General features: G+C 40.6%; 51 protein-coding genes and 1 tRNA gene (2 of these 52 cut by a window edge). 42 read left to right on the top strand and 10 right to left on the bottom strand.

Annotation, left to right across the window (positions count from 1 at the left end):
• From sov to tsaB, 18 genes are all read left to right on the top strand, one after another.
• Positions 1-5,375, top strand: partial view of a T9SS outer membrane translocon Sov/SprA gene (gene sov, locus F3059_RS10000; protein WP_151168797.1) — the 3' portion only. It extends 1,975 nt beyond the left edge of the window; only the last 5,375 of its 7,350 coding nucleotides appear in the window; its start codon lies beyond the left edge, outside the window; the stop codon is at positions 5,373-5,375.
• 54 nt (positions 5,376-5,429) lie between these two features.
• A complete protein-coding gene (gene gcvH, locus F3059_RS10005) occupies positions 5,430-5,810 on the top strand; it encodes a glycine cleavage system protein GcvH (protein WP_151168799.1) in 381 nt (126 codons plus the stop codon).
• A gap of 5 nt (positions 5,811-5,815) precedes the next feature.
• Positions 5,816-6,232 carry a VanZ family protein gene (locus F3059_RS10010; RefSeq protein WP_151168801.1) on the top strand — a complete coding sequence of 139 codons (417 nt, stop codon included), beginning with the start codon at positions 5,816-5,818 and terminating at the stop codon, positions 6,230-6,232.
• Positions 6,233-6,344: 112 nt separating this feature from the next.
• Positions 6,345-7,013, top strand: a complete 669-nt coding sequence (locus F3059_RS10015) for an energy transducer TonB (protein WP_151168803.1) — start codon at positions 6,345-6,347, stop codon at positions 7,011-7,013.
• A 99-nt stretch (positions 7,014-7,112) separates the two neighbouring features.
• Positions 7,113-7,826, top strand: a complete 714-nt coding sequence (locus tag F3059_RS10020) for an energy transducer TonB (protein ID WP_151168805.1) — start codon at positions 7,113-7,115, stop codon at positions 7,824-7,826.
• A gap of 26 nt (positions 7,827-7,852) precedes the next feature.
• Positions 7,853-8,695 carry a deoxyribose-phosphate aldolase gene (deoC, locus tag F3059_RS10025; RefSeq protein WP_151168807.1) on the top strand — a complete coding sequence of 281 codons (843 nt, stop codon included), beginning with the start codon at positions 7,853-7,855 and terminating at the stop codon, positions 8,693-8,695.
• Complete coding sequence (locus F3059_RS10030; RefSeq protein WP_151168809.1) at positions 8,695-10,179, top strand: hypothetical protein; 1,485 nt, start codon at positions 8,695-8,697, stop codon at positions 10,177-10,179. The genes deoC and F3059_RS10030 overlap by 1 nt, the downstream gene beginning before the upstream one ends.
• The gene (locus tag F3059_RS10035; RefSeq protein WP_151168810.1) at positions 10,179-11,660 is read left to right on the top strand and encodes a hypothetical protein; all 1,482 of its coding nucleotides are present in this window, start codon (positions 10,179-10,181) and stop codon (positions 11,658-11,660) included. The genes F3059_RS10030 and F3059_RS10035 overlap by 1 nt, the downstream gene beginning before the upstream one ends.
• 49 nt (positions 11,661-11,709) lie before the next feature.
• Positions 11,710-12,606, top strand: coding sequence for a heme o synthase (gene cyoE / locus F3059_RS10040; protein ID WP_151168812.1), 897 nt, complete (start codon positions 11,710-11,712; stop codon positions 12,604-12,606).
• Positions 12,607-12,610: 4 nt separating this feature from the next.
• Complete coding sequence (locus tag F3059_RS10045; protein WP_151168814.1) at positions 12,611-13,204, top strand: cytochrome c oxidase subunit 3; 594 nt, start codon at positions 12,611-12,613, stop codon at positions 13,202-13,204.
• A 33-nt stretch (positions 13,205-13,237) separates the two neighbouring features.
• Positions 13,238-14,116, top strand: coding sequence for a cytochrome c oxidase subunit 3 (locus F3059_RS10050; RefSeq protein WP_151168816.1), 879 nt, complete (start codon positions 13,238-13,240; stop codon positions 14,114-14,116).
• A gap of 20 nt (positions 14,117-14,136) precedes the next feature.
• Positions 14,137-14,490, top strand: coding sequence for a cytochrome C oxidase subunit IV family protein (locus tag F3059_RS10055; protein ID WP_151168818.1), 354 nt, complete (start codon positions 14,137-14,139; stop codon positions 14,488-14,490).
• A gap of 33 nt (positions 14,491-14,523) precedes the next feature.
• Positions 14,524-15,201: a hypothetical protein gene (locus F3059_RS10060; protein ID WP_151168820.1), complete on the top strand. Its 678-nt coding sequence runs from the start codon at positions 14,524-14,526 to the stop codon at positions 15,199-15,201.
• Positions 15,188-15,703, top strand: coding sequence for a DUF420 domain-containing protein (locus tag F3059_RS10065; protein WP_151168822.1), 516 nt, complete (start codon positions 15,188-15,190; stop codon positions 15,701-15,703). Before F3059_RS10060 ends, F3059_RS10065 begins: the two co-directional genes overlap by 14 nt.
• Before the next feature lies 1 nt (position 15,704).
• Positions 15,705-15,941 carry a hypothetical protein gene (locus F3059_RS10070; protein ID WP_151168825.1) on the top strand — a complete coding sequence of 79 codons (237 nt, stop codon included), beginning with the start codon at positions 15,705-15,707 and terminating at the stop codon, positions 15,939-15,941.
• Positions 15,942-16,054: 113 nt separating this feature from the next.
• The gene (locus F3059_RS10075) at positions 16,055-17,482 is read left to right on the top strand and encodes a TolC family protein (protein ID WP_151168826.1); all 1,428 of its coding nucleotides are present in this window, start codon (positions 16,055-16,057) and stop codon (positions 17,480-17,482) included.
• On the top strand, positions 17,482-18,807 hold the full coding sequence (locus F3059_RS10080; protein WP_151168828.1) for an efflux RND transporter periplasmic adaptor subunit: 1,326 nt from the start codon (positions 17,482-17,484) through the stop codon (positions 18,805-18,807). Before F3059_RS10075 ends, F3059_RS10080 begins: the two co-directional genes overlap by 1 nt.
• On the top strand, positions 18,804-19,484 hold the full coding sequence (gene tsaB / locus F3059_RS10085) for a tRNA (adenosine(37)-N6)-threonylcarbamoyltransferase complex dimerization subunit type 1 TsaB (protein WP_151168830.1): 681 nt from the start codon (positions 18,804-18,806) through the stop codon (positions 19,482-19,484). The genes F3059_RS10080 and tsaB overlap by 4 nt, the downstream gene beginning before the upstream one ends.
• Here the strand turns inward: tsaB and F3059_RS10090 are convergent.
• Both F3059_RS10090 and F3059_RS10095 read right to left on the bottom strand, forming a co-directional pair.
• Complete coding sequence (locus F3059_RS10090) at positions 19,481-20,329, bottom strand: hypothetical protein (protein WP_170265149.1); 849 nt, start codon at positions 20,327-20,329, stop codon at positions 19,481-19,483. The two genes, tsaB and F3059_RS10090, sit on opposite strands and share 4 nt — an antisense overlap.
• Complete coding sequence (locus tag F3059_RS10095; protein ID WP_151168834.1) at positions 20,326-22,344, bottom strand: thioredoxin domain-containing protein; 2,019 nt, start codon at positions 22,342-22,344, stop codon at positions 20,326-20,328. Before F3059_RS10095 ends, F3059_RS10090 begins: the two co-directional genes overlap by 4 nt.
• Positions 22,345-22,430: 86 nt before the next feature.
• Between F3059_RS10095 and F3059_RS10100 the strand changes: the two genes are divergently transcribed.
• Positions 22,431-23,849 carry a zinc-dependent peptidase gene (locus F3059_RS10100; RefSeq protein ID WP_151168836.1) on the top strand — a complete coding sequence of 473 codons (1,419 nt, stop codon included), beginning with the start codon at positions 22,431-22,433 and terminating at the stop codon, positions 23,847-23,849.
• Between the two features lie 20 nt (positions 23,850-23,869).
• A complete protein-coding gene (locus tag F3059_RS10105; protein WP_151168839.1) occupies positions 23,870-24,445 on the top strand; it encodes a hypothetical protein in 576 nt (191 codons plus the stop codon).
• Here the strand turns inward: F3059_RS10105 and F3059_RS10110 are convergent.
• Together F3059_RS10110 and F3059_RS10115 are read right to left on the bottom strand one after the other, a co-directional pair.
• The gene (locus F3059_RS10110) at positions 24,433-24,924 is read right to left on the bottom strand and encodes an NDR1/HIN1-like protein (protein WP_151168841.1); all 492 of its coding nucleotides are present in this window, start codon (positions 24,922-24,924) and stop codon (positions 24,433-24,435) included. The genes F3059_RS10105 and F3059_RS10110 overlap by 13 nt on opposite strands.
• Positions 24,925-26,313, bottom strand: coding sequence for a dipeptidase (locus F3059_RS10115; protein WP_151168843.1), 1,389 nt, complete (start codon positions 26,311-26,313; stop codon positions 24,925-24,927). It abuts the gene before it with no gap.
• A gap of 57 nt (positions 26,314-26,370) precedes the next feature.
• On the opposite strand from F3059_RS10115, the gene F3059_RS10120 reads away from it, so the two are divergent.
• On the top strand, positions 26,371-29,553 hold the full coding sequence (locus tag F3059_RS10120; RefSeq protein WP_151168845.1) for a choice-of-anchor L domain-containing protein: 3,183 nt from the start codon (positions 26,371-26,373) through the stop codon (positions 29,551-29,553).
• Position 29,554: 1 nt separating this feature from the next.
• On the opposite strand, the gene F3059_RS10125 is transcribed toward F3059_RS10120, so the two are convergent.
• Positions 29,555-30,523, bottom strand: a complete 969-nt coding sequence (locus F3059_RS10125; RefSeq protein WP_151168847.1) for a sensor histidine kinase — start codon at positions 30,521-30,523, stop codon at positions 29,555-29,557.
• A 118-nt stretch (positions 30,524-30,641) separates the two neighbouring features.
• Positions 30,642-30,714, bottom strand: a tRNA-Phe gene (locus tag F3059_RS10130).
• An 85-nt stretch (positions 30,715-30,799) separates the two neighbouring features.
• Between F3059_RS10130 and F3059_RS10135 the strand changes: the two genes are divergently transcribed.
• From F3059_RS10135 to pyrH, 12 genes are all read left to right on the top strand, one after another.
• Positions 30,800-31,522: a type III pantothenate kinase gene (locus tag F3059_RS10135; RefSeq protein WP_151168849.1), complete on the top strand. Its 723-nt coding sequence runs from the start codon at positions 30,800-30,802 to the stop codon at positions 31,520-31,522.
• A 112-nt stretch (positions 31,523-31,634) separates the two neighbouring features.
• Positions 31,635-32,831, top strand: a complete 1,197-nt coding sequence (locus tag F3059_RS10140; RefSeq protein WP_151168851.1) for a porin family protein — start codon at positions 31,635-31,637, stop codon at positions 32,829-32,831.
• 17 nt (positions 32,832-32,848) lie between these two features.
• Positions 32,849-34,165 carry a tetratricopeptide repeat protein gene (locus F3059_RS10145; protein WP_151168853.1) on the top strand — a complete coding sequence of 439 codons (1,317 nt, stop codon included), beginning with the start codon at positions 32,849-32,851 and terminating at the stop codon, positions 34,163-34,165.
• Positions 34,165-34,749 (top strand): LPS export ABC transporter periplasmic protein LptC, encoded by a 585-nt coding sequence (gene lptC, locus F3059_RS10150; protein ID WP_151168855.1) that lies wholly within the window; start codon positions 34,165-34,167, stop codon positions 34,747-34,749. Before F3059_RS10145 ends, lptC begins: the two co-directional genes overlap by 1 nt.
• Positions 34,733-34,945, top strand: a complete 213-nt coding sequence (locus tag F3059_RS10155; protein WP_151168857.1) for a hypothetical protein — start codon at positions 34,733-34,735, stop codon at positions 34,943-34,945. Before lptC ends, F3059_RS10155 begins: the two co-directional genes overlap by 17 nt.
• Positions 34,946-34,977: 32 nt before the next feature.
• Positions 34,978-36,246 (top strand): hemolysin family protein, encoded by a 1,269-nt coding sequence (locus tag F3059_RS10160; protein ID WP_151168859.1) that lies wholly within the window; start codon positions 34,978-34,980, stop codon positions 36,244-36,246.
• 58 nt (positions 36,247-36,304) lie between these two features.
• The gene (locus F3059_RS10165; protein WP_151168861.1) at positions 36,305-38,419 is read left to right on the top strand and encodes a peptidylprolyl isomerase; all 2,115 of its coding nucleotides are present in this window, start codon (positions 36,305-36,307) and stop codon (positions 38,417-38,419) included.
• Positions 38,420-38,531: 112 nt separating this feature from the next.
• Positions 38,532-38,987: a 50S ribosomal protein L13 gene (gene rplM, locus F3059_RS10170; RefSeq protein WP_151168863.1), complete on the top strand. Its 456-nt coding sequence runs from the start codon at positions 38,532-38,534 to the stop codon at positions 38,985-38,987.
• Between the two features lie 2 nt (positions 38,988-38,989).
• Positions 38,990-39,376 carry a 30S ribosomal protein S9 gene (rpsI, locus tag F3059_RS10175; protein WP_151168865.1) on the top strand — a complete coding sequence of 129 codons (387 nt, stop codon included), beginning with the start codon at positions 38,990-38,992 and terminating at the stop codon, positions 39,374-39,376.
• A 96-nt stretch (positions 39,377-39,472) separates the two neighbouring features.
• Positions 39,473-40,267, top strand: a complete 795-nt coding sequence (rpsB, locus tag F3059_RS10180) for a 30S ribosomal protein S2 (RefSeq protein ID WP_151168867.1) — start codon at positions 39,473-39,475, stop codon at positions 40,265-40,267.
• Between the two features lie 32 nt (positions 40,268-40,299).
• Positions 40,300-41,124, top strand: a complete 825-nt coding sequence (gene tsf / locus F3059_RS10185) for a translation elongation factor Ts (protein ID WP_151168869.1) — start codon at positions 40,300-40,302, stop codon at positions 41,122-41,124.
• Between the two features lie 62 nt (positions 41,125-41,186).
• Positions 41,187-41,897, top strand: coding sequence for a UMP kinase (gene pyrH / locus F3059_RS10190; protein ID WP_151168871.1), 711 nt, complete (start codon positions 41,187-41,189; stop codon positions 41,895-41,897).
• Here pyrH and F3059_RS10195 read toward each other — a convergent pair.
• Positions 41,894-42,571, bottom strand: coding sequence for a DUF2461 domain-containing protein (locus F3059_RS10195; RefSeq protein ID WP_151168873.1), 678 nt, complete (start codon positions 42,569-42,571; stop codon positions 41,894-41,896). The genes pyrH and F3059_RS10195 overlap by 4 nt on opposite strands.
• 85 nt (positions 42,572-42,656) lie before the next feature.
• Between F3059_RS10195 and frr the strand changes: the two genes are divergently transcribed.
• Positions 42,657-43,220 carry a ribosome recycling factor gene (gene frr, locus F3059_RS10200; RefSeq protein ID WP_151168875.1) on the top strand — a complete coding sequence of 188 codons (564 nt, stop codon included), beginning with the start codon at positions 42,657-42,659 and terminating at the stop codon, positions 43,218-43,220.
• A 50-nt stretch (positions 43,221-43,270) separates the two neighbouring features.
• Here the strand turns inward: frr and F3059_RS10205 are convergent, their stop codons facing one another.
• On the bottom strand, positions 43,271-44,263 hold the full coding sequence (locus F3059_RS10205; protein ID WP_151168878.1) for an SPASM domain-containing protein: 993 nt from the start codon (positions 44,261-44,263) through the stop codon (positions 43,271-43,273).
• A 173-nt stretch (positions 44,264-44,436) separates the two neighbouring features.
• On the opposite strand from F3059_RS10205, the gene F3059_RS10210 reads away from it, so the two are divergent.
• From F3059_RS10210 to F3059_RS10225, 4 genes are all read left to right on the top strand, one after another.
• A complete protein-coding gene (locus F3059_RS10210) occupies positions 44,437-46,854 on the top strand; it encodes a DUF5686 and carboxypeptidase-like regulatory domain-containing protein (RefSeq protein WP_151168880.1) in 2,418 nt (805 codons plus the stop codon).
• 196 nt (positions 46,855-47,050) lie between these two features.
• On the top strand, positions 47,051-49,396 hold the full coding sequence (locus F3059_RS10215; RefSeq protein ID WP_170265150.1) for an efflux RND transporter permease subunit: 2,346 nt from the start codon (positions 47,051-47,053) through the stop codon (positions 49,394-49,396).
• Positions 49,397-49,402: 6 nt separating this feature from the next.
• Positions 49,403-50,263 carry a glucose-1-phosphate thymidylyltransferase RfbA gene (rfbA, locus tag F3059_RS10220; RefSeq protein WP_151168884.1) on the top strand — a complete coding sequence of 287 codons (861 nt, stop codon included), beginning with the start codon at positions 49,403-49,405 and terminating at the stop codon, positions 50,261-50,263.
• Positions 50,260-51,243, top strand: a complete 984-nt coding sequence (locus F3059_RS10225; RefSeq protein WP_151168886.1) for a polyprenyl synthetase family protein — start codon at positions 50,260-50,262, stop codon at positions 51,241-51,243. Before rfbA ends, F3059_RS10225 begins: the two co-directional genes overlap by 4 nt.
• Here F3059_RS10225 and F3059_RS10230 read toward each other — a convergent pair.
• A complete protein-coding gene (locus tag F3059_RS10230) occupies positions 51,240-52,133 on the bottom strand; it encodes a TIGR01777 family oxidoreductase (RefSeq protein WP_151168888.1) in 894 nt (297 codons plus the stop codon). The genes F3059_RS10225 and F3059_RS10230 overlap by 4 nt on opposite strands.
• Positions 52,134-52,188: 55 nt before the next feature.
• Here F3059_RS10230 and F3059_RS10235 point away from each other — a divergent pair, with 55 nt between their 5' ends.
• From F3059_RS10235 to F3059_RS10250, 4 genes are all read left to right on the top strand, one after another.
• The gene (locus F3059_RS10235; RefSeq protein WP_151168890.1) at positions 52,189-52,554 is read left to right on the top strand and encodes a hypothetical protein; all 366 of its coding nucleotides are present in this window, start codon (positions 52,189-52,191) and stop codon (positions 52,552-52,554) included.
• A 93-nt stretch (positions 52,555-52,647) separates the two neighbouring features.
• Entirely contained in the window at positions 52,648-55,371 is a 2,724-nt protein-coding gene (locus F3059_RS10240) for a 2-oxoglutarate dehydrogenase E1 component (protein ID WP_151168892.1), read from the top strand.
• Between the two features lie 12 nt (positions 55,372-55,383).
• Entirely contained in the window at positions 55,384-56,685 is a 1,302-nt protein-coding gene (gene odhB, locus F3059_RS10245; RefSeq protein ID WP_151168894.1) for a 2-oxoglutarate dehydrogenase complex dihydrolipoyllysine-residue succinyltransferase, read from the top strand.
• 181 nt (positions 56,686-56,866) lie between these two features.
• The gene (locus F3059_RS10250) at positions 56,867-57,514 is read left to right on the top strand and encodes a hypothetical protein (protein WP_151168896.1); all 648 of its coding nucleotides are present in this window, start codon (positions 56,867-56,869) and stop codon (positions 57,512-57,514) included.
• A gap of 2 nt (positions 57,515-57,516) precedes the next feature.
• On the opposite strand, the gene F3059_RS10255 is transcribed toward F3059_RS10250, so the two are convergent.
• Positions 57,517-57,671 carry the final stretch of a deoxynucleoside kinase gene (locus F3059_RS10255; RefSeq protein ID WP_151168898.1) on the bottom strand. 475 nt of this gene lie beyond the right edge of the window, so the window shows 155 of its 630 coding nt (coding positions 476-630); the start codon falls outside the window, past its right edge; the stop codon is at positions 57,517-57,519.

The following is a 57,671-nucleotide window of genomic DNA, read 5'->3' on the forward strand; positions in this document are numbered from 1 at the left end:
GTGAGTTCCAGAGTTCATCGAGTAATGAAATTGCGCTCAATGCTCTCAACGTGCCTGAGGGATCTGTAAAAGTGACTGCCGGAGGACGCGAGCTGGTGGAAAATCAGGATTACACCGTTGATTATACACTCGGTAGAGTGAAAATCTTAAACGAAGGACTTCTTGAAAGTGGAACACCTATCAATATATCGCTTGAGAGTAATGCCTCTTTTAACGTGCAGCAGCAAACATTAATCGGTTCACGATTTGATTACAAGGTGAGTGAAGACCTCATGTTTGGCGGTACAATCATGAATCTGTCAGAACGTCCTGTAACTAGAAAAACAAACGTGTATGAAGAGCCAATGTCAAACACGGTTTACGGTCTTGACGGAACGTACAGGACTGATGCTCCTTTTCTAACGAAGTTTGTTGACAACATCCCATTTCTCGATACAAAAGAAAAATCCACCATACAGGTAAGTGGTGAATTTGCTCAATTACTTCCCGGCCATAACAAGGCAATTGGGGATGAAGGAACATCATACATCGATGATTTTGAAGGGAGTCAAACTACAATAGATTTGCGTTCACGTACGATGTGGTCACTTGCCAGTGTCCCGCAAGGTCAGCCAGATCTTTTTCCAGAAGCTGAATTGACGAATAACCTCGCGACAAACTTCAACCGCGCATTGCTCGCATGGTATACAATTGACCCGTTATTCTGGCGAAACGATGCCCGTACTCCTGATCATATTGCCGATGATGAGGATATGCAATCGAACCACTTTATGAGGCAGGTTCCGCTCGATGAGGTTTTCCCTAACAGGCAGGCAGCAAACGCTCAGTTCAACAATATTCCAACTTTCGATCTCGCTTTTTACCCAAGAGAAAAAGGTCCGTACAATTACGATGTTGATGGAACAGATAGAAACGGCAATCAATACGGTTACGGAGTTGAGCAGGGAGCTAATGGAGGTGTTAGATTGAGAAGACCTGAGCGTAGATGGGCCGGGATTCAACGCCCAATTATTCAGCAAGACTTTAACAGTGCCAATGTCGAGTATATCCAGTTTTGGGTGATGGACCCGTTCAACGAGGATTACGAATACGGATCTGACAATGGTAAACTTTATATCAACCTTGGAACTATTTCTGAAGATATTCAAAAAGACGGTCAAATCATCTACGAAAACCTTATCGACACGGAAGACAGGCCGGCTAATCGGGTTCTGACCGAGCAGTACACATCAGCTTATGGTCGATTTACTCCTGGACAGCGTTATGTTAACGGATTTGATAATAACCCAGATGCCCGCAGTAACCAGGATATTGGGCTCGATGGTTTGCGCAACGATGAAGAGCGGGTTTTCTTTGAAAGTTATATCAATGAACTCACCACTCTCATTCCGGGTGCTAATGTGAGTGACCCGTCAAGTGATGATTTCCTTTATTATCAGGGAGATGGGCTGGATAATCAACAAGCTAATATCCTCGAGCGTTACAAGTATTTCAATAATCACGATGGAAACTCACCAATTGCAGGTCAGTCAGGAGATGCAGCAATTGGCTCAACTCGTCCTGATGCTGAGGATATCAATGATGACAACAACCTCGATGATATTGAAAACTACTGGCAGTATTCAGTTGATATTTCTCAGCAGGAAATAAATCCAAACAATATAGGAGACAATTACATTACAGATATGCTGGAAACAACGGTTACAACCACTAATGGTCAGAGCCGTAATATCCGCTGGTACCAGTTCCGTATCCCGCTCGATGAGGGAACGCCAATCGGCAACATTCGTGATTTCCGTTCAATTCGGTTCATGAGGATGTTCATGAGAGGATTCAGCAATCCGGTTGTAATGCGTTTTGCCAGACTAGAGCTCGTTCGGGGAGAATGGAGACGTTTTGACGGAAGTTTACAGGAGCCCGGTGATTACCTGGTAGAAGATGAAAATACTGAGTTTGTTGTTCAGGCAGTGAACTTTGAGGAAAACAGTGAGAGAACACCTGTAAATTATGTGATACCGCCAGATATTCAAAGGGAAATTAATATTGGAACAACGAATCAACAGCAGTTAAACGAGCAGTCATTAGAAGTAGCTGTTTGCGACTTGAAAGACGGAGAAGCGAGAGCAGCTTATCGTCAAATGGATCTCGACCTTTTGTCTTATGGGAAGATAAAAATGTTTGTTCACGGTGAATCGCGCGATCAGGCTAATCCAATAGAAAATGATGAAGTGACGGTCTTCATGCGTTTAGGAACCGATTTTGAAAATAACTACTACGAATATGAAATTCCGCTGAAGATTACACCTCCCGGAGTTTACAATTCTGACGATGATGCTGCAAAAAGAAGAGTTTGGCCTGAAGCAAACAACTTTGAAGTAGATTTTGACGCATTGAAGCAAGCAAAAACTAATAGGAACAGATCCTCCAATAACAATCCTAACACTGTCAACAACCAATCACGATTTGAGTACAATGATGGGAAAGCAACGATTTACGTCAAGGGTAACCCCAACCTTGCTACTGTTAAAACCATCATGATCGGTATTCGTAACCCCAAAGCTCAGCCTGGATCTGAAGATGACGGAATGCCAAAATGTGCTACGGTTTGGTTCAATGAGTTGAGGTTGAGTGAGTTTAACGATCAGGCCGGGTGGGCTGCAATTGGTAGGATGAATGCTCAACTTGCCGATTTTGCAACAGTTGCTGTTTCAGGGCAAATGAGTACCCCGGGTTGGGGAACTATTGAGCAAAAAGTAAGTGAGAGACAACGAGAGACGATTCAGCAGTTTGATGTTTCATCAAATATGTCGCTCGGTAAATTCTTTGGAAAGAAATCGGGAATAAAAATTCCGGCTTATGTCGGTTATCAGGAATATGTGAGCCGACCACAATTTGCTCCCCTCGCTCCAGATATCGAATTTGATGATTACGTGAATGAATCCTATCCTGATGGAGGTAAACAGGATTCGGTAAGGCGTGTACAGGAAACAAGGCGTATAAGACGAAGTATTAACCTCACGAATGTGAGGAAAGAAAAGACTAATCCTCAAAAGAAATCGAGGTTTTACGACATCTCTAATTTCTCGGCAACGCTGTCTTATTCTGAGGATTTTGAACGAGATTTCAATACTGAATACGACAGAACGAAGCGATACAGGGGAGGTATAACCTATAATCATTCCTTTGATCCTGAAAACATTAAGCCGTTTAATAAGATCAATTTCTTGCGGAAAAGTAAATACCTGCGGCTCATCAGGGATTTCAATTTCTATTTACTCCCCAAACAGATATCATTCTCAACAAATGTTGACAGGAGGTATAACGAGCGCAAGGTTCGTAATAACCAACCTGATATCACGGCAGATATGCCTCCATTCTACAACAAATCGTTCAATTGGAATCGCAATTATTCAATGCGCTGGGATCTGACCAGATCCTTAAAACTCGATTTCCAGGCAAATAATCAGGCTTTGATTGAAGAGCCAAGAGGTGCTGTGAATAAAGATGTTTACGAAGATCAGTACGATCAGTGGAAAGATTCTGTTTGGACGGCAATTAAAGACTTTGGAACGAATACGCGATACAACCATCAAATTGGGCTGAACTACAGTTTGCCTTTGAATAAAATTCCAGCACTCGACTGGATTAACAGTAGCGCTCGATACAACGCAACGTACAACTGGGACAGGGCTCCTTTTGCTGCTGACTCATTAGGTAATACTATTCAGAACACACGTCAGGTTTCAATCAATGCCTCGTTCAACTTCCTCTCGCTATACAACAAGGTAAAATTCTTGCGGGAAATCAATAGGAAGGCACAGCTTGCCCAACGTGAAAAGCAACGTGATCAACGAGGTGGTGGAAGAAGGCAAACACGAAACGATACAACGGAGAAAAAAGATGACAATAAGCTCTCAATATTAGAGCATACCGTAAAGTCGTTGATGATGTTCAAAAATGCATCAGCATCTTACTCGCGTAACCAGGGCGTGATGTTACCGGGATACTCTCCAGAACATCGAATGTTGGGAATGAATCCAGATTTTTCAGCGCCAGGTGCAGGGTTTATCGTAGGGCAGCAAGACAACTTTAGTGACGATGGGCTTAATTTCCTCGATCACGCTCAGCAGAAAGGATGGCTCGTCCAGGAGGAAGCCTTTAACCAGATGTACAGCGAAACCTATTCTGAACGATTCAACTACCGACTGACGATGGAGCCGGTCAAGGATCTGAGAGTAGAGCTTACAGGAAATTACGATGAATCGAGGAACTTCTCTACCTACAACCGCTGGTACGACACATTGATTTATGAAGATGGAACCGAAGCTTACGATTTGTTTAACCGTGAATCACCCATTACTACAGGAAACTTTAGCCGATCGTTCTTCTCATTCCCAACGTCTTTTATTCAGGATAATGATCAATATGTGAATGAAGCTTTTCAAAACTTCTCTGATTTCAGAACCGATGTATCAAGGCGTTTATCTGCTGAGAACCCTTATACAAGTCCTGACACGGAATTTGAAGGTGACAGCATTCAAACAGATCAGGAGTTCTACCAGGGTTATGGCCCCACACACCCTGAGGTTTTAATTCCTGCTTTCATGGCCGCTTATTCAGGAAAAGAGGCAAAAGATGTTAACCTCAATCCATTTAGCAAAGCACCAATGCCAAACTGGCGATTGACATACACAGGGTTGAGTAAATTAAAAGCACTCAAAAAGTGGTTTAAATCGGTGACTTTAAGTCATGCTTACCAATCAACCTTTAGCATAGCCAGTTACCAAACAAACGTGCTTTATGAAGATCCAGAGGATGTTGGGTACACATCTGTGAGAGACCCGGTAAATGGAGTCAATATTGTACCGCAAAACGAATACAGAACAGTAACGATTCAGGAATCTTTTAGTCCGCTCATCAATATTGACATGAGCTGGAAAAACAGCTTGATAACAAGGTTTGAGGTACGCTACGATAGAAGTTTATCGTTGAGTATTGCCAATGCACAAATTACAGAAACTCGCGGACAGGAGTACACAGTTGGTTTGGGGTATACTTTTGATCAGATTAAAATTCCATTTACACTACCATCGAAACAGGATAAAATCAAAAGTGACCTGAGAACACGAGCCGATTTCTCAATTCGAAATAATTATACAATCCTCCGTAAACTCGATACTGATATTCGACCAAATGAGCCAACAGGAGGTCAAAGAATCATGTCGATCAAGCTCACAGCAGATTACTCGCTGAGTAAAAACCTCAATATCCGCCTCTTCTTTGATCGAGTTGTCAATACACCGGTTATTTCACTTGCATATCCAACAGCCAATACCAACGCGGGATTGAGCATTCGTTTCACCATTACAGGCTAATAAAGTTTGAGAAAAGCAGGAAATGAATTTATTTTGGCGCAAAATCAAGTTTATATGAATTTCCCTGAAGAATTAAAGTACACAAAAGATCACGAGTGGATCAAAATTGACGGAGATGTAGCAATTGTAGGTATTACTGATTACGCACAAAGCGAATTAGGTGATATTGTTTACGTTGAAGTAGAAACTGAAGGCGAAGAGCTCGACAGAGAAGAAGTCTTTGGAACAATTGAAGCTGTTAAAACTGTTTCTGATCTTTTCATGCCTGTATCAGGCGAAGTGATCGAGTTTAACGAATCTCTTGAAGATGATCCCGAGACTGTAAATAACGATCCTTACAACGATGGCTGGATCATCAAAATCAAAATGTCTGATACCAGTGAACTTGACGATCTACTCTCAGCGAGTGATTACAAAGAAGAAGTTAACGCGTAACCGTAATGTTGCACAAGCTTGAGGTGTACAGGTACGCCTTTATTACTGCTGTTTTAATTGCTGCATTGAGTTTGTTCCCCGGTGGACAAACACCTAAAGTAGGTATTGAAGGACTCGATAAAGTCATTCACTTTATCATGTACTTCACCCTTACGTGGTTTTTAATACAGGCTAACATCAAGCAGGTTATAATTCTTAAACTGAAAGATAGCACTCTTTTGGTTAGTTTTATAGTAGCAGTAGCTTACGGGTTGTTGATGGAAATTATTCAGGGAGCCGCTCTAGATGGAAGAAGCTTTGAATGGTTTGACATCCTCGCTAATTTGACAGGAACAATTGCAGGAATTGGACTTTTTTTAGCGGTTTTTGGTAATCCCAGATGCTACATAATTAGGCGTTGTAAAAGCAACGTTGAGCAATAAACGAAAATAGTTTTTCGTTTCAGATAACAGGGAATTGATAAACATGAGCGGAAACTTCACGTTTGTTTAAAACAGAAATATTAATTTAGCCGCTCAAGAATAAAGGACTACTATGGAATTAAAGAAAAATCCGGAAGTCGATATCAATAAAAAGCGAAACCTGTTCTTTTTTGTGGGTTTTGTTTTTGCACTTGGTATGGTACTCGTTGCCTTTGAGTGGAAGATATTCGAGGAAACCAAAACGCAATTAGGTCAGCTCGATATTCAAATGGAGGAAGAGGAAATGATTCCTATTACTCAGCGTAAACCGCCACCACCTCCGCCACCACCAAAACAACAAATTCTCGAAATCGTGGAAGATGATGAAGAGATCGAAGAAGAGTTGGAAATCGAATCAACTGAGATCGATGAAAACACTGAGATCGAATTCGTTGAAACTCCGGAAGAAGAAGTTGTTGAAGAACCTGAGATTTTCCAGGTAGTTGAAGATCCACCACAATTTCCCGGTGGAGAAGAAGAACTCTTTAAATACCTCGGTAAATCGATTCAATATCCACCAATGGCAAAAGATGCCGGTGTATCAGGTGTTGTTTACGTGACATTCGTTGTTAACGAAGATGGATCGATCAGTGATGTTGAAGTACTTCGCGGAATTGGTGCAGGTTGCGATAAAGAAGCGATTAGAGTTGTTGAAAATATGCCCAAATGGAAACCGGGTAAACAACGTGGAAAATCAGTTAAAGTGCAATTTAACCTGCCAATTCGATTTACACTTAGATAATAATAGACTTAGTTCAAATATTCGAGGCTACTCAACGTTGAGTAGCCTTTTTTATTGCCGTAATATTCCTAAAAAGCAGGCGTTTATAAAGAAAACGCTATGCTAAAATCAAGTAATTCATTCAGGAAACTAAACAACAAAAGACCTTTCTTTTTTCTAATTGGTCTTATCGTTGCAACCTCTGCTTCACTCGTGGCTTTTGAGTACAGAGTAGAGGAGTTCACACCCATTGATCTTGGAGGTGTTGAAGAAACCGATATTGAAGATGTGATGATACCAATCACATACAAAACCGAAGAAGTACCGGAAATCAAAAAACCAAACAACACAAAGCCAGAACCAAAACCAGTTAAAAAGAGTCCACGGTCAGAGCCGGATCCGACCAGAGAGGTCCCCTATATTGACTTACCTGATCCCGGTACCTTTGAGTTGCCCGAAAAAACGGTGAAGGAAGGGCCCTTTGTACAGGTTGAACAAATGCCTGTATTTGGTGACTGTAATGCCAGACTCAGTGAAGATTCAAAAAGAGCCTGCACGGATAAAAATATCTTCAAATTTTTGAGTAAACACATAACTGTGCCCGAGGTAATTAAAGATATTGGTGCCAGCAGTACCGTTTACGTGAGTTTCGTGGTCAATGAAAATGGAAGTGTGAGTAATGTTGAGGTTCTCAACAAAGAGCAGGTTCATAGTTCATTAGTCAAAGAGGCTGTTAGCACAATTGAGTCAATGGAAGGCTGGAAAGCTGGTTTTCAAGGTGGAAAAGCAGTGAAGGTTCTCTACAGGATTCCAATTAAATTTACTGTGCGCTAAATAAGAATCATTCTTACATTTGACGCATGGAACTCGACAGTGTAAGAAAAGCAACTGAAATAGCTGAAGACATAAAAGAATCGCCAGTGTCGCTCAAAACAGAGCAGCTGGCTTTCTTATTTTCATCCATTGACCTCACAACGCTTAATAATCTTGATAATCGCGAATCCGTAAAGGCTTTTTGTGAAAAAATCAACGACTTTGATGCACCAAAATACAACCTGCCGGATTTAGCTGCTGTTTGTGTCTTCCCTAACTTTATTGAGACTGCTAGAAAAACACTTGTCAATCCGGCTATTCAACTTGCTTGTGTAACGGGGAACTTTCCAACTGGTCAAACTTTTCCCGTTATGAAAGTCATAGAAACTGAGAAAGCTGTTGAAGATGGCGCTTCTGAAATTGATATGGTGATCAATCGTGGTTACACAATTAATGACGAGTTTGATCTAATAGAAAAAGAAGTCAGCGAAGTGAAATCAGCTTGTGATGGAGCTCGGCTAAAAGTAATTCTGGAAACGAGCGACTTCTCTGACGATATGAAACTTTACAATGCTTCAATGGCAGCTCTTAGAGGTGGGGCAGATTTTCTCAAAACATCTACAGGGAAAACTAATGAAGGAGCAACTCTTTACAAAGGGGCTATCTTGTGTGCAGCAATTAAAGATCACGCGACAAAGTGGGGTATGCAAATGGGAGTGAAGTTTTCAGGCGGAATTCGCACTTCTGAAGATGCTCAGCGATACGTGAAGCTTGTTCACGAAATACTTGGTAAAGACTGGCTAACTCCCTCGTTTTTTCGAATTGGAGCCAGCAGCTTAGCGGGTAAGGTTCTGACCGATATGGATAAAAATATTTCGCATTCATTTTAATGAGCTTAAAACACTGGATCATATCGTCTCTCATTCTCCTGGGATCTTTGAGTATTAAAGCTCAGTCTTATATTCTCAATCAAAACCACACCTTTAATAAGCAGTGGCAGAGTGTGCTTTATTTTGAGCCAAATAACACACATTTTGGCAGCTCTCTTCCCTCGATGGATTTTGCCTCCAAAAAACGTGTCGACAGCATCAAGCTTGCGAGAGTTGGTGTAAAAGAACGCAAAACCTGGTTTGGCCGAAAGTTACTCGTTGAACCATTTGTTAGAGTGGATACGGGAGAATTTTATATGGAAATCAATCCGGCTGTAAACGGGAAGTTTGGAAAGGACTTAAATGATGAAACGGACGAAACACTTTACACCAATACGCGCGGTGTTTTTCTTCAGGGACATTTGACTGATAAAATCAGCTTTTATTCATCGTTTTACGAGAATCAGTCTTTTTTTCCACAGTACATGGATAGTGTGATTAGAAGTTACGCTGTAGTTCCGGGGGAAGGCCGTTACAAGAGTTTTAAAAATGGCGGTTTTGATTATGCAATGGCGAGCGGAGTTGTTCAAATACAGCCTACTAAATGGCTGGGAGCCGCGATTGGACACGACAGATTAAATTACAGGCACGGATATCGTTCACTGTTCCTCTCTGATCATTTGATGAACTACCCTTTTATGAAGCTCAAAACCTCACTTTTAGAAGGTATTGTCAGTTATGAGACTGTAGTGACCTGGTTTCAGGAATCGAGGAGGACACCGGATGTTGGTCCGGCTGAGGATGTGTTGATACGCAAAAACGGTAATTTTCACTATTTGAGTTTTAAACCATCTCAGCATTTTGAGTTAGGGGTTTTTGAAGGGAGCATTTTTAAAACCTGGGACGATTCAACAGGGAAAGAAGTATTTAATTACGGCATTGTAAATCCGTTGCCGTTTTACAATTACACGATGGCTGAGGATTCACCGGGAATTTATGGAATAATAGGAGCTCAATTTTCTACTTATTTTCTCCAAAGCACTCAGGTTTATGGTCAGATCGCGACTGATGAGAACGGAGGGTCAGGTTTTCAGTTAGGAGTCAGCTACAATGATGAAGGGTTATTTACTCTTGGAGTAGAGTACAACAAGACAAATGAGTTGTACAGAGCATCTAATGGCAATGATGGTTTGCCTGAAGAGTACCGCTATGCCGATTATCAACATTTTAATCAGCCGCTAGGTAATGCCTGGGGAGGTGATACTGAAGAACTCATCGCTAGATTGCAGTTTCAGTACAAGAGATTTTTGATCCGCACTCAAATAAATTACTCAACGGATAATGATAATGAGAAAAGAATTTTGAGAGGCGATATCGGCTACATCCTGAACCCGAGCTATAACGCTCATTTTTATATTGGCGGATTGTTACACTCACAGTACAATACTCAGTGGCTGAGCTTTGGTTTTAAAACTGCATTGCGCAGCAATTATTTAGATTTTTGATGAAAAGGATTTTATTGATCATATCGCTTTTGGTTTCCATCGGGCTCAACGCACAAAACGAGCGAGCATTTGAGTACAAGTGGAAAATTATGCAGGAGACTGACTCGATGGGATCTGACCGTCACACGTTTGCAAATCATTACTCCTTTACTCGCGGTTTGTCGGGCTCTGACCGTGAAGAAAACAGTATTTCTATTCTCCCTGTATTAGAACTCGGTGCCGATACCAATACTGCTTTTTTAGGTGCTGGTGTACAGTTCTTTGGTAGGGTCAAAGACAAATTTGGGTATTCAGTTACAGGGCTTTTCAATTATTACAAAACCTGGGAAGATCACGGGTTTAAAGCTTTCAGGAACTTAGGTGTTGTGCCGGGAGCGGGTAGGTTGTACAAAAATACTGATGATGAATACTGGTCATTTTTTGGTCGTGGGAAACTCACCTACAGGCCGGTGAAATACGTTGATTTAGAGCTGGGTAGAGGTAAGCAGCACTTTGGGGAAGGTTATCGCTCAATGTTTCAAAGTGATTTTGCTTCACCAACAGAGTACTTTAAAATCACATCTACATTTTGGCGAATTCAGTACACCAATCTGTGGCAGCGCCTTCAACACGTGAATTTTGCCAATGTTGAAGAAGGTGAGTGGCGAGCCGAAGATAAATGGACAACTACACACATTTTTGATTTCAAAGCGAGTAAGAGAATTTCATTTCAGCTTTTTGAGACTGTAATTTGGCAAAACGGTGAAGGGGAAGTGCATCGCGGGTTTGATCCAAACTACCTCAACCCTATGATTTTTTATCGTCCGGTTGAGTTTTCTATTGGCTCTCCTGATAATGTGATGATAGGAGCAGGGATGAGTTATTTTGCTGCTAAAGAGGTGAAACTTTACGGTCAGCTTTTGCTCGATGAGTTTTTGCTCAAAGAAATTAGAGCCAGAGAAGGCTGGTGGGGAAATAAATACGCTGGTCAAATTGGAATTAAAAGCTATAACTCACTCGGTATTGACGGGCTACTTTTACTCGGAGAGTTCAATGCAGTTAGGCCTTTTACTTATGCACACGGAGCAGCAGTTCAAGGATACGGCCATTTGAATCAACCTTTGGCACATCCGTTTGGAGCAAATTTTTATGAGGTTTTAGCTCTTGCCGCTTACAGGGAAGACAGGTTCTTTTTTCAGAGTAAATTCAGCTGGAAAAAACAGGGATTTAGTACAAGTGAAAATGTAGGAGAGGATATTTTCACGAGCTATTTCATCAATCGGCAGCGAGATAGAGGGTTTGAAATAAGTGAAGGAGAGTCCATGTCTTATGCTATAGCCGAACTTAGAACTCAGTACCTACTTTCGCCAGACATGAACCTATGGCTCCAGGCTCTCGTAAATGTCAAAATAGCGTTGAGTAACCACTCAGATGATGCCATGTTTAAACTAGGATTGAAGTCTGCGATATTTAATCGTTATTACGATAGTCATCTAAGATAAATTTTGCCCGCTTAAATGCGCGGCTTATTTTTGCACCACAATTTTAGTAGTGAGTCAAACAAATTCAAATACACTTTCGGTCAGAGCCGCAATCAGCGAAAAAGCGTCAGCTTACGTAGCTTTTACGAAATTCAGGCTGGCGTCATTAGTTGTTTTTTCAGCTTCAGTAAGTTACTTCTTTGCGGCTGATACAATCAACTGGGGAAAATTCACAGCTCTGTTATTCGGTGGATTTTTAGTGACCGGAGCATCAAACGGCTTCAATCAAATTATCGAAAAAGATCTCGATAAACTCATGTCGAGAACAAAAAACAGACCTCTGCCAACAGGCAAAATGTCAATCAATGAAGGTCTTTGGCTTTCTCTTATCATGGGGGCTGTTGGTATTAGTTTATTGTGGTTTGTGCTAAATCCGTTGAGCGGTCTTTTAGGTGCGCTAGCACTCATTCTTTATGCCGGAATTTACACGCCACTCAAGAGGAAAACACCTTTTGCTGTTTTTGTAGGGGCATTCCCCGGAGCTATTCCGCCTATGCTTGGTTACATTGCCGAGACAGGTCAATTCGGATTAATCCCGGGAATCTTATTCGCCATACAATTCGTTTGGCAATTCCCACACTTTTGGGCTATCGCCTGGAAAGCTGACGATGATTACCGCAGGGCCGGATTTCATTTACTCCCGTCACCTGGCGGAAAAGATAAATCCTCAGCAATGCAGGCTTTTGTCTATGCAATGTTTTTGATTCCAATTAGCTTACTTCCTTTTTACTTTGGAGTGACCGGAGTTGTTTCAGCTATCATCGCGATCATTTTAGGAGCTTATTACGCTTATTACGCTTTCAAACTCTATAAAACAGTTGATGATAAAGCAGCCACCAAACTAATGTTTGCCTCATTTGTTTATCTGCCTGTTGTACAAATTGCTTTATGGCTAGATAAAATTTAACAAGATGGAATATTCAGAATACGCTGGAGAGATAGAAGATCAAGAGAAGAAGGAAACGAGGCGAAAGTCTGCAAAACCCTTACTTTGGGTGGGAATGGTTGGCATTTTGATGGCCTTTGCCGGCTTGACGAGTGCTTATTTAATTCGCCATTCAGATTCAGATTGGGTATCATTCGAATTACCGAACTCCTTTTTTATAAGCACAGCATCAATATTGCTGAGCAGTATTACATTGATTTTAGCTAAGAGAGCTGTAAAAAAAGACGATCTCAAACAAGTTAAACAGTTTGTTGGGCTCAGTTTGATTTTTGGATTGGGTTTTGTTATCGCTCAATTTTACAGTTATGGAGTTTTAGTCGAAAACGGACATTACTTCACTGGAAGTAATATTTCTTCATCATTTTTATACGTGTTGACTGGAGTTCACCTTGCTCACGTGATCTCAGGAGTCATCGTGTTAATCGTGCTCCTGGTTCGTTCATTGATGGAAAAATATACTGCTGAAGAACATCTCGGTTTGTCATTGGGATCAACTTACTGGCATTTTTTAGATGTTCTCTGGATATATTTACTATTATTTTTACTATTTATTCGTTAACATTGCAGCAACTTCAACTCGAAATCTAAAAAGATGGCCGCAGAAGCATCAAAACCAATTGATTCAAAAGTATTGTGGGGCGGAGGAAGATCCCCATTCAGTGTAAGTTACGGAAAGCTAATGATGTGGTTTTTCCTCATCTCCGATGCGTTAACCTTTGGTGGTTTCCTTGGAGCTTTAGGATTTGCTCGTCATAAATTTGAAGCCGTTTGGCCCGTAACTGAGCAGATTTTTTATCACTTCCCATTTGTGCCGCATGATATTCATTTGCCGCTTCTCTATGTTGCATTGATGACTTTTATCCTTATTGTGAGTTCTGTTACAATGGTTTTAGCTGTTGAAGCCGGTCACAGAATGGATAAAAAAGGTGTTACAAAATGGCTGGCACTTACAGTAGTTGGAGGTTTTATTTTCCTCGGATCGCAAGCCTGGGAGTGGTCAACATTCATTCACGGATCTGACCATGGTGTTTACAAATTAAACAGTGGTTTCACCACTGAGCTTGTGACGAAAGATGGTGACAAAACAACAGCAGATTTAGGCAGTGGAATTGTAGCTGAAATCCAGGCTGATGAGTCGCTTTTAATCAAGAATGGCGAGTTTATTGGTTCTACTGTTACTGGTGAAGATGCTGAAGCGATAAAATCAACTGCCGAGTTTGTTCACGGTGCAAGTCTTACAAGAAATGAATACGGTCACCAATTATACGCTGATTTCTTTTTCTTTATTACAGGTTTCCACGGAACTCACGTATTAAGTGGTGTGATCTTAAACCTCGTCATTTTGATCAATGTGATCAAAGGTGTTTATCACAAAAGAGGACACTACGAAATGGTTGAAAAATCTGGACTTTACTGGCACTTTGTTGACCTGGTTTGGGTTTTCGTATTTACATTCTTTTATCTTGTTTAAGGTTTTAAAAGCGCAGATCGATGGAAAGAGATGATGTTATAGAATATTCCCTTGATAATCACCACAGCGAAGAAGAAGGGAAAAAGATTCGCAAAAATATTTACATGGTGACAATCATTTTGTCTGTTGTCACTATTGTTGAGGTTCTAATGGGAGTTCTTTTACCAAAGGCTGCTCTGGGAATGAATTCAACTGCATGGGAGATGGTCAAGTTAGGATATGTAATCTTAACGCTTCTCAAAGCGGGGTATATCGTTGTGATCTTTATGCACCTCGGTGATGAAAGAAAGTCGCTCAAGTGGACAATCTTAGCACCTTACGCTTTGTTCATACTCTACTTGCTTTACATTCTATTTGTAGAAGCTAGCGCTTAAAACATTTTTCAACTTTAAACTCGTTAGAGTTATATGTCTCGTAAAACCAAGCAGGGTCTTATTTTATTAGCTATTCTAGTGATGCCCTCGCTTTTTTACGTGATACTATCTTCTGGTGAGCACGATATTGGCGGTATGCCGTATTATGGCCCCAGAGAAGCTGATCAATCAAGGGAGATAAAAAAGGGAGTTCCTGACACGAATTATTACGTTCTTCCATCTTTTCCAGAAAGTGAAATCGCTAATGGGAAATCATTTGACTGGTCATCAATCAATGGTCAAATCAAAGTAATTTCATTCGTTCATCCTGATGAAGAAGGTTTCAGAGTGATGGAGCAAATGCAAACTGTATTTGAGCGTTTTAGCGACAAAGAACAGGTTGATCTTTTGACATTCTATTTGGGTGAAACACTTAACGACTCTACAGTCAACGCTTTGCGTAAGGGGTATTCACCTAACAATAAAAACTGGCGATTATTAAAATCACAAAACGCTAAAACTTTTGCGTTTGAAAAGTTGTTAATTGATTCTGAATCAAACCTGGAAATAGATTGGTTTAATACCATTGTTCTGGTTGATCAAAATAACCATATTAGGGGTTATTATGATGGATTACAATATGTTGAAACCAAGGCATTAATGGATGGCATTAAGTCTTTGAGATTTGTGGAGTACAGGCCTGTAAAATCGGAAGAGGATGAAGGAAAATAAGAATGTAGTTAGGTTTATCTGGATCTTTACAATCATCGTTTACGCACTCGTTATCATCTTGCATGAACTACCTCAGGCAGATTATGAGCCGGCTTTTGTGAGTTTCCTCCCGATGGTAAACGCTATCATTAACGGAACCTGTTTCGTATTGCTAATCGCTGCACTCATAGCGATTAAAAGGAAGAATATAGCACTCCACAAAGCTTTTAACACTACGGCCATGGCTCTGAGTGTTATTTTCTTACTCTCTTATGTCACCAACCATTATTTTTCAGGCGATACAAAGTATGCCGGAGAATACAATACGCTATTTTACTTTATTCTCATTACCCACATAGCACTTGCCGGAATATCGTTACCCTTTATTCTGCTCGCTTATTATCGAGGTTTAACGGGTAATATTCAACGCCATAAACGACTGGTGAGATTCACCTATCCTATTTGGCTCTATGTAACTTTAACCGGTGTTTTGGTGTATGTATTCTTAGCTCCATTTTACTGAGATGAAAAAAGTAGTTCCATTTATCATTCTTTTAGTTTTAGCGCTGTTTTGGTCAGAGCCGAACTTAGCTCAATGCTCTATGTGCCGCGCAGTTGTGGAGAATAACGAAAGCAATATTGGCCAGGGGCTCAATAATGGAATTCTCTATTTGATGGGCTTTCCTTATATCATGATTATGGCTGTTGGAATACTTCTTTTCAGGAAGTTTTCTAAAGATTACAAACAAGTGGCAGCATAAATAGCTATCCCTTCTATCAGGAATATTTACCTGTAACATTTTCATAGCGCAATTCCCCAAAAAAACGTTCGGGAAAGTGAAAGGCTATTTACATTTGTCATAAATAGCTTAACATGAAAAGAACTGTCCTGATTTTACTTTTCTCGTCAATTTCATTTTTGACGTTTAGTCAGCAAGAAGAAAAAGTTTGGACTCTACGCCAGTGTATCGATTACGCCATTGAGAATAATCTCCAGGTAGAGCAGAGTAGGCTAAATGTGAAGTCGAATGAGCAGGGTCAGCTCAATGCTTACGGAGACCTTTTGCCAAGTGTTAACGGTCAGGCTTCTCATTCCTATAACTACGGACAAACAATTGACCCATACACCAACACTTTTGCTAACGACTGGACCCAATCTAACAATTTTAGAATTGGTGCTAACTGGACGCTCTTCAACGGGATGCGAAACATCAATAACGTCAAGAAAAATCAGCTTGATGTGATGGCGAGTAAGCAAGCACTTGAAACAGCCGAGAATGAAATTTCACTCCAGGTCACGAGCGCATTTATGGATGTATTGTTCAATCGGGAACAACTTAAAGTTGCTCAGTCTCAACTGGAAATCACCAGAGAACAAACTGAGCGAACCAGGAAACTCTACAATGCAGGAAGTGTAGCCCAGGGAGAATTGCTCAACATAGAGGCCCAGTTAGCCCAGGAAGAAGTCAATAAAATTAACCGGGAAAACAACTTGAATCTGGCAGTTTTAAGCTTGAAACAGTTGTTGCGCATTTCATCGTCAGAACCTTTTGAAATTGTCTCTCCCGAATCATTCAATGCCGATCAACTCCAAATGCCTAATCAGTCACAATCGATTATTGAAACGGCTCTGAACAACTACCCGAGTATTCAACAGAGAGAAACTGAAGTGCAAAGTGCTGAGATGCAAATCTCATTGGCTAAAGGAATGTTGAGTCCAACCATTTCACTAGCTGGCGGACTCGCAACGGGTTATTCAGGTTTGCGTACTGAAGTTGTTTCTGTACAGCCATCAGGGACCAGAGAAATCGGGTATGTGAGCGGTACAAACCAACAGGTTGTGACACAAACATTTAATCAGCAATTGAGAGATGTTCCGTTTTTTGATCAGTTGGATAACAACCTCAATCGAAATATCGGTTTCTCGATGTCGATTCCAATTTTCAATAATTTCTCAACGCTTACATCGATAAACCAGGCTGAGATTCAGCGAGACATAGCAAACACAAGACTCAAGCAGGAAAGACAAACTATAACGCAGGATATTGAACGAGCTTATGCTGATGCAATGGCTTCATTTAAACGTTACCAGGCGTCTAAGAAAAGCGTTCAGTCTCTTGAAACGGCTTTTGATTATTCTGAAAAGAGGTTTGATGTAGGAATGATCAATGCAGTAGATTACAACACCGCAAAAAATAACCTTATACAAGCTAAGGCTGATCTTTTGCGAGCAAAATACGAATACCTGTTCAGGTTGAAAGTCCTCGACTTTTACCAGGGGAATCAAATAGCATTTGAATAATGAAAAAGAAAAAATACTGGATAATTGGCGGTATCATTCTAATCGTGCTGATTGTTATAGCTGTTTGGAAAAGCCAAAACACAGATGACAGCAAACCGGTTCTTTCTGAAGAAGCTAAGGTGCGCAACATTATCGAGAAAGTATCGGCAAACGGAAAAATACAACCCGAAAAGAGCGTTGACATTTCTCCTGAAGTTCCAGGTGAAATTATCGAGCTACCGATAAACGAAGGACAAAAAGTCAAAAAAGGTGATTTGCTCGCTAAGATCAACCCTGATATTTACATAGCCGCTGTCAACAGGGCTGAGGCCTCTTTGAATTCTTCTCTTGCTAATGCGGCAAATTCACGAGCAAGACTGGAGCAAGCTAAAGCCAGGCTTATAAATACCGAGAATATTTACAACAGACAAAAGAAATTGTTTGATGATGGTGTGATCTCTCAGCAGGAATTCGATCAAACGAAAGCTGATTACGATATTGCAGTTGCTGAGAAAAACGCAGCGCAGGAATCGCTTCAGGCTGCTAACTTCAACGCGAAGAGTGCTGAGGCAAGTGTAAAAGAAGCGCGTGATAATCTCGAGCGCACAACTATCAAAGCTCCTATTGACGGAACAGTAGCCGGCTTACAGGTTGAAGAAGGTGAACGTGTTGTTGGAACAGCTCAAATGTCAGGAACGAAGATGATGTTAGTTGCGGATCTGACTGAAATGGAAGTGAATGTTGAAGTGAATGAGAGCGATATCGTTCGTGTGAAACTTGGAGATGAAGCAGAAATTGAAGTTGATGCTTACACAAACCGTACGTTTAAAGGAGTGGTAACTGAAATTTCAAATGCTAGTAGCGAATCGGCAGCCTCAAACGGAAGCCAGCTCACTGTTTTTGAAGTGAAAGTGCGTATTTTGCGTGATTCATACAGCGATTTAGTTGACCAGGAAAATCCGCATTTGTCACCTTTCAGACCCGGAATGAATGCATCAGTTGAGATTTTCACTGATAAGGCCGAAGACGTTTTGGCTGTTCCAATTCAGGCGGTAACGGTAAGACCCGACTCGTCAACAGAAGTGAGAAAAACATACGAGCTCAAGCTGGATGAAGTAGATGAAGATAAACTTAGGGAATGTGTTTTTCTTATCGAAGAAGGAAAAGCAGTTAAGAAGTTTGTTGAGACCGGGATTCAGGATAACAAGTTCATCGAGATAAAGAGCGGACTCGAAGAAGGTCAAACAGTGATCACAGGACCGTATTCTCTTATATCCAAAGAACTCACTGATGGCGATGCTGTATCGACTAAATCTAAAATGGAGGTTTACAAGAAAGAAGAATGATACAACTCCTGAATATTGACACAGCTACAGAGATTTGTTCTGTCTCGCTTTCAAGAAATGAGCAGGTCGTTTGCTATCGCGACCTCGGTGAAGGTTATTCCCATGCAGAAAAACTCGGGGATCTGATCAATGAGGTTTTAGAAGAGGAAAACCTCAATTATTCTGATCTGAATGCCATTGCAGTCAATATTGGTCCGGGTTCTTATACTGGGCTTAGAATTGGTGTTAGCACAGTGAAAGGATTGGCTTATGCTTTGAAACTCCCTGTGATTGGAATCAACTCTTTAGAAGCACTTGCCAATCATCCTCATTTACAGGCTTCACCTGACGATTTAATTGTTCCCATGATCGATGCCAGGAGAATGGAGGTCTACACAGCAACTTATCAAAATGGTAAGCGCATCGATGGTTTGAGATCATTGGTGCTAGAGGAGACTTCATTAGATCATTTAGGACATAAAACGATTCATATTTTGGGTAATGGAGCTGCTAAAACCAAAGAGCTTTTTTCTGCTAAAGAAAACGTGATTGTTCATTCTGACTTACTATCAACCTCTCGCGGAATCGTACTTCCAGCAGTGCGCAAGTACAAAGAGAAAACATTTGAGGATACAGCTTATTTCGAACCTTACTACCTCAAAGAATTTGTGGCCGGAAAACCGAAAAAGCGGTTTTAATAAAAAGTGTAATCGAACTCGATTATTGTAATCCTATTTGTGGATTCTTCCTTAGATATTCGAGCATCGAGAATCCCTTTTTTGTATAAATATTCATGATGACGAACTAATTCACCATTTTCAAATACTTCAATCTGATCGATTTTTTTATTTTCGTAAATAAACTGATATTTAGTGGTTTTAGTCTCGCCTAATTGACTTGTTTCGGTTACGCTCAGAACCTCAATCCGCGAATTTTGATACTCCCAATTGTATTCGATGCGTTTTTTTGATGCGTAGTAGTCTTTGATGTAGAGAATGAGATCTCCGTTTTTATTGCGTTTTTTCAAAACGCGGTAAACGCGATTTCCCATGTCATCATAGGAAATTTGCTGAAGCGTTTTGTCGTCATACTTTTTGTTCGTGAAGGAATACTGTTCAGGTTCGTAGTAATATTTTGCCGGGCGAGTGATGAACGCCTTATCAACTTTATTGCGAGTGTATTGGTATTGATAAATATACGGGCCAAAAAGATCGACCTCGCGTTTTTTGATCAACTGGCTGCGATCGTTGTACTCAAGGTCAATTCTGATACTGTCAGATGAACGCCATCTTTTAGAACGAAAGGTTTTTAAATTTCCATCCCGGTAAAACTTAAAGTACAGCGATTCACCGGTTTGCTTGATCGGATAGTATTCGTCCTTTTGTGAGATTTTAGCCCTAATCGTTTTGATATCATGAGAAGCGATAAACTGCGGATCGAAATTTTCAAATCGATCAGAGTGGGGAAGTGAATCCCATTGCATCTGGATCTGACCATGACACGTAAAAGCTGAAAACCACAATACAGCAATTGCCGTAATCAACCGATTTGCTCGAGCGCTTCTTCTACTTTTTCTACTGGTAATTTGCATGTGAAATCGCGGCAAACATAGATGAATGACTTGCCTTCTACAAGTCGATCGCGCAATAAAGGTAGATCAGATTTCTCTTCACTTCCTGTAATAAGGCAATTTGGTAAAAAGTGCTGAGTAATTTTTTTCCTCAGTTCGTGACTTTTTTCTCCTGTTATGGCAATCTCATTGAATGGGAAAACGAATTGAGTCATCAATAATGCCCAGTTGCTGTAAGCTCCGCCATATTTCACAACTTCGTTTTGAACATTGTTGAGCATTGTTTCTGCCATTGTTCGGTAAATACCGTTATCGAGCAGTTTGCCGAGCTTGTAGAGGTTGTGTGCCATTGTGGAGTTTCCGGCCGGAATCACATTATCCTGTGTTTCCATTTTTTGAACAACCAGATTGTTTTGATTAGAATCGTTCACGTAAAACATGCCGGTCTCTTTGTTTTGAAAATTCCTCAAAGCATATTGTGTAAGCGATTTTGCGTGATGTAACCACTTTTCTTCAAATGTGGCTTCATGCAGTTTGATGAACGCTTCAATAGTAAAAGCGTAATCCTCCAAATAACCTACAATGCGTGATTTTCCGTTTTTGTAACTGTGCCACAAACTGTCGTCATCATTCATTTGGTTGAGCAAAAACGTGCTATTTTTCAGAGCCAGATCCAGAAAATGTTTTTCGTCAAAAGCGGTATAAGCATCCACCAGTCCTGATGTCGTCATCGCATTCCATGAAGTCAATGATTTATCATCAAGGCCGGGCTTTTCGCGTTTTTCTCTTTCAGCCAATAGCTTTTCGTTCAGATCCGTTGCCTTTTGCTGAACTTCGTTGAGTGTAATGCCTTGTTCATTTGCAAAGTCCTGGTCAGATCCAGCTCTCAGCAAAATAAAGTTTCCATCCTCCCAGTGCCCGCGTTCATTGATGTTGTAGTACGTTTTGGCAAATTCAAATTCATCAGCAGACAACAGCTTTTTTATTTCAACTTCAGTCCAGATGTAATATTTTCCTTCCTCACCTTCGCTATCGGCATCGAGGGCAGAGTAGAAGGCTCCACTTTTTGTATCAAACATTTCGAGTTCGAGGAAATCGACCGTTTGATAAATGACTTTTTTGAAATCCGGATTTTGAAAACTGAGCCAGGCTTTAGAGAAAAGACTCAATAATTGTCCATTATCGTAGAGCATCTTTTCAAAATGCGGAACTTTCCATGTTTCATCTACCGAATAGCGGGCAAACCCTCCGCCCACCTGATCGTATATTCCGCCCTGGGCCATTTTGCTCAGCGTATTGTGAACGTGTTTTTTGAGTTCGTTGTCACTTGCCAGTTCTGCATAATGCAAAAAGAATTGGTAGTTGATCGGCATCGGGAATTTTGGAGCTTGTTTTTCTCCTCCCCAAACCGGGTCAAATTTAGCTCGCCAACGCTGAACCATCGCCTCAATAGATTCTTTGTGGAATAGGGGGTCGGCAGGATTCATTTCAACCATCCCCGCAGCTTTAACTCCCTGGGTCAGCTTAGTGGCAAATTCTTCGAGTTGCTCACGGTTCTGACCGAATTCACTTGCAACTTTATTGAGTACATTGATCCAGTGTTCTTTGGGAAAGTAAGTTCCTCCGTAAAACGGACGTGAATCGGGGAGGGCAAAGCAATTCAGCGGCCAGCCTCCCTGTCCGCTCACCAACTGAACAGCATCCATGTAGAGGTGATCCACATCAGGGTGTTCCTCACGATCTACTTTCACGCAAATGAAGTTGTCGTTCATGACTTTGGCTACCTGCTCATCCTCAAATGACTCGTGTTCCATGACATGACACCAGTGACAACTCGAGTAACCGATACTGATGAGCAACGGTTTGTTTTCCTTTTTGGCCAACTCGAGCGTTTCGTCATTCCACGATTTCCAGTTGACCGGGTTGTGAGCGTGTTGAAGTAAATACGGACTACTTTCGTTGATGAGATCATTTGTGTGCTTTGCCATGCTTTTCTTTTTTGCGTTCGTTGGCTGAGGTAGACTTTACGCGAAAATAGGTATATTAGGTTCCTTATTTTAAGAGCCCTTTAACTATGGTTTATGCCATCTTTTTGATTTACATGATTTTAATGGTTTTCCTCTTTGATCATGTGGGAATTCATATCCGCATAAGGAATCTTTTCAAACGGGGAATGGGGCAAGAAAAAGCAAACTTTGAGTTGACAAAGGATAATATTGCTAGAGCAGATTCTATCCTGAATAAACATATGGAGTTTTATCAAAACCTTAGCAAACAGGGAAAGGAGAGATTCCTAAAGCGACTTGTTGAGGTAGAAAGGACCAAGTCTTTTTACGGGAAGGACGGTCTTGAGATTACATCAGAGGTTATCGTGCTTTTGTGTGGATCGATTGTTCAACTCACCTGGGGACTCGATGAGTTCAGGTTGCCTTCTTTTAAATACATTTTTGTGTATCATGATATTTTTTACCAGCGGCTTATTAGGAAGAACGTAAAAGGCTGCGCTATTAAAACCGGATATGTGATGCTTTCCTGGCGTCATGTAAAGGAAGGCTATGCAGATGAAAATGATAAACTGAATTTAGCCTTGCATGAGTTCGCTCATGCTTTAAAATTAGAAGCTCTTCATCGAGATGAGCATGATCAGCGTTTTTATCTCTACATTCCGCATTGGCTAAGAATTGCGGAGAAATCCAGGGAAAAGATGCTCCGTTCAGATGATTCTTTCCTGCGAAAATACGCTGAAGTGAACGGGCATGAGTTTTTTGCTGTGAGCGTTGAGCACTTTTTTGAAGATCCTAAAGGCTTTTATAAGCACATGCCCAATACATTTAACCGGCTTGTTGTTTTGTTAAGGGTGAATCCGCTCGATTCAGAAAATGATTTCCAGCGAGTTTACGAGTATGTGGCCGATGAAAATAAAAATGACGAAACGCTGAAAATCCCTTATCTTAAAAATGCGAAACCAGTTCATATATCTACTTTGACAGGATATTACGGACAGGATAATATATTGATTTTAGGTATTATCCTTGGTGTTCCGGCATTAGTCGTCACTAACTATAATTCTGAATTCCGGTTTTTGGATGTTATTGAACTAATTTTGATAGCAGTAGTCTTAATTGGAGCCTGGGTCATCTACAGGACAGGGAGCACCTTTAGGATGAAAAGCCTTTTTTCTATGATTTCAGTTGGAGGCGGGTTACTTGCAACAGCCATTTTCTTTGTCCTGAACATGTCGTATACACTCGAAAAACAAGATGTTATTTTTAAAGTGGCTGAAAAAGAGTACGATGTTAAAACAAGAGATTATGATATAACTCTGGAATCTGAGGTGACAAAACCGATGCATGTACAGATGACACCGCGTGAATTTAAGAATTACACGAGATATACTGATAGGTACATAGCTCTAGAAGTAGAGCTTGGCTTGTTTGGTGTGAAGAGTCACTCTTCAGTTTTTAAACCAGTGAGAATTAAACAGAAAAAATAAAAACTTGTTACTAAAGTACTTTGAGAGAAATTCAAAAACATAAACACAAGAAAGCCAGCTTTCAAAACAAACCCATTGAAGATCAAATTCGAAATGGCGATTGGCACTGGTCGCACACATTGATGTTAGTTGGTTTATTTATTGGGTTTGGAGCCGTTATTTGGTTAGCAAATCAAACCATTATTACGCTTTGGGAAATCTCTCGCTATTTGTTGTTCGCATGTTGTTTTTTGCTCGTAATTCCTTACAGGATTTACCGGGATAAACTTTACCTTGAGCGACTGGAAGTTATTCTGGTAAATGTGCTTGGTGTTGGTCCGCTATTGATTGCTCTTCTGCTCACGGTAAATTTTTTGGTTCTGACCGAGCGAAAAGTTGTCACATATGAGGTTGAAAAAGTAAATGTGTTGAGATCAGGTTTTTCATCTGGTAATGTGAGGCTGGAATACAAAAACGGAGGGATGGATGATCTACTCAGTTTACGCACTTTTGATGTCAATAATTACCCCAAAGCACTTCATGCTAAAACGGTGACCTATAAAATGGGACACGGAATACTGGGCTACGATGTTGTTCGTGATATTCAGTTCAACTGAAACTTGCTCAAGTCTACTTTCTCCTTGTGTTCAACCGGAAAACTCTTTTTGAGAAACAGGCAGCATTTACCTGTCACTTCACCTTTAACACCAACTTCAATTCCGCCCGTTAAAGCAGCCAGGAACATACCGCCCAGTTGTTCGGTTATCGCTTCCTTCAATGTTGTTTTAAGATGAACAGTAAGAGTTTGTTTACTATCGCCCTCAATTTTCAAATTTTGATCGAGTTGAGTATTACCCAATTCATTGCCATTGAGTGAAATGTCAAGGTCAGATCCGTTTATCGTGAAACTCGATCTATTGGGGTTCATCACTGTTAGATCCAGTGAAAAGTAGAGCTCACTTTCTTTCAGATCCTTGATCTTGAAGTTTTCTACTTTTTGGACTTCAACTTCTTCGAACTTCATGCAACCCAAAGTTGCAACGCTGATAATGAGCATTGCAACTATGAGTTTTATGTTTGAATGGATTGGTTTCATCTACTTTTTCAGTTTGCTGTACTGATCGTAAAAGTGGACAATTGTTTCAATTCCGCGGTTGAAGTTCCAGACTCCGTAATTTTCATTCGGACTGTGAATTGCATCGGAGTTGAGTCCAAAACCGAGTAAAATACTTTTCATTTTGAGCGTTTCTTCAAACAGCGCAACAATTGGAATAGACCCACCGGATCTCAGTGGGATTGGCGTTTTGTTAAACGTTTGTTCCATCGCTTTTGAGGCGGCTTCGTATTCTACCATATCGATTGGAGAAACATAAGGTGTGCCACCGTGAAGGTAATTGACATCTACTGTGACGTAATCAGGAGCGATGTTGTTGAGGTGCTCACCGATCAGTTTCGTTATTTTCTCTGGAGATTGATTTGGTACGAGGCGCATTGATATTTTAGCATGAGCTTCTGACGGGATAATCGTTTTGGCACCCGGCTTGGTGTAACCGCCCCAAATTCCGTTGATGTCGAGTGTGGGTCTGATCGATTGCCTCTCCAAAGTAGAATATCCTTTTTCGCCCCATACTTCTTTAATGCCGAGTTCTTTTTTGTACTCTTCAAGATCAAACGGAGCGGCAGCCATGGCATCTCGTTCTTCCTTTGGTAAATCCTGAACATCATTATAGAATCCGGGAATCGTGATGTGGTTGTTTTCATCGTGTAAATCAGCGATGATACGTGATAGAATGTTGATCGGATTGGCAACTGCCCCGCCATATAGCCCTGAGTGCAGGTCACGGTTCGGACCAGTAACTTTTACTTCTACATAGCTCATTCCTCTCAATCCGGTAGTAATGGAAGGGTTTTCTTTGCTGAGCATAGAAGTGTCTGATATCAAAATGACATCTCCGCTAAGTTTTTCTTTGTTGGCATTGAGGAATTCCGGTAAACTCGGAGACCCTACTTCTTCCTCACCTTCAATCATGAATTTGACATTGCAGGGCAATTCGTCATTCTGGATCATTGCCTCAAGCGCCTTTACGTGCATGAACATTTGCCCTTTGTCATCGCATGCTCCGCGGGCGTAAATAGCTCCCTCAGGGTGCGTTTCCGTTTTTTTGATTACCGGCTCAAATGGATCGGTGTCCCAGAGTTCAACCGGATCTGCGGGCTGAACATCGTAATGTCCGTAAACCACGACAGTCGGTTTAGCCGGATCGATGATCTTTTCTGCATAAACCACGGGATGTCCTTTGGTTTCACATATTTCAGCTTTGTCGACACCGGCTTTTTCCAGGCTGTTTTTCACAGCTTTAGCAGCCGATATCACATCATTTTTGTAATTTTCGTCCGTACTTACGCTCGGAATGCGTAACAAATCGAATAATTCGTTTAAAAAACGGTCCTTGTTTTGAGAAATATAACTTAACGTATTGTTCATAGAGGCAACCTTTTGAAATACAAACGTCTTATTTTTTTGAGAGATATAGGAGAAATTATGAGAAGAATATTAGGACTTATACTTATTGTTTTTTGTGCGAACTTATCATTTGCACAAATGAACTTCTCTACTAACCCACCATATAATACTGTCAATCACTTGATCAATAATGTGTTTAGTGATGGTTCTGTTCAAATCACAAATATTGATTCTGTAGGTGTGTCATCACAATTTGGTTATTTTTCAAATGGTATGGGAGCCGTTGGTATAGATAGTGGAGTTGTTATGGCGACAGATGCTATTGGCGGATTTGGAATATGCAATTCATGTGGTGGCCCAGCGGCACCAAATCCTCCTGCAACAGCTCCAGGTTTTCCCTGGATGGCAGGTAATCTTGTTCAAACTTCGACAAGTGTTCCTGCACTTATAGGTGAAAGTTTTACCGGTGCTCAGTCAATTAATAATCGGGCAGCCATTTCTTTTGATTTTATTCCACAACAGGATACAATGCGGTTTGAATTTGTGTTTGCATCGAGTGAGTGGGACAGTTGGCCATGTTCAATATTCAATGATGTATTTGGTTTTTATGTAGCCGGTCCTGGTATTACCGGTCCATACAATGCACCTCCCGGATTTGCAAATGCTCAAAATTTCGCACTAGTTCCTGGGACTAATATTCCGATAACAATATCTTCAATAACAAGTCCAACAGCTCCAGGTGGATGCTCACAATCTCATAATAGCCAGTATTATGTTAATGGTGTTGGTAATACGAGTTTAAATGCCAAAACAACTGTTTTGGAAATTGTATTTCCAGTGCAAAGGTGTCAAACTTATAATTTTACCATGGCTATAGCTAATGGTTCAGATCAGGCACTGCAGTCAGCTGTTTTCATGGCAGGGAATAGTTTTGGGACAACTTCTCCTTTTACTGCCAGTATTGAACCTTCTTATACTGAACTAGGAGGAGATTCAGTGTTGTACGAAGGATGTGGGGGAGGAGATTTAACTTTTACAAGAAATGATTCTGCTTTATTAGCTGATTCTATTCCTTTAATTATTTCAGGTTCTGCTATAAATGGAGTTGATTACTCAACACTTCCTGATACAGCTTACTTTGCTCAGGGGCAAGATAGTTTGACATTGCCGTTTGATGTCTTCAATGATGGAATAATTGAAGGTGATGAAACTTTGAAAATATTCATCAACGATACTACTGTTCAACTTGGATGTTCAAGTGTAACAGGTGATACTTTGGAGTTGATTATCAGGGATCCTGTTGATTTAAACAGAGAGTCTATTACCAATGATACAATTATTTGTACAGATCAAAATATACCTGTCGAATTTCAACCTGATACAGGTTTGTTCCCATTGACATATCAATGGAGCAACGGAGATACGAACAGTTCATTTGTGGTCCCTTCCATTATTCAGGACACGAACTTTATCGTCACCGTGACAGATGCCTGTGGAATTGATACACTCATTGATACCGCACGAGTCATTGTCGATAATCCGCCCACTTCTATTGAAACTCCAGGAGATACAATTGATTGTGAATCGCCAGGGGCACAGGTTAACGTGATTACTTATGATTCTATGCCAGGTTTGCAATACAACTGGAGCACGAATCAAACTACTACAAGTTTTTATCAAAACAACCCGTACATCACGACAAACTACGTGGTTACTGTAACGCAGAATTGTGCTAACTACTTCCTCACAGATACTTTTACATTGTTTGTCGATAATCCTCCTTTTACACTGGAAACACAGGATGACACAATCAATTGTACTGATCCACCTGTTACGATTGGACCTGAAGTGAGTTATACAACTCCCAACTTCTCGTTCCAGTGGGGGAATGGTTCACAGGACTCTTCCATTACGGTTCAGCCAGTAAGTTCAACGACTTATGTTGTTTCTGTAACTGATGCTTGCGGAGTTAGGACTGTAGTCGATTCAATAACTGTTTATGTAGATAATGATCCGATTATTACTTCAACTGAAAACGAATTGATCAACTGTGTTGGCGACTCTGCTGATATGGAAATTCAAATACAAGGTGGTTATCCTCCTTACAGTGTTCAATGGAGCTCAGGTGGAACAGACTCTATCGAAACTGTTGCGGGAAATTTAGGTACGCAAACATACACGGTGAGCGTGACTGATATTTGTCAGATCGATACCGTTACAGAACAGGTGAATGTAGTTGTTCGTCAATACGAAGATCTTCAAATTGCTCCGCTACAAAATGAAACACTCCTTTGTAAAGGCGATCAATTTGAAGTTGGACCTGCTCAGGTTCTTGGTGGTTCCGGAGATAATGTCGTTTCCTGGAACAACTGGGATGATGAAACCAATCTTGCCTGGGGAGTAACAGATACGAATATTACTTTCACTGTCAGAGCCGCAGACCTCTGTAATCTGGACTCTGCTCAAACTACTGTTCGGGTTATCGTACCGGATTATGATCCAATGGATCTGACCACTACAAATGATACTTTTATTTGTCCTTCAGATGAGGTAACAATTGGAGCACTGGCTTCAGGCGGAGCTGAAAGTGAAGGGTATGAATACAGCTGGGGCAATGGCAAAACAGGGAGTCAAATCCTGGTAAGCCCAAATCAGAGTCGCACTTACTACGTAACAGCAACTGATGTATGTGGTCATAAGGCTTATGCTGAGGTTTTTGTAGAGTCATCAATTCCAACAGCCGATTTTGATTTTGAATTCATCGATCCGTTTAACGTGATGTTCGAGAATAAATCAACACAGGCCGATTCATTCTACTGGAACTTTGGTGATGGAAACACTGATACCTTTATCGATCCAATGCATCAGTATGAAAATGATGTTACTCATAATGTGACACTGAAAGCAATCAATCAGTATGGCTGTTTTGATACTGTTACCAAAGAACTCAACCCACCGTTGGTTGCTTTTATACCCAATGCTTTTACACCTAATGGTGATGGTCTTAATGATGTGTTTGAGTTGAATGGTGGCGGAATTCGATCAGGAGAAAGTATACAAAAATTCAGCATTGTCATTTTCGATAGATGGGGAACTGAAATATTCTCGTCAAATGATCCCAACTTTAAATGGGATGGAATAGATCAAAACAACGGTAAAAAAGTTGGAATTGGCGTTTACCCATTCAAATTGACGATTGAAGGATACGGAACACAAAAAATTGAGATGAACGGATCTATAACAATCCCCAGCGTAGATTAGATCACTCACTCAGTTTAAAATAAACTGTAAAAGCCGTTTCGCCTCGTGAGGTTGAAGCGGCTTTTATTTTTCCGCCCATTGCATCGGTGAAAAACTTCACAAGGAATAATCCCAATCCGGTTCCTTTACTGTTTCTAGTGTTTTCATCGCCCAATCTGTAAAATTTTTCGAAAATCTGATTGAGTTCTTTTTCGGGAATCGTTGTCCCTTTATTTTTTACGGTCAGAGCCACACTTTGAGCTTGCTCTTCAACCACTATCTCTACAGGTTCGCTTGTCGTGCCGTATTTGAGTGCATTTTCGTAGAGGTTGGTGAAAATAGATTGAATAGCCGTAAGGTCAGCATCGATGAAAATATTATTGTTGATTTTCTTTTCAACTTTGTGAGTATCCTGAGGATGGTTCTCAATTAACTGCTCAATTGTCCTTGATAGATTGATGCGTTCAATTTTAAATTGGAATGAATTATCTTCCAGTTTTGCAGCGAGCAGAATGTTGTTTACGAGTTTAGACTGTCTTTCGACATCTAGTAAGGCTTTACTAAGGAGGTTTTCTTTTTTCTCTTCAGGAATGGATTGGCGTTTTAAAAGTGTTTGGAGGTAGAGCTTTATAGATGCGAGAGGGGAGTTCAATTCGTGCGTCACACTCAACAAGAAATTCTGTTGTTGACGAGCCAGCGAAAATTCGCGCATAAACGACTTTTTAACCTGGTAAAAACCGATAAAAAGAAGCGTGAGAAAAACAGATCCTTCGCCAATAACCATCAGGAGTTTTTTGTGGAGTGCATTGTCAAATTCTGAAAGGTCACTTTGGCTCGATTCGTCTTTCATGACAGCTACCTCTTTTTTGAGATCAGTAATTTCAACATTCATTTCAAAAATGAGATAAGCCCACCATCCAAATTGCAGGAATACATAAAAGACGAGCGCGTAAAAAACAATTAACGGTTTTGGGTTCTTACTCTTCTTCATGCCTGCAATTTAGCGTTTATGTATGCAAAGCTGAATAAAAAGTGACGAAAAGGTATAATGAAGGAGATTTTAAAAAGGGGTGTAAAAAACAAAAGCCCCATGATTGGGGCTTTTGAAGTGGTGCCAGCTGGAATCGAACCAGCGACACACGGATTTTCAGTCCGTTGCTCTACCAACTGAGCTATGGCACCGTTTTTAAATCGGGCGACAAAGCTAATAAAATATTCATAACACCAACTCCTTTTCAATTAAAATTACCTTTGCGCCATTAAAATTATGCAGCTCACATTTGACATAGGAAACTCGCGTATAAAATTCGGAGTGTTTAAAGACTCTAAGCTTATTGAATCTGGGGTTGTGGAAAAGGTTTCGCAATTAGATGATTACGCCTCTAGTTGGCGTGCGGCCGGAGTTTCCAAAGGGATTTATTCAAGTGTTGGTAAGCCGGAGGTGGAAAAGGATCTGACCAATAAACTCAGTTTCATCCAGCTGATGAAACTCACTCACGATACATCATTACCCATCAAACTCGATTATGAAACACCCAAAACTTTAGGAATTGACAGAATAGCTGTTAGTGTTGGTGGTTTTTCAGGCAATGTTGATACAATGGTGATTGATGCGGGGAGTTGTATCACCTACGATATTGTATCGAGGGATGGCTATTATAGAGGTGGAGCCATAACACCTGGAATAAAAATGCGATTGAAGGCAATGCATCATTTTACTGCACGTTTACCATTATTGGATGATTTGGTTGATGTGAGTTTTCCCTCAAAGTCTACAGGTGATTGTATGCAGTTGGGAGGAGTCACCTCAGTAGAGCATGAAATGAAGGGATTTATCGCTGAGTTTAACAAGATTTATAATAATGGTCGTGTTTTACTGACAGGTGGAGACACTGTTTACTTGGCTGAAGGATTAAAAAATCACATTTTTGCTGACAATTTTTTGCAACTGAAAGGATTAAACGAAATACTGAACTATCAAAGCAAGTAAATACATACTCCTGCTATTAGCGTTATTTGGTCTTTTTGAGGCCAGTGCCCAGTCTAAACCAAATTCCCCGTACACCATCTTTGGTTTGGGAACCCCTGTTAAGGAGGGCTTTGTGAACAATTTCGCAATGGGCGGAGTTAATCGCTACATGTTTGATAACTATATTATCAATCCTTACAACCCGGCAACATATGCTCATCTTGAATCTACAACATTCGATATGGGACTTCATTATGTGAGATTCAATACTGACGGAGAAAATGCTTCTCAAACAACAGATAATGCCGGATTACGCTATTTTGGCCTCGGTTTTCCAATCGCAGATCGCTGGGGTTGGGCAATGGGAATGGTTCCACACACTGAGGTTGGTTACGAGTTTACCCGAATTGCACAGGTTGATGGTATGAACTCTACATCGACATATAGCGGTGAAGGAGGTCTCAATAAAGTGTATGGAGGATTGGGCTTTGAAGCAATTAAAGACACGAATACAACATTGAGTATTGGTGCTAACTTCCTTTATTTTTTCGGTCCGACCCAATCGATGACTCGTGTTTCATACGATGACGGAGGTGCAGGAACTTACTCATCAGTAATTGAAGAAGGTCTCAATGCATCTGATGTGAATTTTGATTTAGGTGTACACTTTAGACAGGATCTGACCAAAGCACTAGCCAAAAAACGATCTAAGCGAATTTATTTCAATTTTGGCGCTTCAGGAATGATGCCAACTACACTTAAAACAAGGAGAAGAACAGAGGCTTACAGCTCTTTTTCAACTCCAAAAGATTTCGTTCGTAACAGAGAAGATACAATTGGCATGACACTTCCTTTTGAAGCTGGAGGTGGCTTCTCATTTGAGTTCGTGGATATAAACAAGAAAAGCAGATTTATTTTAGGGGCTAACTTAGAATATACAAACTGGAGTGAATTTGCAGTAGATGACAGAAATGCAGGATTAAATGATTCCTACACAGCTTCGCTTGGAATGCAATACAACCCTAATGAAAGAGCCATAAGAGGATTGTTGGAAATCATGCGCTACAGGGCTGGTTTGCGCTATACATCAACTCATATCAATCTTAATAATGAGTCAGTTACCGATTATGGCATGAGTTTTGGACTTTCAATACCGTTGATCGCCTCAAAGTCGATTACCTCAACATCTACGACAATTAATTTAGGTGCTGAGTTCGGAATTAGAGGTGATAACGCAATTATAAGTGAGCAATACTCGAAATTTATTTTTGGAGTATCGCTAACCCCAAGTTTTTGGGACGAATGGTTTAAAAGAAAGAAAATTGATTAATTAAAATCCTTAATAACATGAAAGGTAAGTTAATAGCAGTTGTTGTTTTAAGTTTTTTGAGTACAAGTCTTTTTGCTCAGGACGAAAAGAAATATGGTGAAACTGAGGAAGAGCAGGTAGAGTGTAAAAAGAACCTGTCTCTGTACAAGGAGTTTTATGACCAAAAAGCTTACAAAGAAGCTAAGACACCATTGATGAATGCAATCGAAATTTGTCCTACATCGAGTAAGAATATGTACATACGTGGTGTAAATATCTATGAGCATTTCGTAGAAAAAGCTGACAAGGAAGGTATGGCTGAAATGAAAGCTGCTTATGTCGATACGCTAATGATGATTTACGATAAGCGTATTGAAGCTTTTGGTCAAAGAGGATATGTTCTGGGCCGTAAAGGAACTGATCTCTTGCGTCACGGATCTAAAGAAGATTATCAGGAAGCATATGATATTCTTACTGAAGCTTATGAGTTGAGAGGAAATGAAATGCAACCTGGTGCTTTGGCTGCCTATTATCAGTCAGCTTATCAGCTTGCGGCTCGCAAACAACTTCCGGTTGAAGATTTGTTGGCTCTTTACCCAAAACTCGATGCTGTTGTAAAAGCGAACCAGGGAGGTAAGTATGAAAAAGCATACAACTCTGCCGGAAAGCAATTGGACAAAATCTTTAGTGCAGTTGCTTCATGTGAAGATCTTGTAAATATATACACTCCAAAGTTTGAAGAGAACAAACAGGATACTGCTGTTCTCGAGCAAATTGTAAACCTCTTTGATAAGAAGAGCTGTACAGATGAAGAGCTTTACCTACTCGCATCAGTTGAGTTGGATAAAATGAAACCTTCTGCTGATTCTAAATACGGAATTGGAGTGGGGTACCTCAAAAAAGAAGAGTACACTAAGGCAATTGATTATCTCAGCAAAGCGGTTGAGAAGCTAGAGGATAATGAAAAGTTACTCAAAGCTTACGAGTATATTGCTAGAGCTCAAAATAAACAGAGCAATTATCCCGCAGCAAAGCAGGCAGCTCTTAAGATGTTGGAAATTGACGATTCAAACGGAACTGCTTACTTGCTAATAGGTGATGCTTATTTCTACGGATCAAAATCTGTTGGTGAAAATGTTTGTGAAAAAGCTGGCGGACTTTGGGCAGCTATTCCAAAATACAACAGAGCAGCTTCATTAGATCCTTCACTGAAGGAAACTGCTGGCAAGAAAATCGGCTATGTGAAAGCGCAATTCCCAAAGAAAGAGGATTGCTTCTTCCACAACATGACTGAAGGACAGGAATACAAAGTAGGCGGATGGATCAATGAAACAGTTTCCGTCCAGGTTAAATAATGAAAACTTCACGATCACATTTATTTTTAAGCATCCTCATTATTATGATGGGGATGCTTTTTTCATGTGAAAACAGCAAGAAAGACCTTGAAACTATCAAGTTTGATGATAGTTTTCCTAATGAAATAACACGTGATGTAACAATTTTTTACAGTGATTCTGCCAAAGTTCAGGTAATGCTCAAAGCACCACTAATTGAGCGTTACTACAGAGAAGAAGATTCCTATGCCGAGTTTAATAAAGGAGTGTATGTGGAATTTTATGATGATAGTGGAAAGGTAGAGTCCACAATCGAAAGCGAATACGCCAAGCACTATAACGAGCGAGGTGAAATGTTAGCTCGAAATGATGTGGTCGTTGTCAATAAAAAAGGAGAAAAGCTGAATACTGAACATCTAGAATGGAATCAAAATACTCATCAAATCAGGTCTAACTCATTTGTCAAGATCACAACAAAAGATGAGATTATTTATGGCAATGGACTGGAAGCCAATGAAGATTTTACTCGTTATAAAGTAAAAGATATCAAAGGGATCATTGAAGTTGACCAAAATGAAATGAAGAAAGATGAAGACGTACAATAAATTCATGGAGATATTTTGGCTCGTGATAGCCATATTGAGCGGAGGGACTATCGGTTACCTTTTCTTTTTTGAAGAGTACAACGAGCATCCTATCTTTTTAGCTTTACCGTTCATGGCGTTAGTTATGTTCCTGATGAGACGTTGGTACAGGAAACGAACAGAAAAGGAATCCTCGGGTAACGACCGAGTCAGTTGATTTTGTATTTTTGAGAAAGCAGCCATAATTTCATGGATAGCAGTTTATACAGCACCATTATCATATCAGTTTTATCTTCAGCCTTTTTTTCAGGCATGGAGATAGCCTTCGTTTCAGCTAACAAGCTGCAAATAGAGCTGGCAAAAAAACAGGGTAACCTTACGGCAAGAGCTTACAGCTCGTTTATGAAATCACCATCACGGTTTATTACCACGATGTTGCTCGGTAATAACATCGCGCTTGTAGTATTTGGTATAGCGATGGGAGATCTACTAGAGCCCATATTTTACAGTTTTGTATCCAACTCAATCATTGTTCTTCTACTTCAAACAATTTTCTCCACACTGGTAATACTCATCACAGCAGAGTTTTTGCCAAAAGCCATTTTTCAAATAAACCCCAATAAGGCCCTGGCGATCTTTGCTCCCCCGGTTTTTATCGTCTATTACATTTTCTTCCCGGTTGTGACTTTCGTCAATACATTGAGCAATATTGTCCTTAAATACATCATGCGCGTTGATCCAAAAGATGCACCAATTCGCTTTGGAATGATCGATCTCGATCACCTTGTCAAAGAGGCTACATCTTCAATTGAAGATGATGACGAAATTGAGAATGAAATTCAAATCTTTCAGAACGCGCTCGACTTTTCAAACCTCAAGGCTCGGGAATGTATGATTCCGCGTACTGAGATTGTAGCCCACGAAATTGGCGAATCGGTTGAGGATCTGACCAAAACTTTTATCGATACGGGGCTTTCAAAAGTTCTTATTTACCGCGACTCAATCGACAATATTATCGGTTACGTTCACTCATCTGAGTTGTTCAAGCGCCCGCCCGAGATCAAAAATATTTTGTTGCCCATTTCTGTACTTCCAGAGACGATGCCGGCTAACGAAGTGCTCGAATTGCTCATTCAGCAAAAAAGGAGTGTCGCAGTAGTGGTAGACGAATTTGGAGGAACTTCTGGCTTGCTCACGATGGAAGATGTTGTTGAAGAAATTTTTGGAGACATTGAAGATGAGCACGATCAGGAAGAGTTAGTTGAAATTGATCTCGGTCAGAACCGATATCGCTTTGCAGCACGCCTCGAAGTTGATTACCTCAATGAGCAATACAAACTCGAACTTCCTGAAAGTGAAGATTACGAGACACTTGCGGGATATATTATTCACCTCCACGAGAGTATTCCCGATGAAGATGAAATTATAAAAGATGATAACTTTGAATTCAAAGTACTTCAAAATAGCGGTAAAAGAATTGAGCTTGTAGAAGTCAAAGTGAAATCATTTGATGACTAGGTATAAAGTTTAATGCGAAATTGTATATTCGCAACCCACAAAATTTAAGCGTTTTAACATGGCGGTTATAGGAAAAATCAGAAAACAGTCAACCATCTTGCTCATCGCAATTGGTGGAGCAATGGTTCTTTTCGTCCTCGGTGACTTATTTACATCAGGTTCTACATTCTTTGCAGGACCAAATGATGAGGTAGGAGAGATTGACAGAAAAAAAGTTTCGATCAAAGAATTTGAAATGCGCATGGCGCAAGCAGTTCAAAATAGATTTGGAGGAAACGTAGATGAAGAAACACGCGTTCAACTCCGCGATCAAATTTGGGACGAAATCGTTCGTGAAAATGTGATAGCTCCACAAATGGAAGAACTGGGGCTTTCAGTTTCTGATCAGGAGCTGTTTTACGTGATCAAAAATGATCCGCAAAACCCAATCTTGAGAAGTTATTTCTCAAATCCGCAAACGGGTAGACTTTATCAGCAGTTTGCTAACCCTGACGGAACGATCAACTCTGACCGCGTGATCGCTTATTTCCAAAATGTATTGAATGGAGACCCATCACAAGATGAAAATGTACTCCAGGCACAGCAATCTTTCCAGGTTCTGAAAAGAAACTTGAGAAGCAGCATTCTCGATGAAAAATACGCCTCACTACTCGGTAAGTCGATTTATGCAACTTCACTTGAAATTGATAAGAAAAGTGATGAGTCGAGCAAGTCGATGTCAATTAGCTATGCCGCCAAGTATTTTAATGAGATGGACGACTCAAAGTACGAGCCTACTGAGTCTGAAATGAAATCTTACTACAGCGAGCACAAAAATGAAGCTCGCTTTAAGCAGGAAGAACCTTTACGTTCATTGCAATATGTAACATTTGAAGTGCTCCCAACTGCTGATGATACAAACAGGTTACGTACTGAGTTGGAAGAAGTCAAAAAAGCATTTAGTTATGCTGAAGATGACACACTCTTTGTGAATGAAAACAGTGATACACCTTTCAATATTCGCTGGACAACAGGAGCAAACCTTCCACAAGGAATGGACTCACTAGTGATGAACGCATCTAAAGATTCCATTTTTGGTCCATACCGCAATGAGAATAAATTTGAGTTATTGAAGGTGAAAGACTTCAAACAAGCACCTGATTCAGTAAAAGCAAGCCACATTTTGTTGTCTGCTGAACAGGTTGATACGGCTACAGCTCGTAAACGACTCGATAGTTTGAGAACAGTTATTCGTGAAAACGACAACTTCGCTCAATTAGCTAGCCAGTACAGCATGGACGGTTCCAGAACTAAAGGTGGAGATCTGGGATGGTTTGCTGAAGGACAAATGGTTCCAGCATTTAGCAATGCATGTTTTGAAGGTGAAGTTGGCGATATGCCAATAGTTTCTTCTCAGTACGGAATGCACCTCATCAAAATCACAGACCAAACAGGCGATGTTAAGAAAGCGCTTGTAGCAATTATCGACAACATGATAGAACCGGGAGAGCGTACATTCCAGGATGTATATGCTGAAGCCAGCTCATTCGCTATCAATAATGACAACGCAGATAAATTCATGGAGAATGGTGAAAAATTCGGCATTGCAAAAGCTCCAAGCGTAAGACCTAATGACCGTACACTCATGGGAATTGAAGGTTCTAGAGAAATTGTGCAGTGGGCTTATGGTGCTGAGGTTGGAGCCGTTTCAGACGTGTTTGATCTACAAGACCAATATGTTGTAGCTCTCTTGAGCGAAGTTCGCGAAAAGGGCGTTTTACCTTTCGATCTTGCAAAAGAAGATGTGAAACTCGCTGTTCTCAACCAAAAGAAAGCAGATGCTGCTAAAGAAATGGTTGGGAATGATCAGGATCTTGAATCTGTTTCTCAAAAATGGGATGGTATTGTTCAACAGTCAGAACCATTCACATTCGCAGACTTTACAATTAGCGGAATAGGCGTTGAACCCAAAATTCAGGGAACAGCTTACGCACTTCAACCAAAGAGTGTTTCTAAACCAGTTGAAGGTCAAAGAGCGGTTTACGTAATTCGTTTAGACAACACACAAAAAGTTCCATCGAGTGTAACGAGAAGCTCGATTGAACAGAGATATTCCAGAAGAGCAGGCGTTTCTGCTAAGGACGCAATAAAAGAAAATGCCCAAATCGAGGACAATAGAGCGCAATTCTATTGATCTTGAACAACCTGGAGTTGAAAATTTGTAGAGAATAATATTAAGTATTAGCTTTGCACCCCCTTTTTAAAAAGGGGGCTTTTTATTGTTATAGAATAAAAAATCAGTCACATTGGAAACTTTGAGCTACAAAACCAAATCGGTAAACAAAGAAGGCGCTGATAAAAAGTGGGTTATAGTAGATGCAGAAGGCCAGGTTTTAGGTCGTATCGCATCAAAAATAGCTTACGTTTTGCGCGGGAAGCACAAGGCTACTTTTACACCTCACGCTGATACAGGTGATAATGTAATCGTAATCAACGCTTCAAAAATTGATTTAACAGGAAAAAAATGGGATGACAAGAGCTACATCCGCTACACTGGATATCCAGGAGGTCAGCGTGATTTAACTGCTCGTGAGTTGTTTGAGAAAGATCCTGTTAAACTTATGGAAAAAGCTGTTAAAGGCATGCTTCCTAAAACAAGACTAGGACGCGAAGTGTTCAGAAACCTTTACGTTTATGAAGGATCTGACCATGCACACAGCGGTCAAAAACCAGAGAAGTTAGACATTAATACAATCAAATAGGAATGGAAGTATTCAACACAATTGGAAGGAGAAAATCTTCAGTTGCTCGCATTTACATGACTGCGGGTAAAGGAGATGTTACCATCAATGGTCGCGCACTTACTGACTATTTCCCTCGTCCATACCTTCAAAACAAATTGAACCAGCCTTTTAAGTTAACTGAAACTGAAGGCCAGTACGATTTGAAAGTGAATGTACGCGGTGGTGGAATTACAGGTCAGGTTGAAGCAATTCGTTTAGCAATTTCGCGTGCTCTCGTTAGTATTGACGAAGAGAATAAGCCGTCATTGAAAAACGAAAAAATGCTTACTCGTGATCCACGTATGGTTGAGCGTAAGAAATTCGGTCAAAAGAAAGCTCGTAAGAAGTTCCAGTTCTCTAAGCGTTAATTTTACGCTTTTAGTTCAGCATCCAAACTGGCTTTTAAGTCGGTTGCTCTGTTGGATTTGAGTAACAGGAAAGTGAACAATTTTTAAAAAACAAGTATGTCAACAAGAACAAACTACAAAGACTTATTAGATGCAGGTGTTCATTTTGGACACCTCACAAGAAAGTGGGATCCACGTATGGCTCCCTATATCTTTATGGAGAAAAATGATATTCACATCATCGATCTTCATAAAACTGTAGCCAAAGTTGAAGATGCGTCAAACGCACTTAAACAAATGGCAAAAAGTGGCAAAAAAATCATGTTTGTTGCCACTAAAAAACAAGCGAAAGATATCGTAGCTGAACGCGTGAATAAAACGGGAATGCCGTACGTGACTGAACGCTGGCCCGGTGGTATGCTTACCAACTTCGCGACAATTCGCAAAGCGATTCGCAAAATGCAGAGTATTGAGAAATTGCTCGCTGACGATACAGCTAAACACCTTCAAAAGAAGGAACGTTTGATGCTCGATCGTCAAAGACAAAAACTCGAGACTCAATTGGGATCTATTCGCGATCTCAACCGTCTTCCTGCAGCGCTTTTTATCGTTGATATCAAGAAAGAACACATCGCTGTTAAAGAAGCGCGTAAGTTGAATATTCCAACTTTCGCAATGGTTGATACTAATTCAGATCCTAATGCTGTTGATTTCCCAATTCCAGCTAACGATGATGCATCGAGCTCTATCGAAAAAATCATCGATCTGGCTTCTACTGCAATTGAGGAAGGTTTGAATGAGCGCAAACTCGAAAAAGAGAAGGCTCAGGCAGACAAAGCAAAAGCAAAGCAGAAGAAAGCTGAAAAAGCCAAAGAAAAGGCTGAATCAACTGAGACTAAAGAAGAAAAGTAACTTCATAAAAACGTATTAACCTCTTTATTATCATGGCAAAAATAACAGCCTCTGAAGTTAATAAACTACGCAAGCACACAGGTGCTGGCATGATGGACTGCAAAAAAGCATTGGTTGAATCTGATGGTGATTTCGATGCTGCAGTTGAAATCCTTCGCAAAAAAGGTCAAAAAGTAGCTGCTAAGCGCGGTGAAAATGAAGCTGCCGAAGGAATTGTTATCTCCAAATCAAACGGAGGTTCTGGAGTGATCATTAAAGTTAACTGCGAAACTGACTTCGTAGCTAAGAATGATGACTTCGTGAAATTTGTTGATCAACTCGCTTCTATTGCACTTGAAAATGGTGCAGATTCAGTTGAGAAACTCAAAGAATTGAAATTTGACGATATCTCAGTTGAAGAAAAATTAACTGAGCAAATCGGGAAAATAGGTGAGAAAATCGAAATATCTAAACTTGGAAGCATCAACGCTGAAACTGTTGTAGCTTACAACCACCCGGGTAACCAGGTTGGTTCTTTAGTAGGCCTCAACAAAGAAGGTGACAAGGTTGAAGAAGCTGGAAAAGACGTAGCAATGCAAGTTGCTGCTATGAATCCGGTTGCACTTGTTAAAGATGAAGTTCCACAGGATGTTATCGATAAGGAAATCGAAATCGGTAAAGACACTGCTCGTCAGGAAGGCAAGCCTGAAGAAATGCTTGAGAAAATCTCAATGGGTAAACTCAACAAATTCTTCAAAGAGAACACACTTCTCGCTCAGGCTTTCATAAAAGACAACAAAACTTCAGTTGAGAAATACCTCGATGGAGTTGAAAGTGGACTAACGGTGAAAGAGTTTCTGAGATACTCACTTTCATAATTTATTTCAAAAAAAGAGAGATTTTTAAAAATCTCTCTTTTTTTTGTCCAAACTTTTGGGTTATGGCAACAAAGTACAAGCGCATATTATTAAAACTAAGTGGTGAGTCACTAATGGGGGATCGTGAATTTGGTATCGATCACCAACGCCTGGCGAGATACGCAAATGAAATCAAACAAGTCATTGATGAAGGTGTCTCGGTTGGAATCGTTATCGGTGGCGGAAATATCTTTCGTGGTATTCAACAGGTCGATGGAGCCATCGATCGCGTTCAGGGCGATTACATGGGTATGCTCGCTACTATGATCAACAGTATGGCGCTTCAGAGCTCATTGGAAAGCATTGGCGTTATTACGCGGCTCCAAAGTGCTATTAAAATGGAGCAAATTGCCGAACCATTCATCAAAAGACGCGCTGTGCGTCACCTCGAAAAAAACCGTGTTGTCATCTTTGGTGCCGGAACGGGCAACCCGTATTTCACAACTGACACAGCCGCTTCACTCAGAGCCATTGAAATCAATGCTGATGTCATCTTAAAAGGCACTCGTGTTGACGGCATCTACACTGCCGATCCTGAAAAAGATCCCAATGCTAAAAAGTACGAAAACATCACTTATCAGCAGTGTATTGATGAGGATCTGAACATTATGGACATGACGGCATTTACGCTCTGTAAAGAGAATGAATTGCCAATCGTTGTGTTTGACATGGACAGTGGAGGAAATCTATTGAAAGTTGTGAAAGGCGAGAAAGTAGGGACACTCGTGTCTTAATCCATTGCCTGAATTTTCGCTTCAACAAAGAATTTCATCAACGGCTCTGCAAGCTTAAAATAGTTTTCGGTCAGATCCAGAAGGTCATCGCGTAAAACCGTCTCCGGAGGTAATTCTACTCCGTAAAGCCAGGACTTGTTGTAAATTAGCGGCTCTTTCTGAGCCTGCTTTTTGACTTCTTTGGCAACTATTTTGTTCTTATCACCTTCAATTTCACCAAATGCCTCTACGAAAGTTGGGCTCTGACTGATATCCTGAAATCTCTTTCTCTCGTTGGCTATTTTTACTCTCACCTGATCGCGCAATTCACGTGACGGATTGAAAAGACCAAAATAGACCAGCATTTTTTCTGGACTCAAGTGAACGTAAATTCCGGGATAATCATGGTCTTTCTTTCCGCCAGGAGCAAGAGCTGCAGCAACATGCATTTTGTATGGTGTTTTATCCTTGCTGAAACGGATATCACGATTGATTCTGAAAATAGCATGTTTTGGCTCTATTTTGAGTTGTGGATTGTGTTGACCTAACCGCTCGATTAAATCGGTTACGAATACCTTAAAGGGCTCTTTTACAAACTTCTTGTAGCGGTTGCGGTTCTGATCAAACCAATCTTTGTGGTTGTTAGGAGCCAGGTCGATGAAAAACTGGAGAAACTCAGGTTGGAAATAGCGCATGACTTTTTATTTTGTGAGCAGTTGAAAATGAAACGACACCTCACAAAATTTGTTTTCTTTGTAGCGCTGATAAATTAATGTTGCTATGGACGAAGAATTAGAATTGATATTTGATCAAACTAAAGAATCGATGGGCGAATCGATTGATCACCTTATAGCTGAATTGGCTAAAATTAGAGCAGGTCGTGCAAACCCGAGCATGCTCGATGGTGTAAAAGTTGAGTATTACGGATCATTGACTCCGCTCAACCAGGTTTCAAATGTGAACACGCCTGATGGTCGCACAATTTCTGTTCAGCCCTGGGAAAAGGGAATGTTGCAGGAGATTGAAAAAGCGATTATGAACGCCAATCTCGGCCTCAATCCACAAAACAATGGTGAGTTGATCATGATCAATATTCCGCCATTGAGTGAGGAACGCAGGCAACAGCTGGTTAAGCAGGCAAAAGCTGAAGGTGAAAAGTCTAAAGTGAGTTTGCGTAATGCTCGTAAAGAAGCTATGGATGAACTCAAGAAACTAAAAAGTGACGGAGCTCCTGAAGACGTGATCAAAGATGCTGAAGACGATGTTCAAAAAATCACAGATGAGCACACAGCTAAGATCGATAAGTACATTGAAGATAAAGAAGCTGATATTTTGAAAGTATAATGACAACTCAACGATAAAGTTAAACCGCAGTTAAAACGACTGCGGTTTTTTTATGCCCAAACTTTTGTTCCTTCAGTACAGTTCTTGCAGATGTCAATCTCGCTGCGAGATTTAAATATAGCACCTCTAAAACTGCGGTACATTGGGCTGTTCCAAATTTCTCTGAAACTCTTTTCTTTCATATCGCCCATTTGGTGAGTGGCATCTTTGTCAAAACAACAGGGAACGATGAGTCCGTCCCACGTAATCACACACCCCGACCACATTCTCCAACAGTGATCGAGTAGTTTATTTTTGACGGTCCATTTGCCATTATCGAGCTGTTTGTAACGTGAGTATTTATCATTTTCAGGAATGAGCGGATTTCCATTTTCGTAGTCGTAAACCTGTGCTGTTTTTAAACGCACTTCGTCAACTCCCAATTCATTTGCCAGGTTATGGACATCGTCAATTTGGTGTTCATTGGGTTTTACAACCAAAAACTGAAAGATAATGTGAGGCGTTTTTGACTTGAGTTTTTTCTTCCACTCAATAATCTTTTTTGTACCGGCAATAACTTTGTCAAGTTTACCTTTTTTACGGTACTGTTCGTAAACCTCCTGAGTAGTTCCATCGATGGAAATGATCATCCTATCCAACCCAGACTCAACAGTTCGCTTAGCTGTTTTATCATTCAGGAAATGCGCATTTGTTGAAGTAGCCGTGTACAACTTATTGTCACTGGCGTACTTCACCATATCCAGGAATTTAGGATTGATGTACGGCTCGCCCTGGAAGTAAAACAACACGTAAGTCGATTTTTTAGCGAGTTGATCAATTACTGTTTTATAAAAATCAGGATCTAAGTTCCCTGTATCACGAGAAAACTGGCGCAACCCGCTTGGGCATTCTGGACATCCTAAGTTACACGATGTTGTGGGTTCAATGGAAAAGCTGATGGGGTAGCCGCTGTGATAAGTGTTTCGTGTAATTCTGGAAACGAAAAAACTCGCAAAAGTTTGCGCTGCATTGAAGGCACGCTGTGGCGTTACCTTCGACATCATATTGAAAAAATCGGCTGTTCTACCCACGTTAGCAAATGTAGGAAATAGAAAGTTGTAGAGCTTATCAATCTCACAAAATCAAACCAACCTTGCTGTAACTCTCATTCATAAAAATAATTAAAATAAATTCAAGTTTTCTCAATTATTCTCATCTTTGAGAAAACCCTTTACATGTGAAATATTCACTATTTATCCTTTTCTTGTTTTTGGCTGTTATCGGTCAGAGCCAGAGTGTACACCGCGGGCGTATAATTGATAGCAAAACAAATGAGCCGCTCGCGTTTGTGAATATTTCAGTTCCCGAACTCGGTGTGGGAACAACCAGTGATGTCAATGGTAGTTTTGCTATCAGGCTGCCAAAGGAAGCCGAGAAAGTGCGGCTCACCTATGTAGGCTATGAAACGAAAATGGTTCTGATCAAGAACCTCAAAGGTGATATCGAACTCAAACGAAAAGCCTCTCAGTTAAAGGAAGTAGAGATTTTCCCAGGTAAAAATCCGGCCGATAGCTTAATGGAGCTGGTTATCGATAATAAGGACAAACACGACCCATTCAAGAAAGACCAGTTTGCATTTGATATTTACAACAAGATTTTGGTCACAATAAGCGATTCGGCAATTGACAGCATGGCTGTAAGTACTGATACTTCTTCTCAGGAGTTTGCCAAACACATGAGCGAGCATGATTTGTTTATGGCTGAAACGTATTCTAAAAAGTGGTATGAGAAACCCGGTAAAGTGAAGGAGAAAATATTGGCGAATCGCGTTGCCGGTCTCGAAAATCCATCTTTTTACTGGTTGGCAACCAATATGCAGCCTCTATCCTTTTATGAACCCATTATTGAACTCAATGGGAGTAAATATGTGAGTCCGCTCGTAAAACGATCCTGGAACCAATACCTTTTCATCATTAAAGATACACTTTACCGGAATCAGGATACCGTTTTTGTTGTGAGTTATCAGCCTAAAAGTGGAAAAGATTTTAAGTCGCTCGAAGGAATATTGAGTATCAACACGAATGAATATGCACTTGAAAATGTTATTGCGCGCAGTACCAATCACCTCACGAACAACCTGAGAATTCAGCAAAAGTACACCCGTGTAAAAGAGGAGTGGTTTCCTGAACAACTCAACTTTGAGCTGAAGTTGAATAGTATTCAGGTTGAAGAAGGAGCGCCAATACACATGATTGGGCGGAGTTACATCAATAAAGTCGTCTTTGATACAAACTTTAGAGGTCGTGATTTTAATGGTTTAACCGTTGAGCTGGATGATCAGGCAACAAAAAAATCTCAAGCATATTGGGACAGCATAAGGACAGATTCATTGACTCAAAAAGAACAAAACACTTATACATTCACTGATTCTGCCGGTGAATCAGTAAACCTTGATGAAAAACTGTTCATACTTGAGTCGCTTGTGACTCAAAGGATTCCCATAAAGTTCATCGACATAAAGCTGGATCAAATAATGTCTTACAACCTTTATGAAGGCATTAGATTAGGAGCAGGGATCAGCACGAACGACCGGATGTCAAAATACATTGAGCTAGGCGGTTACTTTGCTTATGGTTTTAGGGACAAGGCATGGAAGTATGGAGGAAATCTCACCCTGAGTGAAGGGCGGCTCAACCGCTACACACTCGACTTAAAATACAACAGGGACTTACACATGCCGGGCTACTCGAATATTCCTGATCGGTCAGGTGGGCTATTAACAAATGATCTTACCCGTTTTTATGTCCGTTGGCAAAACCTCTCTACGCGCTACAAAGCAGAGTTTAAATTTCCGCTTTTTAGAGACGCAACTGTTGGTGTTTTTGGTACTTACCGCCAAAATGAGATCACCAATAATTACCGCATTTACAGCGAAAATGAATCTGATGTATGGCTACCGTTTCAGTCTTATTCAATTGGTGAAACAGGTGTGAATTTACGATATGCCTACAACGAGGAAAAGGTGGAGATGTTCAACACTGTCGTGAAAGCGAAATCTCCGTATCCTGTTCTTCATCTGCAATATGCAAAAGGTATTGGTCAGATCCAGCAATCCGAGACCTATTACGATCGTTACGAAGCACGAGTAGAGTTTTCCAAAAAAACGCCTCGTCTAAAGCAATTCAGGATGATGATTCGCGGCTCATATTTGGATGGCGAACTACCTGTTACTGAACTCTACTCACCTGTTTCAGTATATGATCCTGAATTAGCGATCACTTCAGACTATGGTTTCCAAACATTACTACAGGGCTCTTATTTTGGATCTGAACTTTACGAAGCTCACGCGAGTTTTGAGTTTGTGAAATTCAACACCAGTTTAGAATGGTTCAAACCTTCGATCACAGCCTTGCAGTCGGCAGGTTGGGGATCTGACCAAAGAGAAAACTTCACGGAAGGAGGTTATTTTTACAAAACTCCTGAACACGGACTGTTTGAAAGTGGTTTAGTGATCAACGGGCTTTATTGCTCAACATCGGAAACTTTGATTCCGGCAAAATATGGAATAGGCACTTTCTATCGCTACGGAGCCAGTAATAGCGGGAGTTGGTATGATAATTTTGCTGTAAAGCTTTCTTTTTTAACGACTTTTTAAGCAGTTGGGCATCACATACATGCTGTGAATATGTGCTAAGTGCTAGGTAATATTTATTTTCGTGCGCCTTAATTAGAAAGTAAACAGTAGTCCTTTTACCTGGGCTCAGGGATTTTATATGTGGGAGTTAATAGCGAGATTCATTCTTAGGCAGCGTATTCCAATTCTTATTGGTGTTTTACTGGTAACGATATTTATGGGTTATAAGAGTACTGATACGCGCCTTCAATGGACGCTTCCCAGGCTATTACCCGATGATGATTCAACCCTGGTTGCCAACCGGGAATTCAAGGAAATTTTTGGATACGAAAACGTTTCTATCCTTTTGGGAACTGAAAAGCCTGTACTCGATAGCCTTGATCTTTTCAATGAATGGTATGAGTTGGGCAATGAGCTTGCAGGAGTTCAGAATGTTGATACAGTTTTATCGGTAGCTCACCTTCTCACGGTAGAAAAAAATACTGAAGCCAAGCGTTTTGAGCTCAAGCCGATTGTAAAACACAAAGTTAGATCTCAGTCAGAGTTAGATAGCATCAGGGCTAAAATCAAAAGTTTGCCGTTTTACCGCGACCGTGTTTACAACGACTCAACAGGCGTAAGCGTAATGGCAATATCTGTCAATCCTGATATTTTCAATTCTCCCGATCGTGAGGAAATGATGGATAGCATCATCACGAAAACGAAAAGGTTTGAAGCGAAACACGGAATAGACTTACGCTACTCTGGTTTGCCCTTTATCAGAACCGAAACCACTCACCTGGTGAAAGGCGAGTTGAGTTCGTTCATCATTTATGCGGTAATTGTTACAATTATCGTGTTGTTGTTCTTTTTCAGATCCGCACCACCCGTGTTTGTGAGTATGCTCATTGTATTGATGGGCGTTGTGTGGTCGCTGGGAATCATTGCAGTGCTCGATTATGAGATTACAATTTTGACGAGCATTATTCCGCCATTGATAATTGTAATCGGTATTCCGAATAGTGTCTATCTCATCAATAAATATCACGCGGAGTACACCAGTCACGGAAATAAAATATTAGCGCTATCCCGTATTATCAGGAAGATTGGAAAAGCTACGCTCATGACAAATGTTACGACTGCTGTAGGTTTTTCTACTTTCATTTTCACTCAAAGTAACGTTTTGGTAGAGTTCGGTATAGTGGCCTCGATCAACATCTTGTTACTCTTTGTGCTCTCGATATTCCTGGTTCCAAGTATTTTGAGCTTTCTAAAACCGCCAAAAAGCAAGCACACGAAACACCTCGATAAACCTTTTATCACGAGATTGGTAGAGAACCTTGTTCGGGTTGTGAGCAACTACAGGAAGCCAGTTTATATCATTACTACCCTTCTGATCGCCTTTGGTGTAATTGGGTTAACCCGAATGGAAACAACGGGTAATCTTGTGGATGATTTGCCCAAAGATCACCAGGTTGTAGAAGATCTACACTTCTTTGAAAAGCAGTTTGATGGTGTAATGCCCTTCGAAATCATTATCGATACAAGAAAAGAAGGCATGGCTACCCGAAGTAGCACATTGAAGAAAATAGATGAGCTAGAGCAACTGCTTGGAACTTATGATGAATTTTCGAAACCGCTTTCTATCGTGAGTGGGATTAAGTTTGCTCGTCAGGCATTTTACGGGGGAGATCCCAGTCAGTACAAACTGATTGCAAGCAACGAGCGAATTTTCTTTAGACCATACATGAAGAATGCCGGAGGTGGTGGTAAAGGTGTTGATTTACTCAATTCATTTGTCGACAGCACAGAACGATACGCTCGAGTAACTGCACAAATGAAAGATATTGGCACCAAAGAAATGGATGCTCTAATAAAAGATCTTAAACCAAAAGTTGATGAGATCTTTAGCCCTGATAAATACGAGGTTGACTTTGCCGGAACTTCAATTGTTTATCTAAAAGGGACGAACTACCTAGTAAAAAATCTCGTGATTAGTTTGGCTTTAGCTATTGTCCTAATTGGGATTTTAATGGCGATTCTGTTTTCTTCATTCAGGATGATTGCGATGTCCATTTTCACGAACCTTATTCCACTTTTGCTCACAGCTGCAATAATGGGGTACTTTGGCATTCCGATCAAGCCCAGTACAATTCTGGTTTTCTCAATTGCATTTGGTATTTCGATTGACGACACTATTCACTATTTGGCCAAATACAGGCAAGAATTGAAGGCCCACAATTGGAATGTGCGTATTGCAGCGATCAACTCAATTCGCGAAACAGGGGTGAGTATGATCTACACATCAATCATTCTTTTCTTTGGTTTTTCAGTTTTTGCAACATCACAGTTTGGAGGAACACAAGCTCTTGGTATCTTAGTGTCGATAACATTGCTCGTTGCTATGGTGGCAAATCTTGTGTTGTTACCGAGTTTATTGCTGAACTTAGACAAAAGCATTACAACAAAAGCATTCAAAGAACCCTTTTTACAAATACTCGATGAAGAAGACGCTAATGATTACTCAAATCTTCAAATGGAAAATGAAGACGATGAGGATAGCGACAAGTCATCGAAAACCTAATACTCTATGAAAGGTATCATTTTAGCCGGTGGCTCAGGAACGCGCTTGTATCCTTTAACATATGCAGTTAGTAAGCAACTCATGCCGGTTTACGATAAACCGATGATTTACTACCCGCTTTCAATTCTTATGATGTCGGGGATAAATGAAATTTTAATTATTTCAACTCCCAATGACCTTCCAAACTTTGAGAGACTCTTGGGAGATGGATCTCACCTTGGCTGTTCCTTTTCTTATGCTGAACAACCCGATCCAAATGGATTAGCTGAAGCATTTATAATCGGGGAGGATTTTATAGGGAACGATAGTGTAGCTCTAATACTTGGAGATAATATTTTTTACGCTTCAAAACTTTCACAAAAACTACAATCGAGTAAAGATCCTGATGGAGGTGTCGTTTTTGCTTATCACGTAAATGATCCTGAACGTTACGGTGTTGTTGAGTTTGATGAGCAAAATAATGTGAAGAGTATTGAAGAAAAGCCCGAAAAACCTAAATCTAACTATGCAGTACCGGGACTCTATTATTACGATAATGAAGTCGTGGAGATTGCTAAAAACATAAAACCAAGTCATCGAGGTGAGTTGGAGATAACAGATGTAAACCGCGAATACCTCAAACGCGGCAACCTGAAAGTGACAGTTCTCGACAGGGGAACGGCATGGCTCGATACGGGTACCCATCAGTCTCTCATGCAGGCCGGTCAATTCGTACAGGTTATCGAAGAGAGACAGGGTTTAAAAATCGGCTGTATAGAAGAAGTTGCTTACAGGATGGGATATATCAATGATGAGCAGCTTGAGAAAATTGCTAAGCCATTGGTCAAGAGCGGCTATGGTGAATACCTGATGAATTTATTAAAATGAAGCTACCAAAAAAGGTACTCGAACATATCGATTTAGTTGAAAAGTCTTTAAAAGACAAAGAATATCGGTCAGAGCCAAAAGGGCTTTACGAACCCATTTCGTACTTGCTGAATTTGGGCGGAAAGCGAATCAGGCCGGCTCTGGTCATGCTGGGAGCCGAGGTTTTTGGTAAGTCCGGATCTGATTGTGTTGAACAGGCTTTAGCTGTTGAGGTTTTTCACAATTTCACACTTATGCATGATGACATCATGGATGATGCACCACTTCGCAGAGGCGAAAAAACAGTGCACGAAAAGTGGAATGTCAACACAGCAATTCTCAGCGGAGACGCTATGCTCATTCAGGCCTATCAACATTTGATCAAAAATATTGCTGCTGATAAAGCTGTAGAGCTGATGGAGATTTTCAATCAAACGGCTCTCGAAGTTTGCGAGGGGCAGCAGTTTGATATGAACTTTGAAAAAAGTGATGAGGTAACGGTAGAAAAGTATATCGAAATGATAAGGCTTAAGACTGCCGTGTTGTTAGGTGGCGCGCTTAAAATTGGCGCTGCATGTGCTGATGCTGATCCTCATGAACAATCACAACTTTACAGCTTTGGAGTAGAGTTAGGGGTTTCGTTTCAAATACTTGATGATTACCTCGATGTATGGGGAGATCCACAATTGACAGGCAAGCGGCCCGGTGGCGATATTTTAGCAAATAAGAAAACATTTTTGCTGTTGACAGCCATGCGTGATACATCCGGCTCTGACCGTGAACTACTGGAAAAGTGGCTCAACGAAAAAGACCAGGATTCGCGTAAAATCGAGGTCATTACAGAGTTATTTGAAAAAATGGGACTCGATAATAAAGCAATTGAGCTCAGCAGGAAATACTATCAAAACGCCATTGGCTCTTTAAAAAAGATTGACGTTCCTCAAGACAGGAAAGAAGTTTTGTTAGAATTAGCAAAACAGTTGGTTGAGCGCAATTTTTAAAATAAATCGTCAAGTGCTTTTTCAACATCATCGAACTTGAACTGAAATCCAGTTTCAACAATCTTTTCGCACGATATTTTCGATCCTTCAAGCACCATTCCGGCCATTTCGCCCATCACCATTTTTAGAGCAAACGGTGGAACGGGAATCGGTAAATAGAGTTTTTTGCTCTTTTTTGCCAGCAGTTTCGTGAATTCCTTATTTGAAACCGGATTTGGAGCAACAGCATTGAACGGCTCGTTCATGGAATCATTTTTAATCGCGTGATAAAACATATTCGTTAAATCGTCAATATGAATCCACGGCATCCATTGTTTGCCTGTTCCAAGTGGAGATAGAAGCGGAGGCTTTGTCATGGCATCTAATGCGCCACCTTTTTTGCTCAAGACAATTCCAATTCTTATTTGAGCGGTTCTGATCCCCGAATCCCTGAATTTATCCGTCTCGGTTTCCCACTTTTTTGTGACACTAGCGAGGAACTCATCACCTGCCGGGCTACTTTCAGTTAATTCTTTAGAGGTTGTTCTAAAACCATAATAACCTATAGCACTGGCACAAATAACAGCTTTAGGTTGATGGTCAGATCCTTTTAGAGCTTCAACCAACGTTTTTGTGCTGTCAACCCTGCTGTTCAAAATGATTTTTTTGCGCTCCTCAGTCCATCTTTCATCGGCAACTCCTGCACCGGCCAGGTGAACAATATAATCACAACCTTTAATTGCAGACTCATCGATTTCACCCGAAGCAGGATCCCAGCTGTAAGATTCTATATTATCATATTTACCGGCACTACGCGACAACCAACAAACCTCATGGTTATCGTTTTGGAGTAACGCGGTAAGTTGTTTTCCTATTAATCCTGATCCGCCAGTTATTAGAATCTTTGCCATTTGGTTTTATTTTAATCAACTTTGAAAGCAACAAGCCCAGTATTAATTTAGTTCAATGAAGAACATATCAAAGTTAAGTAATGACGAAGTTAAGGCACATTTTGATGATCGCGAAATATTGGAACTAACCGCCAGGCAACTAGTAAAAGATTTGGCTTTAATTGGAGAAGAAATTGACTTTGATGCTTCGCAAACAAATGCATACATTAGTTTGTACAATAAACTTAAGCAACTAATTATTCAATTTGTTGAAACAGATATTCAGTCACTTATGAATTTGTTATACAGGATTGATCTCGGTGAAAAAGCTGCTAAAAGCGCTCTGCTAAAGGAGCCTGGCGATAAGGTTGATCTTTTAGCTCAGCAAATATTGAAGCGGGAACTCCAAAAAGTTTTGCTCAAAAAAGAGTTCGATAAATAAAAATCATAGTGAGATAAATTGAAAGTAGTTGTTAATTCAACTATCAGATTAGTTAAAATTATAATTTTGTATCTCCTAAGTTGAATAAACACAATGGACAAATATTCATACCTCAGCAACGGAGACGTTGACGCGATTGAGGAACTATACAAAAAATTCAAAGAGAACCCCGATTCGGTAGATGATGGATGGAGAAAATTCTTTGAGGGGTTCGAATTCTCCAAAACTAATTACGAAGAACAGGGAACAGGTGCTACAGGTGTGCCTGAAAACTACGAGAAAGAGTTCAAAGTCAAAGAACTCATAGAAGGGTACCGTACACGCGGTCACTTGTTCACCAAAACAAATCCGGTACGAGAAAGGAGAAAGTACCGCGATACAATATCGCTCGAATACTATGGATTGAGTGATGAAGATCTCGATAAAGAGTTTCAGGCAGGAAATGAACTGGGACTGGGTAACGCGAAACTCCGCGATATTATCGATCACTTGCAGCAAACATATTGCCACTCAATTGGTGTAGAATATGTTTACAACCGCAAGCCAACAGTTCTCAAATGGCTGATCAATCGAGTTGAGCAAAACCGCAACACTCCTAACTTCAATGCGGAAAAGAAGAAAAGAATTCTCCATAAACTCAACCAGGCGGTTGTTTTTGAAGGCTTCCTTCACAAGAAGTTTGTCGGGCAAAAACGCTTTTCTCTGGAAGGAGGAGAATCACTTATACCCGCTCTGGATACTATAATCGAATACGGTTCTGAACTAGGTGCTCAGGAAGTAGTTGTGGGTATGGCTCACCGTGGCCGACTCAACGTATTGGCCAATATTTTTGGTAAAACGTACGAGCAAATCTTCAGTGAATTTCAAAGCAAGGAATACGAAGACGAGATATTTGATGGAGATGTGAAGTATCACCTCGGCTCATCGGCTGATGTGAAAACACAAAATGGAAAAGATGTTCACCTGACACTTTCTCCCAACCCATCACACCTCGAAGCTGTTGACCCTGTTGTTGAAGGTATATCTAGAGCTAAAATCGATAACTATCTCAACGAAGAGGAAAAGATCATTCCTGTTCAGATCCATGGCGATGCCGCAATTGCTGGTCAGGGTGTTGTTTATGAAGTTGTGCAAATGGCCCAACTGCGCGGTTACAGAACCGGAGGAACAATTCACATCGTGATCAACAACCAGCTCGGCTTTACTACAAATTACATCGATGGACGCTCAAGTACTTACTGTACTGACATTGGAAAAGTGACACTTTCACCTGTTTTCCACGTCAATGGCGATGATGCTGAAGCAATGGTTCACACGATGGAAATCGCCACGCAATTCCGTCAAAAGTTCAAGCGCGATGTCTTTATCGATCTTCTCTGTTACCGTAAATACGGTCACAACGAAGGTGATGAACCGCGTTTTACTCAGCCATCACTTTACAAGGAGATTGCAAAACATCCTAATCCTCGTGACATTTACCTGAAAAAGCTTCAGGAAGAAAAAGTAATTTCTAAAGATGACTTCAAGAAGATGGAGGATGACTTTAGAAAAATGCTTCAGGAACGTCTCGATGATTCAAAACAGATAGAAAAAGCTAAAATCACTGATTTCCTCAGCTACACATGGCGCGATTACGAGCGCGGTGACAAAGAAGATATGGTGAAAACGATCGATACATCATTTGACAAGAAAAGACTTGTTGAGCTAGGGAAGAAAACAAATAACCTTCCTGAGGAAATTAAGTTCTTCAAAAAGATTCACAAGCTTTTCTCAGAGCGCGATAAAATGATCGATGAAAACAATCTCGATTGGGGAATGGCTGAGCTTTTAGCTTATGCGTCTCTAATAGATGAAGATTACCCGATCAGAATTAGCGGTCAGGATTGTGAAAGAGGAACATTCTCTCACCGTCACGCTGTAGTGACAAGAGAAGATACCGGTGAGCGCTACGTACCACTGGCAAATCTAAAAGAAGGTCAGCCGCGCTTTGAAATTTATAACTCAAGCTTGTCAGAGTACGGTGTAATGGGCTTTGAATACGGCTATGCCCTTGCTTCACCTAATTCTCTTGTGATTTGGGAAGCACAATTTGGTGACTTCAATAATGGTGCACAAATCATCATTGATCAATTCCTGAGTGCTGCTGAAGACAAGTGGAACAGTATGAATGGGCTTGTTCTTTTCTTACCTCATGGCTATGAAGGTCAGGGAGCTGAGCACTCAAGTGCCCGCATGGAACGTTACTTACAGCTTTGTGCTGAAGGAAATATGTACGCTGTTAATTGTACAACTCCCGCTAACTTATTCCATGTGTTACGCAGGCAGGTGAAACAAAAGTTCAGAAAGCCGTTGATTGTCTTTACACCAAAATCGCTTCTTCGCCATCCAAAATGTGTTTCAACACTTGAGGATTTAGCTGAAGGATCGTTTAATATGGTGATCGATGATGACAAGGTGACGAAGAAAAACGTGAAAAAAGTGGTTGTAACAAGCGGTAAGCTTTATTACGACCTACTTGCAGCACGTGAAGAAAACGGAAATGATAAAGTTGCTCTTGTTCGCTTAGAGCAATACTACCCATTCCCTCAAAAGGAAATGGATAAAGTGCTCAACAAATACAAAAATGCTGATGAAGTTGTGTGGGCTCAGGAAGAACCTGAAAACATGGGAGCTTATAATCAGTTGTTGAGATTCTGGGACGGAAACCTAAAAGGAATTGCGAGAAGCGAGAGCGGAAGTCCGGCTTCTGGATCACCTAAAGTGTTTAAGAAGCGCCAGGATAAAATTATTGACGAAGTTTTTGACCTTAAAAAGTAACATAACAATTATATGGCTGTAGAAGTAAAAATCCCGAGTCCGGGTGAGTCAATTACCGAAGTTGAAATTGCGGAATGGCTGGTTGAATCAGGCGATTACGTTGAACGTGATCAAACGATTGCCGAAATTGACTCCGATAAGGCTACTCTTGAACTTGCCGCTGAAGATGCCGGTGCAATTGAACTTCTCGTTGAAGAAGGTGAAACGGTTGAAGTTGGTGCAGTAGTAGCTAAAATCGATACTGATGCCGAAGCGCCTGAAGGAAGTGGATCTGGCGCTGATGATAAAGAAGAGGAAAAAGCTGATGAAGATGATTCTGACAAAGGATCTGACGATAAAAAAGCTGATTCCTCTGAAAAATCGAAGTCTGACGATAAGTCGGCTGATAAAGGATCTGACCAAAAAGCTGATGAGAACAAATCAGCTAAAGCAACGCCTCTCGCTCGTGAAATGATGAACAAGAATGATGTGAGTGCGAAGCAGGTTCAGGGTTCAGGATCTGGTGGTAAAATCACTAAAAATGATGTTGAAGCGTACCTTTCAGGAGGTATTTCAACTGATGCGGCTCAAGGCTGGGGCGGCTCGCGTGAAAAGAGACGTGAAAAAATGTCGAGCCTGAGAAGAAAAGTTGCTGAGCGACTTGTTAGCGTGAAGAATGAAACGGCTATGTTGACGACCTTCAACGAGGTGGATATGAAGCCGATCATGGACTTGCGCGCCAAGTACAAAGATAAATTCAAAGAGGAATTTGGAACGAGCCTCGGATTTATGTCATTCTTCACGAAAGCTGTGACTGAAGCGTTGAAAGCTTATCCGGCTGTGAATGGAATGATCGATGGAAAAGAGATTATTTACCACGATTACGCTGATGTTGGAATCGCGGTTTCTTCTCCAAAAGGTTTGATGGTTCCGGTATTGCGCAATGCTGAGCAAATGCCGCTTCACGAAATTGAAAGTGAAATTAAACGTCTTGCTCGTAAAGCGCGTGACGGAAAAATCACGATTGATGAAATGACTGGCGGAACCTTTACCATCACGAATGGCGGGGTATTTGGCTCGATGTTGAGTACGCCAATTATCAATCCTCCGCAAAGTGCTATTTTGGGTATGCACAATATCGTTGATCGCCCAATAGCTGTGGATGGAAAAGTTGAGATTAGACCAGTTATGTATGTGGCGCTATCTTACGATCACCGCATCATTGACGGTAAGGAATCTGTTAGTTTCCTTTACATGATTAAAGAAATGCTCGAGAATCCAACAAAACTCGTGTTTGGTGGCAAAGATCCCGGAGAAATTCTCCTCGGACTTTAAAAAAGAGCAAAATAGATACAATAGAAAGCCGGTTCATTCATTTGAATCGGCTTTTTTGTTTTCGGTCAGAGCACGTTGTTTAAGTGTTTAACAGGTGGTTTGAATATGTAAGTTTTTTATTGCTAAACATTTGTTTTAACTTAGTGTGGTGAGCGAGAGTTAGCGTATAACACAAGTCATTATGAATAAAATACTGCAAGCCTCTTTTTTAATTCTGTTATTTTTTAGTTCATCAATTTTATTGAGTCAGGAAGATGAACAACAAGATTTTTCCAACGAACGCAAACTATCAGCCGGAATGACCTTTGGAAATGGCTTTGAAAACGGTAAAGAAGGGTTGAATTTTGTCCACGGTGCAAGTTGGGAGGTTAGTTATCGCTTTCGGGTTTTCAATATAAAAGGACCTTTTCACGTTAGTGGAGCTTTTATGAATTTCTCAACTGGTCATCCAATAGAAATTGATCAAAAAGAATATGAATTTAGTTCAAGTGTACTCACTTTACCATTACGTTTACGTTGGGGACCTGAAGTAGAAGGCAGCATTGAGCCTTTTTTACAGGGAGGAGCATATTACGCTATGGCCAGTGAAGATGATCTGGATATTTATATATCAGAAAATGGAATGCTTCAAGAGCGTATAATGGTAGATGACTTTGAATCTTTTGGTCATGTTTTTGGTCTCGGGTTAAGGTACTACAATCCTGACCATAGGATTTCTGTAGTCACATCATTCGAGAAGTTTGTTGATTACAAAGATGCTGTTCCGGAATACTCAATTGGCTTTTCTCGCTACATGTTTATAGCATCATTTCGATACAATATCCTCTAAACTTACTTCTCGTCACTTCCAAAAAGGCCGTGAAGTTCTGTATCGATTTTATGGATGATGAGTCCTAAGTCTTCTTTGTCTTCTTTGAAGTTGTTGTTATCCACATCAACAACGAGTAATCTCCCGTGCTCGTAATTCCCGATAAACGATTCGTAAC

It is taken from the genome of Salibacter halophilus (genome assembly GCF_008806325.1).
In the GTDB taxonomy this organism is placed as follows: Bacteria; Bacteroidota; Bacteroidia; order Flavobacteriales_G; family Salibacteraceae; genus Salibacter; species Salibacter halophilus.

Excerpts from the sequence above, each read along its gene's own strand:
- gcvH (WP_151168799.1), top strand. The coding sequence starts at position 5,430 with ATGAATTTCCCTGAAGAATTAAAGTACACAAAAGATCACGAGTGGATC.
- F3059_RS10010 (WP_151168801.1), top strand. The coding sequence starts at position 5,816 with ATGTTGCACAAGCTTGAGGTGTACAGGTACGCCTTTATTACTGCTGTT.
- F3059_RS10015 (WP_151168803.1), top strand. The coding sequence starts at position 6,345 with ATGGAATTAAAGAAAAATCCGGAAGTCGATATCAATAAAAAGCGAAAC.
- F3059_RS10020 (WP_151168805.1), top strand. The coding sequence starts at position 7,113 with ATGCTAAAATCAAGTAATTCATTCAGGAAACTAAACAACAAAAGACCT.
- deoC (WP_151168807.1), top strand. The coding sequence starts at position 7,853 with ATGGAACTCGACAGTGTAAGAAAAGCAACTGAAATAGCTGAAGACATA.
- F3059_RS10030 (WP_151168809.1), top strand. The coding sequence starts at position 8,695 with ATGAGCTTAAAACACTGGATCATATCGTCTCTCATTCTCCTGGGATCT.
- F3059_RS10035 (WP_151168810.1), top strand. The coding sequence starts at position 10,179 with ATGAAAAGGATTTTATTGATCATATCGCTTTTGGTTTCCATCGGGCTC.
- F3059_RS10045 (WP_151168814.1), top strand. The coding sequence starts at position 12,611 with ATGGAATATTCAGAATACGCTGGAGAGATAGAAGATCAAGAGAAGAAG.
- F3059_RS10050 (WP_151168816.1), top strand. The coding sequence starts at position 13,238 with ATGGCCGCAGAAGCATCAAAACCAATTGATTCAAAAGTATTGTGGGGC.
- F3059_RS10055 (WP_151168818.1), top strand. The coding sequence starts at position 14,137 with ATGGAAAGAGATGATGTTATAGAATATTCCCTTGATAATCACCACAGC.
- F3059_RS10060 (WP_151168820.1), top strand. The coding sequence starts at position 14,524 with ATGTCTCGTAAAACCAAGCAGGGTCTTATTTTATTAGCTATTCTAGTG.
- F3059_RS10065 (WP_151168822.1), top strand. The coding sequence starts at position 15,188 with ATGAAGGAAAATAAGAATGTAGTTAGGTTTATCTGGATCTTTACAATC.
- F3059_RS10070 (WP_151168825.1), top strand. The coding sequence starts at position 15,705 with ATGAAAAAAGTAGTTCCATTTATCATTCTTTTAGTTTTAGCGCTGTTT.
- F3059_RS10075 (WP_151168826.1), top strand. The coding sequence starts at position 16,055 with ATGAAAAGAACTGTCCTGATTTTACTTTTCTCGTCAATTTCATTTTTG.
- F3059_RS10080 (WP_151168828.1), top strand. The coding sequence starts at position 17,482 with ATGAAAAAGAAAAAATACTGGATAATTGGCGGTATCATTCTAATCGTG.
- tsaB (WP_151168830.1), top strand. The coding sequence starts at position 18,804 with ATGATACAACTCCTGAATATTGACACAGCTACAGAGATTTGTTCTGTC.
- F3059_RS10095 (WP_151168834.1), bottom strand. The coding sequence starts at position 22,344 with ATGGCAAAGCACACAAATGATCTCATCAACGAAAGTAGTCCGTATTTA.
- F3059_RS10100 (WP_151168836.1), top strand. The coding sequence starts at position 22,431 with ATGGTTTATGCCATCTTTTTGATTTACATGATTTTAATGGTTTTCCTC.
- F3059_RS10110 (WP_151168841.1), bottom strand. The coding sequence starts at position 24,924 with ATGAAACCAATCCATTCAAACATAAAACTCATAGTTGCAATGCTCATT.
- F3059_RS10115 (WP_151168843.1), bottom strand. The coding sequence starts at position 26,313 with ATGAACAATACGTTAAGTTATATTTCTCAAAACAAGGACCGTTTTTTA.
- F3059_RS10120 (WP_151168845.1), top strand. The coding sequence starts at position 26,371 with ATGAGAAGAATATTAGGACTTATACTTATTGTTTTTTGTGCGAACTTA.
- F3059_RS10125 (WP_151168847.1), bottom strand. The coding sequence starts at position 30,523 with ATGAAGAAGAGTAAGAACCCAAAACCGTTAATTGTTTTTTACGCGCTC.
- F3059_RS10135 (WP_151168849.1), top strand. The coding sequence starts at position 30,800 with ATGCAGCTCACATTTGACATAGGAAACTCGCGTATAAAATTCGGAGTG.
- F3059_RS10145 (WP_151168853.1), top strand. The coding sequence starts at position 32,849 with ATGAAAGGTAAGTTAATAGCAGTTGTTGTTTTAAGTTTTTTGAGTACA.
- lptC (WP_151168855.1), top strand. The coding sequence starts at position 34,165 with ATGAAAACTTCACGATCACATTTATTTTTAAGCATCCTCATTATTATG.
- F3059_RS10155 (WP_151168857.1), top strand. The coding sequence starts at position 34,733 with ATGAAGACGTACAATAAATTCATGGAGATATTTTGGCTCGTGATAGCC.
- F3059_RS10160 (WP_151168859.1), top strand. The coding sequence starts at position 34,978 with ATGGATAGCAGTTTATACAGCACCATTATCATATCAGTTTTATCTTCA.
- F3059_RS10165 (WP_151168861.1), top strand. The coding sequence starts at position 36,305 with ATGGCGGTTATAGGAAAAATCAGAAAACAGTCAACCATCTTGCTCATC.
- rpsI (WP_151168865.1), top strand. The coding sequence starts at position 38,990 with ATGGAAGTATTCAACACAATTGGAAGGAGAAAATCTTCAGTTGCTCGC.
- rpsB (WP_151168867.1), top strand. The coding sequence starts at position 39,473 with ATGTCAACAAGAACAAACTACAAAGACTTATTAGATGCAGGTGTTCAT.
- tsf (WP_151168869.1), top strand. The coding sequence starts at position 40,300 with ATGGCAAAAATAACAGCCTCTGAAGTTAATAAACTACGCAAGCACACA.
- pyrH (WP_151168871.1), top strand. The coding sequence starts at position 41,187 with ATGGCAACAAAGTACAAGCGCATATTATTAAAACTAAGTGGTGAGTCA.
- F3059_RS10195 (WP_151168873.1), bottom strand. The coding sequence starts at position 42,571 with ATGCGCTATTTCCAACCTGAGTTTCTCCAGTTTTTCATCGACCTGGCT.
- frr (WP_151168875.1), top strand. The coding sequence starts at position 42,657 with ATGGACGAAGAATTAGAATTGATATTTGATCAAACTAAAGAATCGATG.
- F3059_RS10205 (WP_151168878.1), bottom strand. The coding sequence starts at position 44,263 with ATGATGTCGAAGGTAACGCCACAGCGTGCCTTCAATGCAGCGCAAACT.
- F3059_RS10215 (WP_170265150.1), top strand. The coding sequence starts at position 47,051 with ATGGGTTATAAGAGTACTGATACGCGCCTTCAATGGACGCTTCCCAGG.
- rfbA (WP_151168884.1), top strand. The coding sequence starts at position 49,403 with ATGAAAGGTATCATTTTAGCCGGTGGCTCAGGAACGCGCTTGTATCCT.
- F3059_RS10225 (WP_151168886.1), top strand. The coding sequence starts at position 50,260 with ATGAAGCTACCAAAAAAGGTACTCGAACATATCGATTTAGTTGAAAAG.
- F3059_RS10230 (WP_151168888.1), bottom strand. The coding sequence starts at position 52,133 with ATGGCAAAGATTCTAATAACTGGCGGATCAGGATTAATAGGAAAACAA.
- F3059_RS10235 (WP_151168890.1), top strand. The coding sequence starts at position 52,189 with ATGAAGAACATATCAAAGTTAAGTAATGACGAAGTTAAGGCACATTTT.
- F3059_RS10240 (WP_151168892.1), top strand. The coding sequence starts at position 52,648 with ATGGACAAATATTCATACCTCAGCAACGGAGACGTTGACGCGATTGAG.
- odhB (WP_151168894.1), top strand. The coding sequence starts at position 55,384 with ATGGCTGTAGAAGTAAAAATCCCGAGTCCGGGTGAGTCAATTACCGAA.
- F3059_RS10250 (WP_151168896.1), top strand. The coding sequence starts at position 56,867 with ATGAATAAAATACTGCAAGCCTCTTTTTTAATTCTGTTATTTTTTAGT.